The organism is Micromonospora sp. BS32, from assembly GCF_059089345.1.
Genome location: NZ_JBSSHR010000028.1, coordinates 1 through 56,182, shown reverse-complemented (window position 1 = coordinate 56,182; position 56,182 = coordinate 1). Strand labels below are relative to the sequence as shown.

54 protein-coding genes and 2 pseudogenes (1 of these 56 cut by a window edge) are annotated in these 56,182 nt (G+C 72.8%); 28 read left to right on the top strand and 28 right to left on the bottom strand.

Features of this window, described 5'->3' with window-relative positions; genetic code table 11:
* The 4 genes from AC5RWQ_RS28075 to fdxA all read right to left on the bottom strand — a co-directional run.
* A protein-coding gene (locus AC5RWQ_RS28075) for an SIMPL domain-containing protein (protein WP_494285642.1) crosses the window boundary here: on the bottom strand, positions 1 to 362 show its 5' portion. The gene continues 274 nt to the left of window position 1, outside the view; the window shows 362 of its 636 coding nt (coding positions 1-362); it begins with the start codon at positions 360 to 362; its stop codon lies beyond the left edge, outside the window.
* Positions 363 to 366: 4 nt separating this feature from the next.
* Positions 367 to 1,416, bottom strand: a complete 1,050-nt coding sequence (locus AC5RWQ_RS28070; protein WP_494285641.1) for a prephenate dehydrogenase — start codon at positions 1,414 to 1,416, stop codon at positions 367 to 369.
* A gap of 119 nt (positions 1,417 to 1,535) precedes the next feature.
* Positions 1,536 to 2,651, bottom strand: a complete 1,116-nt coding sequence (gene dapC, locus AC5RWQ_RS28065) for a succinyldiaminopimelate transaminase (protein ID WP_494285647.1) — start codon at positions 2,649 to 2,651, stop codon at positions 1,536 to 1,538.
* A complete protein-coding gene (gene fdxA, locus AC5RWQ_RS28060) occupies positions 2,648 to 2,974 on the bottom strand; it encodes a ferredoxin (RefSeq protein WP_007464872.1) in 327 nt (108 codons plus the stop codon). Before fdxA ends, dapC begins: the two co-directional genes overlap by 4 nt.
* Positions 2,975 to 3,053: 79 nt before the next feature.
* Here fdxA and AC5RWQ_RS28055 point away from each other — a divergent pair, with 79 nt between their 5' ends.
* A complete protein-coding gene (locus tag AC5RWQ_RS28055) occupies positions 3,054 to 4,013 on the top strand; it encodes a GNAT family N-acetyltransferase (RefSeq protein ID WP_494285640.1) in 960 nt (319 codons plus the stop codon).
* Between the two features lie 37 nt (positions 4,014 to 4,050).
* Here AC5RWQ_RS28055 and AC5RWQ_RS28050 read toward each other — a convergent pair whose 3' ends face one another.
* The 3 genes from AC5RWQ_RS28050 to mshB all read right to left on the bottom strand — a co-directional run bounded on the left by AC5RWQ_RS28050 (position 4,051) and on the right by mshB (position 5,975).
* Positions 4,051 to 4,515 (bottom strand): hypothetical protein, encoded by a 465-nt coding sequence (locus AC5RWQ_RS28050; protein ID WP_494285639.1) that lies wholly within the window; start codon positions 4,513 to 4,515, stop codon positions 4,051 to 4,053.
* Positions 4,516 to 4,596: 81 nt separating this feature from the next.
* The gene (locus tag AC5RWQ_RS28045) at positions 4,597 to 5,034 is read right to left on the bottom strand and encodes a hypothetical protein (RefSeq protein ID WP_494285638.1); all 438 of its coding nucleotides are present in this window, start codon (positions 5,032 to 5,034) and stop codon (positions 4,597 to 4,599) included.
* Positions 5,035 to 5,051: 17 nt separating this feature from the next.
* On the bottom strand, positions 5,052 to 5,975 hold the full coding sequence (mshB, locus tag AC5RWQ_RS28040) for an N-acetyl-1-D-myo-inositol-2-amino-2-deoxy-alpha-D-glucopyranoside deacetylase (RefSeq protein WP_494285637.1): 924 nt from the start codon (positions 5,973 to 5,975) through the stop codon (positions 5,052 to 5,054).
* A gap of 85 nt (positions 5,976 to 6,060) precedes the next feature.
* Between mshB and AC5RWQ_RS28035 the strand changes: the two genes are divergently transcribed.
* Positions 6,061 to 8,202 (top strand): S9 family peptidase, encoded by a 2,142-nt coding sequence (locus tag AC5RWQ_RS28035; RefSeq protein ID WP_494285636.1) that lies wholly within the window; start codon positions 6,061 to 6,063, stop codon positions 8,200 to 8,202.
* Positions 8,203 to 8,256: 54 nt separating this feature from the next.
* Here AC5RWQ_RS28035 and AC5RWQ_RS28030 read toward each other — a convergent pair whose 3' ends face one another.
* From AC5RWQ_RS28030 to AC5RWQ_RS28010, 5 genes are all read right to left on the bottom strand, one after another.
* Positions 8,257 to 9,993 (bottom strand): ABC transporter substrate-binding protein, encoded by a 1,737-nt coding sequence (locus AC5RWQ_RS28030; RefSeq protein WP_494285635.1) that lies wholly within the window; start codon positions 9,991 to 9,993, stop codon positions 8,257 to 8,259.
* A 108-nt stretch (positions 9,994 to 10,101) separates the two neighbouring features.
* Entirely contained in the window at positions 10,102 to 11,088 is a 987-nt protein-coding gene (locus AC5RWQ_RS28025; protein WP_494285634.1) for an ABC transporter permease, read from the bottom strand.
* 9 nt (positions 11,089 to 11,097) lie between these two features.
* Positions 11,098 to 12,105 (bottom strand): ABC transporter permease, encoded by a 1,008-nt coding sequence (locus tag AC5RWQ_RS28020; RefSeq protein ID WP_494285633.1) that lies wholly within the window; start codon positions 12,103 to 12,105, stop codon positions 11,098 to 11,100.
* Positions 12,102 to 13,133: an ABC transporter ATP-binding protein gene (locus tag AC5RWQ_RS28015; protein WP_494285632.1), complete on the bottom strand. Its 1,032-nt coding sequence runs from the start codon at positions 13,131 to 13,133 to the stop codon at positions 12,102 to 12,104. The genes AC5RWQ_RS28020 and AC5RWQ_RS28015 overlap by 4 nt, the downstream gene beginning before the upstream one ends.
* Entirely contained in the window at positions 13,130 to 14,185 is a 1,056-nt protein-coding gene (locus tag AC5RWQ_RS28010; protein WP_494285646.1) for an ABC transporter ATP-binding protein, read from the bottom strand. The genes AC5RWQ_RS28015 and AC5RWQ_RS28010 overlap by 4 nt, the downstream gene beginning before the upstream one ends.
* Positions 14,186 to 14,545: 360 nt before the next feature.
* On the opposite strand from AC5RWQ_RS28010, the gene AC5RWQ_RS28005 reads away from it, so the two are divergent.
* From AC5RWQ_RS28005 to AC5RWQ_RS27985, 5 genes are all read left to right on the top strand, one after another.
* Entirely contained in the window at positions 14,546 to 15,982 is a 1,437-nt protein-coding gene (locus AC5RWQ_RS28005; protein ID WP_494285631.1) for a TldD/PmbA family protein, read from the top strand.
* Between the two features lie 76 nt (positions 15,983 to 16,058).
* Positions 16,059 to 17,546 (top strand): TldD/PmbA family protein, encoded by a 1,488-nt coding sequence (locus AC5RWQ_RS28000; protein WP_494285630.1) that lies wholly within the window; start codon positions 16,059 to 16,061, stop codon positions 17,544 to 17,546.
* Between the two features lie 418 nt (positions 17,547 to 17,964).
* Entirely contained in the window at positions 17,965 to 18,771 is an 807-nt protein-coding gene (gene sdhC, locus AC5RWQ_RS27995) for a succinate dehydrogenase subunit SdhC (RefSeq protein WP_494285629.1), read from the top strand.
* Positions 18,772 to 18,784: 13 nt separating this feature from the next.
* On the top strand, positions 18,785 to 20,701 hold the full coding sequence (locus AC5RWQ_RS27990) for a fumarate reductase/succinate dehydrogenase flavoprotein subunit (RefSeq protein WP_494285628.1): 1,917 nt from the start codon (positions 18,785 to 18,787) through the stop codon (positions 20,699 to 20,701).
* Positions 20,701 to 21,768, top strand: a complete 1,068-nt coding sequence (locus AC5RWQ_RS27985) for a succinate dehydrogenase/fumarate reductase iron-sulfur subunit (RefSeq protein ID WP_494285627.1) — start codon at positions 20,701 to 20,703, stop codon at positions 21,766 to 21,768. Before AC5RWQ_RS27990 ends, AC5RWQ_RS27985 begins: the two co-directional genes overlap by 1 nt.
* Positions 21,769 to 21,893: 125 nt before the next feature.
* Here the strand turns inward: AC5RWQ_RS27985 and AC5RWQ_RS27980 are convergent, their stop codons facing one another.
* Complete coding sequence (locus tag AC5RWQ_RS27980; RefSeq protein ID WP_494285626.1) at positions 21,894 to 22,340, bottom strand: (deoxy)nucleoside triphosphate pyrophosphohydrolase; 447 nt, start codon at positions 22,338 to 22,340, stop codon at positions 21,894 to 21,896.
* A 183-nt stretch (positions 22,341 to 22,523) separates the two neighbouring features.
* Between AC5RWQ_RS27980 and AC5RWQ_RS27975 the strand changes: the two genes are divergently transcribed.
* Together AC5RWQ_RS27975 and AC5RWQ_RS27970 are read left to right on the top strand one after the other, a co-directional pair.
* Positions 22,524 to 22,832 carry a 4a-hydroxytetrahydrobiopterin dehydratase gene (locus AC5RWQ_RS27975; protein WP_494285625.1) on the top strand — a complete coding sequence of 103 codons (309 nt, stop codon included), beginning with the start codon at positions 22,524 to 22,526 and terminating at the stop codon, positions 22,830 to 22,832.
* A gap of 320 nt (positions 22,833 to 23,152) precedes the next feature.
* A complete protein-coding gene (locus AC5RWQ_RS27970; protein ID WP_494285624.1) occupies positions 23,153 to 23,497 on the top strand; it encodes a hypothetical protein in 345 nt (114 codons plus the stop codon).
* 54 nt (positions 23,498 to 23,551) lie between these two features.
* Here AC5RWQ_RS27970 and AC5RWQ_RS27965 read toward each other — a convergent pair whose 3' ends face one another.
* Entirely contained in the window at positions 23,552 to 24,652 is a 1,101-nt protein-coding gene (locus AC5RWQ_RS27965; protein WP_494285623.1) for a DUF4190 domain-containing protein, read from the bottom strand.
* 111 nt (positions 24,653 to 24,763) lie between these two features.
* Between AC5RWQ_RS27965 and AC5RWQ_RS27960 the strand changes: the two genes are divergently transcribed.
* Positions 24,764 to 25,126, top strand: a complete 363-nt coding sequence (locus AC5RWQ_RS27960) for a PH domain-containing protein (protein ID WP_494285622.1) — start codon at positions 24,764 to 24,766, stop codon at positions 25,124 to 25,126.
* Positions 25,127 to 25,173: 47 nt separating this feature from the next.
* Entirely contained in the window at positions 25,174 to 25,824 is a 651-nt protein-coding gene (locus tag AC5RWQ_RS27955; RefSeq protein ID WP_494285621.1) for a class I SAM-dependent methyltransferase, read from the top strand.
* Between the two features lie 13 nt (positions 25,825 to 25,837).
* Here AC5RWQ_RS27955 and AC5RWQ_RS27950 read toward each other — a convergent pair whose 3' ends face one another.
* Both AC5RWQ_RS27950 and AC5RWQ_RS27945 read right to left on the bottom strand, forming a co-directional pair.
* Positions 25,838 to 26,089, bottom strand: coding sequence for a hypothetical protein (locus AC5RWQ_RS27950; protein ID WP_494285620.1), 252 nt, complete (start codon positions 26,087 to 26,089; stop codon positions 25,838 to 25,840).
* The gene (locus AC5RWQ_RS27945) at positions 26,086 to 26,379 is read right to left on the bottom strand and encodes a DivIVA domain-containing protein (RefSeq protein ID WP_494285619.1); all 294 of its coding nucleotides are present in this window, start codon (positions 26,377 to 26,379) and stop codon (positions 26,086 to 26,088) included. Before AC5RWQ_RS27945 ends, AC5RWQ_RS27950 begins: the two co-directional genes overlap by 4 nt.
* 239 nt (positions 26,380 to 26,618) lie before the next feature.
* Between AC5RWQ_RS27945 and AC5RWQ_RS27940 the strand changes: the two genes are divergently transcribed.
* Positions 26,619 to 27,032 (top strand): GntR family transcriptional regulator, encoded by a 414-nt coding sequence (locus tag AC5RWQ_RS27940; protein ID WP_494285618.1) that lies wholly within the window; start codon positions 26,619 to 26,621, stop codon positions 27,030 to 27,032.
* A gap of 96 nt (positions 27,033 to 27,128) precedes the next feature.
* A complete protein-coding gene (locus AC5RWQ_RS27935; RefSeq protein WP_494285617.1) occupies positions 27,129 to 27,488 on the top strand; it encodes a hypothetical protein in 360 nt (119 codons plus the stop codon).
* Between the two features lie 79 nt (positions 27,489 to 27,567).
* Here AC5RWQ_RS27935 and AC5RWQ_RS27930 read toward each other — a convergent pair whose 3' ends face one another.
* The gene (locus AC5RWQ_RS27930; protein WP_494285616.1) at positions 27,568 to 28,038 is read right to left on the bottom strand and encodes a GNAT family N-acetyltransferase; all 471 of its coding nucleotides are present in this window, start codon (positions 28,036 to 28,038) and stop codon (positions 27,568 to 27,570) included.
* Between the two features lie 116 nt (positions 28,039 to 28,154).
* On the opposite strand from AC5RWQ_RS27930, the gene AC5RWQ_RS27925 reads away from it, so the two are divergent.
* Positions 28,155 to 28,892, top strand: coding sequence for a class I SAM-dependent DNA methyltransferase (locus AC5RWQ_RS27925; protein ID WP_494285615.1), 738 nt, complete (start codon positions 28,155 to 28,157; stop codon positions 28,890 to 28,892).
* A 6-nt stretch (positions 28,893 to 28,898) separates the two neighbouring features.
* Here the strand turns inward: AC5RWQ_RS27925 and AC5RWQ_RS27920 are convergent, their stop codons facing one another.
* On the bottom strand, positions 28,899 to 29,423 hold the full coding sequence (locus AC5RWQ_RS27920; protein ID WP_494285614.1) for a GNAT family N-acetyltransferase: 525 nt from the start codon (positions 29,421 to 29,423) through the stop codon (positions 28,899 to 28,901).
* 320 nt (positions 29,424 to 29,743) lie between these two features.
* Between AC5RWQ_RS27920 and AC5RWQ_RS27915 the strand changes: the two genes are divergently transcribed.
* Positions 29,744 to 30,214 (top strand): DUF1877 family protein, encoded by a 471-nt coding sequence (locus AC5RWQ_RS27915; protein ID WP_494285613.1) that lies wholly within the window; start codon positions 29,744 to 29,746, stop codon positions 30,212 to 30,214.
* Positions 30,215 to 30,376: 162 nt separating this feature from the next.
* Entirely contained in the window at positions 30,377 to 30,805 is a 429-nt protein-coding gene (locus AC5RWQ_RS27910) for an OsmC family protein (protein WP_494285612.1), read from the top strand.
* A 93-nt stretch (positions 30,806 to 30,898) separates the two neighbouring features.
* On the opposite strand, the gene AC5RWQ_RS27905 is transcribed toward AC5RWQ_RS27910, so the two are convergent.
* The 4 genes from AC5RWQ_RS27905 to AC5RWQ_RS27890 form a co-directional block, all read right to left on the bottom strand.
* Complete coding sequence (locus AC5RWQ_RS27905; RefSeq protein WP_494285611.1) at positions 30,899 to 31,276, bottom strand: hypothetical protein; 378 nt, start codon at positions 31,274 to 31,276, stop codon at positions 30,899 to 30,901.
* Positions 31,277 to 31,384: 108 nt separating this feature from the next.
* The gene (ychF, locus tag AC5RWQ_RS27900) at positions 31,385 to 32,470 is read right to left on the bottom strand and encodes a redox-regulated ATPase YchF (RefSeq protein ID WP_334492068.1); all 1,086 of its coding nucleotides are present in this window, start codon (positions 32,468 to 32,470) and stop codon (positions 31,385 to 31,387) included.
* 83 nt (positions 32,471 to 32,553) lie between these two features.
* A complete protein-coding gene (locus AC5RWQ_RS27895; RefSeq protein ID WP_494285610.1) occupies positions 32,554 to 33,300 on the bottom strand; it encodes a Type 1 glutamine amidotransferase-like domain-containing protein in 747 nt (248 codons plus the stop codon).
* A gap of 69 nt (positions 33,301 to 33,369) precedes the next feature.
* Positions 33,370 to 33,870 (bottom strand): MarR family winged helix-turn-helix transcriptional regulator, encoded by a 501-nt coding sequence (locus tag AC5RWQ_RS27890; protein WP_494285609.1) that lies wholly within the window; start codon positions 33,868 to 33,870, stop codon positions 33,370 to 33,372.
* 92 nt (positions 33,871 to 33,962) lie between these two features.
* Here AC5RWQ_RS27890 and AC5RWQ_RS27885 point away from each other — a divergent pair.
* Positions 33,963 to 34,733 (top strand): annotated as a pseudogene (locus AC5RWQ_RS27885) (EamA family transporter); the annotation flags it as partial.
* A 206-nt stretch (positions 34,734 to 34,939) separates the two neighbouring features.
* Here AC5RWQ_RS27885 and AC5RWQ_RS27880 read toward each other — a convergent pair.
* Entirely contained in the window at positions 34,940 to 35,416 is a 477-nt protein-coding gene (locus tag AC5RWQ_RS27880; protein ID WP_334492064.1) for a hypothetical protein, read from the bottom strand.
* A gap of 270 nt (positions 35,417 to 35,686) precedes the next feature.
* On the opposite strand from AC5RWQ_RS27880, the gene AC5RWQ_RS27875 reads away from it, so the two are divergent.
* The 6 genes from AC5RWQ_RS27875 to valS all read left to right on the top strand — a co-directional run bounded on the left by AC5RWQ_RS27875 (position 35,687) and on the right by valS (position 45,791).
* Entirely contained in the window at positions 35,687 to 37,177 is a 1,491-nt protein-coding gene (locus AC5RWQ_RS27875) for a DNA-3-methyladenine glycosylase 2 family protein (RefSeq protein ID WP_494285608.1), read from the top strand.
* Positions 37,174 to 37,683 (top strand): methylated-DNA--[protein]-cysteine S-methyltransferase, encoded by a 510-nt coding sequence (locus AC5RWQ_RS27870; RefSeq protein WP_494285607.1) that lies wholly within the window; start codon positions 37,174 to 37,176, stop codon positions 37,681 to 37,683. The genes AC5RWQ_RS27875 and AC5RWQ_RS27870 overlap by 4 nt, the downstream gene beginning before the upstream one ends.
* 37 nt (positions 37,684 to 37,720) lie before the next feature.
* The gene (locus AC5RWQ_RS27865; protein ID WP_494285606.1) at positions 37,721 to 39,520 is read left to right on the top strand and encodes an ABC transporter ATP-binding protein; all 1,800 of its coding nucleotides are present in this window, start codon (positions 37,721 to 37,723) and stop codon (positions 39,518 to 39,520) included.
* Entirely contained in the window at positions 39,517 to 41,415 is a 1,899-nt protein-coding gene (locus AC5RWQ_RS27860; RefSeq protein ID WP_494285605.1) for an ABC transporter ATP-binding protein, read from the top strand. The genes AC5RWQ_RS27865 and AC5RWQ_RS27860 overlap by 4 nt, the downstream gene beginning before the upstream one ends.
* 132 nt (positions 41,416 to 41,547) lie before the next feature.
* The gene (locus tag AC5RWQ_RS27855) at positions 41,548 to 43,125 is read left to right on the top strand and encodes a S1 family peptidase (RefSeq protein WP_494285604.1); all 1,578 of its coding nucleotides are present in this window, start codon (positions 41,548 to 41,550) and stop codon (positions 43,123 to 43,125) included.
* A 101-nt stretch (positions 43,126 to 43,226) separates the two neighbouring features.
* Positions 43,227 to 45,791 (top strand): valine--tRNA ligase, encoded by a 2,565-nt coding sequence (valS, locus tag AC5RWQ_RS27850; protein WP_494285603.1) that lies wholly within the window; start codon positions 43,227 to 43,229, stop codon positions 45,789 to 45,791.
* Between the two features lie 90 nt (positions 45,792 to 45,881).
* On the opposite strand, the gene AC5RWQ_RS27845 is transcribed toward valS, so the two are convergent.
* From AC5RWQ_RS27845 to AC5RWQ_RS27830, 4 genes are read right to left on the bottom strand one after another with little or no spacing between them, the layout of a single operon-like run.
* Positions 45,882 to 46,592: an ABC transporter permease gene (locus tag AC5RWQ_RS27845; RefSeq protein ID WP_494285602.1), complete on the bottom strand. Its 711-nt coding sequence runs from the start codon at positions 46,590 to 46,592 to the stop codon at positions 45,882 to 45,884.
* A gap of 1 nt (position 46,593) precedes the next feature.
* On the bottom strand, positions 46,594 to 47,547 hold the full coding sequence (locus AC5RWQ_RS27840; protein ID WP_494285601.1) for an ABC transporter ATP-binding protein: 954 nt from the start codon (positions 47,545 to 47,547) through the stop codon (positions 46,594 to 46,596).
* Entirely contained in the window at positions 47,544 to 48,428 is an 885-nt protein-coding gene (locus tag AC5RWQ_RS27835; protein ID WP_494285600.1) for an ABC transporter permease, read from the bottom strand. Before AC5RWQ_RS27835 ends, AC5RWQ_RS27840 begins: the two co-directional genes overlap by 4 nt.
* Positions 48,421 to 49,335: an ABC transporter ATP-binding protein gene (locus AC5RWQ_RS27830; protein ID WP_494285599.1), complete on the bottom strand. Its 915-nt coding sequence runs from the start codon at positions 49,333 to 49,335 to the stop codon at positions 48,421 to 48,423. Before AC5RWQ_RS27830 ends, AC5RWQ_RS27835 begins: the two co-directional genes overlap by 8 nt.
* Before the next feature lie 131 nt (positions 49,336 to 49,466).
* On the opposite strand from AC5RWQ_RS27830, the gene AC5RWQ_RS27825 reads away from it, so the two are divergent.
* From AC5RWQ_RS27825 to galT, 4 genes are all read left to right on the top strand, one after another.
* Entirely contained in the window at positions 49,467 to 50,036 is a 570-nt protein-coding gene (locus AC5RWQ_RS27825) for a DM13 domain-containing protein (RefSeq protein WP_494285598.1), read from the top strand.
* A 97-nt stretch (positions 50,037 to 50,133) separates the two neighbouring features.
* Positions 50,134 to 51,663, top strand: coding sequence for an adenylyl-sulfate kinase (cysC, locus tag AC5RWQ_RS27820; RefSeq protein WP_494285597.1), 1,530 nt, complete (start codon positions 50,134 to 50,136; stop codon positions 51,661 to 51,663).
* A gap of 107 nt (positions 51,664 to 51,770) precedes the next feature.
* A complete protein-coding gene (locus AC5RWQ_RS27815; RefSeq protein WP_494285596.1) occupies positions 51,771 to 52,571 on the top strand; it encodes a DeoR/GlpR family DNA-binding transcription regulator in 801 nt (266 codons plus the stop codon).
* Positions 52,568 to 53,644 (top strand): galactose-1-phosphate uridylyltransferase, encoded by a 1,077-nt coding sequence (galT, locus tag AC5RWQ_RS27810; protein WP_494285595.1) that lies wholly within the window; start codon positions 52,568 to 52,570, stop codon positions 53,642 to 53,644. Before AC5RWQ_RS27815 ends, galT begins: the two co-directional genes overlap by 4 nt.
* A gap of 301 nt (positions 53,645 to 53,945) precedes the next feature.
* On the opposite strand, the gene AC5RWQ_RS27805 is transcribed toward galT, so the two are convergent.
* Positions 53,946 to 55,163 (bottom strand): NADP-dependent isocitrate dehydrogenase, encoded by a 1,218-nt coding sequence (locus AC5RWQ_RS27805; protein WP_494285594.1) that lies wholly within the window; start codon positions 55,161 to 55,163, stop codon positions 53,946 to 53,948.
* Positions 55,164 to 55,299: 136 nt separating this feature from the next.
* On the opposite strand from AC5RWQ_RS27805, the pseudogene AC5RWQ_RS27800 reads away from it, so the two are divergent.
* Positions 55,300 to 56,014, top strand: a pseudogene (locus tag AC5RWQ_RS27800) (MBL fold metallo-hydrolase).
* The last annotated feature ends 168 nt before the right edge of the window (positions 56,015 to 56,182 follow it).

Sequence of the window (56,182 nt, the reverse complement as noted above, 5' to 3'; positions counted from 1 at the left end):
GACCACCACGGGCCGGCGACCTCGACCTGCTCCTGGTCGGCCAGGCGCAGCATCAGCTCGGCGAGGGTGGCGAAGTCGGTGACCGTCACGGTGGTGCTGACGCTGCCCCGGTAGCCGATCACCCGCTCGCCGGAGCGCCTGGTCTCGGGGCGCACCCACAGCTCGCCGGTCTCCCGGCGCTCCACCGGCGGCTGGTGCTGGTCGAGCAGCACCCGGACGGCCGCGGCCCGCTCGGCGAGCCGGGTCAGGGTGCCCTCCCGGTCCCGCTCGCGGGCCGTCACCGTCACCCGGAACCGGGCCAGCTCGGGCGCGACCTCGCGGTACGCCTCACCGCGCACCGCCACCACCGGTCCGTCCGCCACGCCCTCACCCTAACGGCGGGTCGGTCGGGCCGCCGCCCGGTTCCCCGGTCAACCGACGGGCCGAGTACTCCACCTCGTCACCGTCGGTCCGGCACCCGTCCAGGTGCCCGCCGGCCGCGCCGAGCCCGTGCAGGAACGCCAGCTCCGCAGCGCCGGGAGCGAGCGGGAAACGGGGGCGCAGCCGTACCGTCGGACGGCCGGCCAGCGCGACCCGGGCATCCCGGCCCTCGCCGTGCCGGGCGGTCAACGCCGCCCGGTCGCCGGCCCGCAGCGCGCCGGCCAGCTCGTCCAGGAAGGCGGTGACCGACCCGAGCGCGTCGAGGATCTCCGCACGGTTGCCGAGCAGCATGTTCGCCGTCCGCTCCGGCGGCGTGCCGGCGACCCGGGTGCCGTCGCGGAAGCTGCCGGCCGCGAGGGCGAGCACCGCGTCGCGCAGCGGTGACCGGTCGGTGGCGCCGGCCAGGGCGCCGGCCAGCAGGTGCGGCACGTGCGAGGCGAGCGCGACGACCGCGTCGTGCCGGTCGGCCGCCATCGGCACCACCCGGGCGGCGAACACGTCGACGACCAGCGCGGTCAGCCACCGGAACGCGGCCAGCCCCGGACCGGGCGCCGGGCAGAGCACCCAGGCGGCGCCGTCGAAGAGGTCCGGCACGGCGGCGGTCAGGCCGGCCCGGTCGGTGCCGGCCATCGGGTGGCCGGGGACGAACCGGTGGGCCAGCCCACGCCCGGTGGCGAACGCGGCCAGCTCGGCCTTGGTGCTGCCCACGTCGGTCAGCACGCAGCCGTCGCCGGTCGCCGCGGCCACCTCGACCAGGGTGTCCGGGAGGGTGGGCAGCGGGCCGCAGAGGAAGACCACGTCCCGGTCGGCCACCGCGTCGACCAGGCGGTCCGGCGCGGGTACGCCAATCCGCCGCGCCTGGTGCCGGGTGACCTCGTCCGGGTCCCAGCCGACCACGTCGAGGCCGGCGGCGTGCAGCCGGAGCAGCACCGACCCGCCGATCAGGCCGGTGCCGACCACCGCCGCCCGCACCGGTGCGCCGGGCCTGTCCACCATCGGCGCACCTCGCCGTTCCTCCGCACGGGCGGGGCCGGCGGGCCCCGACTCGGTCCGGAGAGAGGATATCGCCCGACTGCCGGCCCGGGCGGGGGCCGGCCGTCGGGCGGACGGCTGGGTCAGGCCTGCGCGAGCCGGGCCGCGACGGCGTCGACGTGCGCGTCGGACTCGGTGAGCGCCGCGCGGACGTGCCGCGATCCGCCGGGGCCGTAGAAGACGCCGGCGGCGACCAGGATGCCCCGCCGGGCCAGCCAGTCGACGGTGTCCCAGCAGTCCTCGTCGCGGGTCATCCAGAGGTAGAGGCCGGCCTCCGAGTGCTCGACCGTGAAGCCCGCCCCGGTGAACGCGGCGAGCAGCGTCTCCCGCCGGGCCCGGTAGCGTTCCCGCTGCTCGTCGGCGTGGGCCTGGTCGCCCAGGGCGGCCACCATCGCCGCCTGCACGGGCGCGGGCACGATCATGCCGGCGTGCTTGCGGACCTTGAGCAGCTCGGCCACCAGGGTCGGGTCGCCGGCCACGAAGCCCGCCCGGTAGCCGGCCAGGTTGGAGCGCTTGGAGAGCGAGTGCACCGCCAGCACCGAGTCGTACGACCCGCCGCAGACCTCGGGCGAGAGCACCGACACCGGTGCGGCGTCGCCGGACCAGCCCAGCGGCAGGTAGCACTCGTCGCTGGCCACCACGGCCCCGCGCTCCCGCGCCCAGTCGACCACCTTGCGCAGGTGGGCGGTGGGCAGCACCCGACCGGTCGGGTTGCCGGGCGAGTTCACCCAGACCAGGCGTACCCGGGGGTTCGGACCGACGGCGGTCAGCGAGTCGGCGCGGACGGTGGTGGCACCGGCCAGCCGGGCCCCGTCCTCGTACGTGGGGTAGGCGATCGACGGCACCACGACCACGTCACCGGGGCCGATCCCGAGCAGGGTGGGCAGCCAGGCGACCAGTTCCTTGGAGCCGATCGTCGGCAGCACGCCGAGCCCGTCGACGCCGGCCCCGCAGGCGCGGGCCACCCAGCCGGCGATGGCGTCACGCAGCGCCGGGGTGCCCGCGGTCAGCGGGTAGCCCGGCGAGTCGGACGCGTCCGCCAGCGCCTGCCGGATCACCGGGGGCACCGGGTCGACCGGCGTGCCCATCGAGAGGTTGATCAGACCGTCCGGGTGCGCCGCGGCCAGGGTGGCCGCGGCGTCCAGCGTGTCCCAGGTGAACTCGGGCAGCCGTGCCGAGACCGGCGCGGGCCGGTTCAGTGGCCCTCGCCGCGCGGCGGCTGGGCGGCGACGAACGTCGCGTCCTTCTCCACCTTGCCGATCTTCGACGCGCCGCCGGGCGAGCCCAGGTCCTCGAAGAACTCGTAGTTGGCCCCGGTGTAGTCCTTCCACTGCTCGGGGACGTCGTCCTCGTAGAAGATGGCCTCCACCGGGCAGACCGGCTCACAGGCACCACAGTCGACGCACTCGTCGGGGTGGATGTAGAGCATCCGGTTGCCCTCGTAAATGCAGTCGACCGGGCACTCCTCGATGCATGCCTTGTCGAGCACATCTACGCACGGCTCGGCGATGATGTAGGTCACCGGTCTTCTCCTCCGCAAGACTCGTCGCGATCACCCGCGACGGTAAGAGCCTAGTATCTCGCCGGGGAGGGGGTCGATCGTGCTCCGACAGCAGGATGTGGGACACCGGATCGTGGTCCGCCGGATTGTGGGGATTCGCGAGGGCCGGCCGCTCTTCTCGGACGCTCTGGGCGAGCTGGTGGAGTTGACCGAGACCCATCTCACTCTCGCCACCGCCCAGGGGCGGCTACGGGTCCCGGTGGCCGACGTGCACCGGGCGAAGCGGGTGCCGCCGACCCGGCGGCCGACCGCCGCCGCGGTGGTCGCCCTGGAGCTGGCCTCCGACGAGGCGTGGCCGGCCCCGGTCCGGGGGCGGCTGGGCGACTGGCTGCTGCGGTCGGCGGCGGGCTGGAGCGGGCGGGCCAACTCGGCGCTGCCGGTGGGCGACCCGGACCGGCCGCTGCCGGAAGCGGTGGACGCGATCGAACGCTGGTACGCCGAGCGGGGTCAGCCGGCGATGGTCAACACGCCGCTACCGCTCGCCGCGCCGGTCGGCGCCGAGCTGGACGGGCGCGGCTGGGGCGCCCGCCCGCCCGTGCTGGTGCAGACCGTCGCGCTCACCGCGCTGCCGCCGGCGCCACCGACGCCCGCCGGCGCGCCGCCGGTCGGGCTGGCCGCCGTGCCGTCCGAGGACTGGCTCGCGGTCGCCGCCGGCCGCAAGGGCGGCCTCCCGGAGGCCGCCCGCCACGTGCTCACCGCCGTGGACCGGGTCCGCTTCGCCCACGTGTACGTCGACGGCACGCTGGTCGCGATCGGCCGGGGCACCGTCACGGGCGGGGGACGGTGGCTCGGGCTCAGCCTGATCGAGGTGGTGCCGCAGGCGCGTCGCCGAGGGCTGGCCGGTCGGGTGATCCGGGCGCTGGTCGGCTGGGCGGTGGCGGAGGGGGCGTCGCACGCCTTCCTCCAGGTCGAGCAGCGCAACACCGCCGCGGTGGCGCTCTACCGGGGGCTGGGCTTCACCACCCACCACACGTACCTGACCCGGGTCGCCCCGCACTGAGGAACGGGTGTGGAGAGCGCGCCCCGGGTCGGGCGGGTCAGCGGCGGACGACGCGGCGCGGCTTGGCCGCCTTGATCTCGGCGTACCGCTTGAGCATCTGCGAGCGGTGGTCGCGGCCGAGCGCGGTGAGCACCAGGTAGCCGACGGCCACCCCGGCCAGAGCGGCGGCGAGGTAGAGCCAGATCTGGGCGAAGAAGAGGCCGGCACCGCCACCGAACGGGTTGTCGCCGACCAGCAGCGGACCGACCAGCACGGTCAGCGCCAGCGCCACCGCCACCGCGGCGGCCACGTCGGCGGCCCAGCGCCCGACCAGGCGGGTCCGCCCCTCCCGGAAGACGACCACCGCGAGGATCAGCCCGACCACCAGGAACATGCCGAACGACACCCGGTCGGTGGCGGTGTCGTCGCCGTCGAAGCCGAGCTTGGCGATCACCCGGGCCACCACGTTGACCGCGAACAGCGCTCCCGCGAGCACACCGACCGCGCGCCACCGATTCGTCATCGCACGTCTCCCGCCGTACAACCCGCCCCGGCGGCGGGCCTTCTCGCAGGAATATGTACCACCGTTACCTGTGTGTCGTCATCACCCGTCGTGACGACGCTGCGGCGGGCCGAGGATCTGCCGGAAGGCCATCACCGCGAAGGTCATCGCCCCCGTGGTGATCATGGCGAGCCCGACCCAGTTGTCGCCGGAGACGAGCAGGTCACCCTCGGCGGTCCGGACCGCCGCCACCGCCATCAGCGCGAACCAGGGCAGCGCGGGCAGCGCCACCGCCCACTTCCGGCCGACCGTCGCGTACGCGAACCAGCTCAGCGCGATCGCCGCGCCGATGGTGACCAGCACGGACACCCCGATCAGCTGCCCACCCACCCGGACGGTGGAGAGCAGCAGGCCGAGCAGCGCGGCGAGCACCCCGCCGAGAACGGAGACCAGCCCTCCGGCCACCCGCAGGGCGAGGTCGAGCAACCGCTCGCCCCGGCCCGGGGACGGCGTGACGGTCTCCTCATCGATCAGCGGCATCGGCGCGGTGGGCAGGGTCACCGCAGCCCGGCCGCAGCGACCGGTGAGCGCTCCGACCCCTCCGCGGCCAGCCCGGCGAACAGGTCGTCCTCCCAGCCGTACGGGCCGAAGCCCGGACCCTTCTCCCCCACCGCCAGGGTGAAGAACTCCACGCCCATGAACTCGGCGCCGAAGTTGCCGGCGATCGAGTAGAGCCAGGAGGTGGCGGGGATCTGGGTGGCGTGCGCGCGCATCGCCGCCTCCTTGGCGGTGTGCTGATCGGTGGCGTCGATCCGGGCGGCGATCCCGTCGTCCGGGGTGCCGAAGGGGAGCTCGTCGACGCTGTCGATGCCGTCGAAGGGGTTGTCCGACGACTCGGTGAAGTGGCTGATGCCGGCCTCGAGGACGCTGCGCGGCATGGCCGTCCAGTAGACCTTGGCCGGGGCGAACCCCTCGGCGTCGGCCAGCTCGACCGCCCGCATCGCCACCCGGTGGGCCTGGATGTGGTCCGGGTGGCCGTAGAAGCCGTGCGGGTCGTACGTGATCAGGACCTGCGGGCGCACCTCGCGCATGATCTCCACCAGGTGCCCGGCGGCCTCGTCGAGGTCGGCCCGCCAGAAGGCCCGGGGGTGCTCGTTGGTGGCCAGCCCCATCATGCCGGAGTCGCGGTAGCGGCCGGCGCCGCCGAGGAAGCGGTGGTCGGTGACGCCGAGCGCGGCGCAGGCGGCGGCCAGCTCCCCGATCCGGAAGCCGCCGAGCTGGTCGGCCTCCGCCGCGGCGAGCTGCGCCAGCTCCGGCACGTGGATCTCGCCCTCCTCGCCGAGGGTGCAGGTCACCAGCGTGACGTGCGCGCCGTCGGCGGCGTAGTGGGCCATCGTCGAACCGGTGCCGATGGACTCGTCGTCCGGATGCGCGTGGACCAGCAGGAGGCGTCGATCGGGCAGCGTCGTCACGACCGTCACTCTAACCGGCGGTCCCTTTCCCCGAGCCTGACGCGTCCGCCCAGGTCGGCCACATCACGCCCGACGCCGCTCTACGATCCGAGCTGTGGACTTTCCCGAGCTGGCCGCCCGTACCCGTCGGTTCAGCCACGGGGCGCCGCGCGCCATTTCCGTGGCCGACGACGGTTCCCGGGTGGTCTTCCTCCGCTCGGGCGGACCGGACGACCCGGCGGACGCGCTCTGGTCGCTGGAGGTCACCACCGGCGAGGAGCGGTTGATCGCCGACCCGGCGGTGCTGCTCGGCGCGGACGCCGATTCGGCGACGCTCGCCCCAGGCGAGCGGGCGCTGCGCGAACGACTGCGACTGAGCGCCGCCGGCATCGGCTCGTACGCGTTGGACGCGGCCGGCCGGGTGGCGGTCTTTCCGCTGGCCGGGCGGCTGTTCCGGGCCGACCTGGTGCACGGCGACGTGGTCGAGGTGGCCACCGTCGGGCCGGTGGTCGACCCGCGACCCGACCCGACCGGGGAGCGGCTGGCGTACGTCACCGACGCGGCCGAGGGGGTCCGCCGGGGCGAGCTGCGGGTGGTCGAGGCCGACGGCACCGACACCCTGCTGGCCGGCGAGGAAGCGGGGGTGACCTGGGGGCTGGCCGAGCACGTCGCGGCCGAGGAGTTCGACCGGTTCCGCGGCTACTGGTGGGCGCCGGACGGCCGGTCGGTGCTGGCGGCGCGGGTGGACGAGTCGCGGGTCCCGCGCTGGCACCTGCACGACCCGGCCGACCCGGCGAGCCCGCCGACCAGCGTCGCGTACCCCCGGGCCGGTGGCCCGAACGCGGAGGTCAGCCTGCACCTGCTCGACCTCGACGACGGCTGGGTCGACGTGCACTGGGACCGCGAGACCTACCCGTACCTGGCGTCGGTGGACTGGGCCGACGGCGGCCCGCTGATCACCGTGCTGCGCCGCTCGCAGCAGCACGGTCTGGTGCTGGCCATCGACCCGCGCACCGGCGAGACCCAGGTGCACGCCGAGCTGGCCGACCCCCGCTGGGTGGAACCGATCCCGGGTACGCCGGCACACCTGCCGGACGGCCGGGTGCTGGTCGGCGGGGAGCTGGCCCACGACGGGTACGACGCCCGCTGCCTCTTCGCGGACGGGACGCTGCTCACCCCGCCGTCGCTCTACGTGCGCCGGGTGGTGGGCCGGCTGCCCACCGGCGGCGGGCCGGCCGACCTGCTGGTCGAGGCGAGCGAGGGCGAGCCGAGCCAGCGCCACCTGTACCGGGTGCGGACGGCGATCGGCGGCGGCGTGGACGCCCGCCGGATGAGCAGCACCCCCGGCTGGCACACGGGCGCCGTGGGCGGGGACGTGCTGGTGGTCGGCACCGCGTCGCTGGACGACCCGGGCATCCGCTGGTCGGTGTGGCGGGGCGACCGCGAGGTGGGCCAGCTCCGAACGCTTGCCGCCGTGCCGCCGTACGCCCCGCGGCCGATGATGGTGCGGGTGACCGACCGGCGGCTGCCGACCGCGGTGCTCTACCCGACCGACCACGTCAAGGGCACCCGGTTGCCGGTGCTGCTCGACATCTACGGCGGCCCGGGGCACCAGGAGGTGGTGGCGGCCCGGTCGGCGTGGCTGGAGCGGCAGTGGTGGGCCGAGTCGGGCTTCGCGGTGGTGACGATCGACAACCGGGGCACCCCGGGGGTCGCCCCGTCGTTCGAGAAGGCGATCCACCGGCGGCTGGCGGACGTGATCCTGGCCGACCAGGTGGACGCGCTGACCGCCCTGGCCGGCAAGCACCCGGACCTGGACCTGGACCGGGTGGCGATCCGGGGCTGGTCGTTCGGCGGCTGGCTGGCCGGGCTGGCGGTGCTGCGCCACCCGGAGCTGTTCCGATGCGGGATCGCCGGCGCCCCGGTCACCGACTGGCACCTCTACGACACCGCCTACAGCGAGCGGTACCTGGGCATGCCGGACGACGGGATCGACGTCTACGGCCACCACTCGCTGGTGGAGCTGGCCGCCGAGCCGGTGGTCGGCCCGGAGCAGGCCCGGCCGCTGCTGCTGGTGCACGGGTTGGTGGACGACAACGTGGTGGCCGCGCACACCCTGCGTCTCTCGGCGGCGCTGCTGTCCACCGGGCGCCCGCACGCGGTGCTGCCGCTGACCGGGGCCAGCCACATGGCGGCGGGCGGACTGTCCGAGCGGCTGCTCCGGCTGGAGCTGGACTTCCTGCGTACCCACCTGTAGACGCGGGCCGCCCCGGCCGACACCGTTGTCGACCGGGGCGGAATCCGTGCGCTGCTACTGCTTGACGTAGGCGTTCGTCAGCGCCGGGTAGCCGAAGATGCTGGACAGGTAGATCCCGCCCACCTTCGACCCGTGCAGGTAGTAGCCCTGCTCCACGAAGAGCGGCACCGCCGGGGCCACCTCCTTCATGATCCGCTGGTCGAGCGCGGCCCACTCCTTGCCCTGCTCCGCAGTGGGCAGGGCGAGCACCCGGTCGAACTCCTTGTTGATCTCGTCGTTGTTCACGTACGAGGTGTTGCTGTTGTTCTCGGCCTTGATGGTGCGGCCGTCGAAGAGCACCGGCAGGATCGCCGCGCCACTGGGCCAGTCAGCGGCCCACTGGCTGAGGTAGAGGTCCCACGGGTTGTTCTTCTTGCCGACCTCGTCGAGCTTCGAGTCGGCCGGAATGCTCTTCAAAGTGATCTTGAAGCCGGCCTTCTCCAGGTTGCTCTTGAGCTGGGTGCCGTACTCCGGGTAGTCGTCGCCGATGCCGAGCACCAGCTCCGGGGTCTTGCCGCCGAGCAACTCCTTGGCCTTGTCGACGTTGCCGGTGGGGCCGGCCGGGTAGGCGTCGTACTTCTCGAAGCCGATGGTCGACGGCGGCATCAGGGTGGTGACCGCCTTGGCGGTCGCCTCGCCGCCGTAGACCTTGATGAAGCCGTCCCGGTCGATGGCGTAGTTCAGCGCCTGGCGCACCGACAGGTCGGTGACCCGGCTGGTGTTGATGTCGAGCCGCCACAGGCTCGGGGTCTGCCCCTGCACCGAGCGCTGCTTGAGCGCAGCGTCGCCGGAAACCCGGGCGACCAACGCCGAGGGCACGCCGTTCCAGGCCAGCGCCGTCTGGTCGTCGCCGTTGTCGGAGATCACCCGGTTGGCGCCCGCCTCGGCGTCCGGACCGAAGTTCCAGACGATCTTGTCGGGGTACGCGTGCCGCACCGGGTCCGTCTTCGGGTCCCAGTTCTCGTTCCGCTCCATCACCAGCTCGACACCGGCGGTGTTCTTGGTGATCTTGTAAGGGCCCGAGGAGAACGGCTGGTTGTCCAGGTTGACGCCGGTGTCCTTCTCCGCCTTCAGCGGCGCGGTGTACGGCAGCGACGCGGCGAACGGCAGGTCGCAGTGCGGCTTGGCGAACTCGAACTTGACCGTCTTGGCGTCCGGCGTGGTCAGACCCGGCGGAAGCGAGGTCTTGTTCGCCTTGAAGTTCCACTTGGTGTCGTACTGCGGGCTGTCGGCGAGCCACTCCTGCAGGTAGGTCGGGCCGCCGGTCAGGTCGGGGTCGAAGGAGCGGGCGATGCCGTACGCGATCTCCTTGGACGTGATCGGGCTGCCGTCCTCGAACTTCACCCCGTCCTTGATCTTGAATTCCCAGACCTTGCAGTCCTTGTTGACGTCCGTGCCCGGGGTCTCGGCGAGGTCGCCGACCAGCGTGACCTTGCCCGAGCCGTCGTCCTTGAACGTGGTCAGGAAGCGGCTGTAGAGCGGGGCGTTCATCAGACCGGCGAACGAGTAGATCCGTTGCGGGTCAAGGTGCGAGATCTTGGTCTCCCGGATCACCCGGAAGGCCCCACCCTTGCTGGCGCCGGGGACCTCGGCGGCCGGTCCCATCGAGTCCTTCGGGTCGGTGGCGATCGAACCGCTCTGCACCCGGTCGGCGTCGTTGCCGCCACCGGTGCCCTTGTTCTCGCTGCACGCCCCCATCACCACGAGCAGTGCGAGCGCTCCGCCTGCGGCGGCTGCCCTCTTCAGGCGCATCTGCGCCCTCCTCCCCTATCTGGAGCCTCCGTCAGACGACGTAGGAAAACTACGGTTTGTGTAACAGAGGGCGGCGGATATCTCCATGCCCTCCCCGTCGCCGTTGCGTTATCGCAACCGGACCCGGGGGTCGATGGCGGCGTAGAGCAGGTCGACCACGATGTTGGCGACCACGATGAAGACCGCCGAGATCAGCACGGTGGCCATGATGGTCGGCAGGTCGCCCGCCCGGACCGCGTCCACTGCGGTACGACCGAGCCCCTGGATGCCGAACGTGGTCTCGGTGATCACCGTGCCGCCGAGCGCGCTGCCGACGTCCAGGCCGGCGATGGTGACGATCGGGGTGATCGCCGCGCGCAGCGCGTGCCGCCCGTACACCTTGGGTTTGGCCAGGCCCTTGGCCCGCGCGGTCCGGACGAAGTCCTCCGACAGCGTCTCCAGCATCTGGGCCCGGGACAGCCGGGCGTAGATCGCGGAGAAGAGGAAGGCCAGCGCCACCCAGGCCAGGACGAGGCCGCTGGCCCACTTCACCGGGTTGTCGAAGATGGAGGTGTAGCCCGGCGTCGGGGTGATCCGCAGGTTGTAGGTGAAGACCAGCAGCAGCACCGCACCGACGAAATAGAGCTGCATCGAGGCTCCGGCCAGGGAGAAGCCGATCGCCAGCCGGTCCAGCACGGTGCCGCGTCTCAGCGCGGAGATCATGCCGAGCCCGACGCCGAGCACCAGCCAGAGCACCGCGGCCGGGATGACGATGCTGAGCGTCACCGGGAGCACCCGGGCGAGCGTGTCGGTGACCGCCTCGCTGTTGACGTACGAGTAGCCGAGGCAGGGGGCATCGCACCGGCCGCCCTGGGAACTGCCCAGGTCCCGCCCGGTGACGATGCCCTTCATGTAGTTGGCGTACTGCTCGGGCAGCGGGTCGCGCAGACCCAGCTCCTCGCGGACCCGCTCCAACCGTTCGGCGTTGCAGTTCTTCGGGCACATCCCGCTGACCGGGTCCTTCGGCAGGCCAAAGAACATCAGGAAGCTGAGCACGCTCACCGCGAAGAGGGTGAGCACGGCGGTGAGCAGCCGCCGGACCAGGAAACGCGTCATGACACACCCCTACCGGGACGACTTCGGGTCGAGCGCGTCACGCAGCGCGTCGCCGAGCAGGTTGAAGGCGAGCACGAGGATGAAGATCGTGACGCCGGGGAAGAAGACGTACGCCGGGTCGGTCTGCAGATACGGGATGCTCTGGAAGATCATCCGACCGAAGTCGGCGGTGGGTTCGAGGATGCCGATGCCCAGGAAGGAGAGCGCCGCCTCGCCGGTGATGTACTGCGGCACCGCCAGCGAGAAGGCGACCAGGATCGGCGCCCAGAGGTTCGGCAGGAGCTGCCGGAAGAGCATGTGCCCCAGCCCGGCGCCGCTGGCCCGGGCCGCCTCCACGAATTCCCGTTCGCGTAGCGAGATCACCTGTCCGCGGACCAGCCGGGCCGTGCTGGTCCAGCCGAACGCGGCGAAGACGACGATCAGGACGGCCACCTGGAACGACGGCGGCACCTCCTCGCGCGGGCCGTAGAAGCGCAGCGACGCGGTCGGCACCACGGCGAGGGCGAAGATGAGGAACGGCAGGGCCAGCGCCACGTCGGTGATCCAGCTGATCACCGCGTCCACCACGCCGCCGAGGAAGCCGGCGATGATCCCGGCCGCCACGCCGATCGCGGTGGTGACCAGGGCGGCGGCGAACGCGATGAAGAGCGACGTCCGCATGCCGTAGACCATCCGGATGAAGATGTCCCGGCCCAGCCGCGGTTCCAGCCCGAACCAGTGGTCGCCGGTGATGCCGCCGACGTAGCCCAGCGGCATGCCGTTGCCGTCCAGGAGCTGCTGGAACTGCTCGTTCGGGCCGACCCCGTACAGCTTGGAGACCAACGGCGCGGCGAGCGCCAGCACGATGAAGAGCAGCAGCACGACGCCGCTGACCATCGCCGTACGGTCCCGGCGCAGCCGGGACCAGGCGAGCTGGCCGGGCGACCGGCCGACGATCGCCCTCTCGCCGGGCTTGACGGTGTCGGCGGCGGGCTCGATCTCCGCCCGCACCGCGCCCTCGACCGGGGACAGGCTCACTGGGGGACCTCCACGACTTCGCTGGTTGCGGCGGCGATGGACCCCTGCTCCGGAAAGTGGCAGGCGGTCAACTGCCGGCCGCCGTCGCGGGTGGTCAGGGCGGGCTCCTCCGTCGCGCACCGCTCCTGGGCCTTCCAGCAGCGGGTGCGGAATCGGCAGCCCGAGGGCGGGTTGAGCGGAGTGGGGACGTCGCCGGTGAGGCGGATCCGCCCCGCCGGCCCGAGGGTGGTGACGTCGGGGATCGCCGAGAGCAACGCCCGGGTGTACGGATGCTGGGGGCGTTCGTAGATGTCGTCGCGGTCGCCAATCTCGACGATCTTGCCGAGGTACATGACGGCGACCCGGTGGCAGAAGTGCCGCACGACGGCGAGGTCGTGGGCGATGAAGACGAACGCCAGGCCCAGGTCGCGTTGCAGGTCGCGCAGCAGGTTGATGACCTGCGCCTGGATGGAGACGTCCAACGCCGACACCGGCTCGTCGGCGACGATGAGCTTGGGGCGCAGCGCGAGGGCGCGGGCGATGCCGATGCGTTGGCGCTGGCCGCCGGAGAACTCGTGCGGATACCGGTTGTAGTGCTCGGGGCTGAGTCCGACGAGTTCGAGGAGTTCCTTGACGCGTTTCTTGACCCCGCCGGGTGGGGTGATGCCGTTGACCTGCAGGGGCATGGCGACGATCCGGCCGACGGTGTGCCGCGGGTTCAGCGAGGCGTACGGGTCCTGGAAGATGATCTGAAGGTCCTGCCGCAGCGGGCGGAGTGCCCCGCGCCGGGCGTGGGTGATGTCCCTGCCGGCGAACTCGATGCTGCCGGCGGTCGGGTCCAGCAGCCGGACCAGCATCCGCCCGGTGGTGGTCTTGCCGCAGCCCGACTCCCCCACCAGACCGAGCGTCTCCCCCGGCCTGACCCCGAAGTCCAGGCCGTCGACCGCCCGGACCGCCCCGGTGGCCCGGAAGCCGTCGCGCACCGGGAAGTGCTTGGTCAGGCCGCTGACCTTGAGCAGCGGCTCGCTGGCTGCGTTCCTCGCGCTCACTTGGCAACCCCCACCTGTGCGATGTCCTCCTGGTAGAGCCGGGTGCGTTCCTCCGCCGGCAGGTGGCAGGCCACCAGGTGGCCGGCCTCGCCCGTCGGGCCCAGCTCGGGCACGTCGGTGCGGGAGCGGTCGCCGTTGCGACCGGCGTACCGGCAGCGCGGGTGAAAGGCGCAGCCCGACGGCAGGTTGATCAGCGAGGGCGGCGTGCCGGGGATCGGCAGCAGATCCGCGTCGGCGTCGCCGTGCAACGAGGGCACGCTCGACAGCAACCCCCAGGTGTACGGGTGCTGCGGGCGTCGCAGCACCTGCTCGACCGTGCCCCGCTCCACCGCCCGGCCGCCGTACATGACCAGCACGTCGTCGGCGACCTGGGAGACCACGCCCAGGTCGTGGGTGATCAGGATGATCGCCGAGTGGAACTCGGCCTGCAGGTCGGTGAGGAGGTCCAGGATCTGCGCCTGCACGGTCACGTCGAGGGCGGTGGTCGGCTCGTCGGCGATCAGCAGGTCCGGGTCGTTGACCAGGGCCATCGCGATCATCGCCCGCTGCCGCATGCCGCCGGAGAACTCGTGCGGGTACTGGTCGAAGCGGCGCGCCGGCTGCGGGATGCCGACCCGGCCGAGCATGTCGACCGCCCGGGTGCGGGCCTCCCGCCGGCCCGCCCGCGGGTGGTGCACCCGGTACGCCTCGGCGATCTGCCGGCCGACCGTGTAGTACGGGTGCAGCGCCGACAGCGGGTCCTGGAAGATCATCGCCATGTCCCGGCCACGCAGCCGGCGCACCTCCTCCTCGGGGAGGCCGACCAGCTGGCGACCGGCGAGGGAGATCTCCCCGGTGATGGTGGTCCGTTTCGCGTCGTGCAGGCCCAGGATGGCCAGCGAGGTGACGCTCTTGCCGGAGCCGGACTCGCCGACGATGCCGAGCGTGCGCCCGCGCGACACGTCGAAGCTGACCCCGTCCACGGCCCGGACCACACCGTCGGAGGTGGCGAAACTGACCCGCAGGTCGTCGACCCGCAGGTGGGGCGCCTCGCCGGCGCGCTGCGCCGGCACGCCGGGGCGGTCGTCCGACTGCCCGGCCGGCACTGGTTCCGGACTGTCCACGACCGCCTCCCTCGGATTGTAGAGAACCTACAACAAACTCACGAGGGCGAAAATAAGCTACATCGGCGGAGCTGTCAGCGGGCCACAGCGTAACGAGTCGGCAACGGCGAAGGACAGCCCTCACCAGGACATCCACCACCGCAACTTGACGGCCTCGACCCACGCTCGCACCTGGGTGCGACCATAGTCGAGTGCTCCGTCACCAGGGCGGGTGATGCGCTGGAGCTGACCGAACCGGTCAAGGCCACCATCCGGCCCGGGGAGCTGCTCGCCTGACGGATGTCGGTCGGCTCGCCTAGGGTCGGGCGCATGACGGAGTTCGACGCGGCGTCCGCCGCCGTACAGGCCGCGCTCGACGCGGGCGCCCGGTACGCGGACGCTCGGGTGATGCACCGCCGCTACGAGTCGATGTCGGCGCGCAACGGCGCGATCGAGGAGCTGGCCCAGAACGAGAGCATCGGGCTGGGTGTGCGGGCGCTGGTGGGGTCGAGCTGGGGCTTCCACGCCGTACCCGAGCTGTCGGACGCCGCGGCCCGCGACGCCGGCCGGCGCGCCGCGGCGATCGCCACCGCGAGCGCGCGGGTCCCCGGCCCGCCGATCGACCTGGTGCCGGTCGAGCCGGCCGTGGCGAGCTGGGCCTCCGGCTGCGAGATCGACCCGCTCGGCGTGGCCCTGTCCGACAAGGGCGACCTGCTGGTCCGGGCCACCGGCACGATGCGGGAGCACGGCGCGGACCTGGCCGAGGGGCTCTACCAGATCTGGGACACCGCCAAGTGGTTCGTCTCCAGCGAGGGGCACCGGATCGACCAGCGGATCCGCGAGTGCGGCGGCGGCATCTCGGCCACCTCGATCGGCGACGGCGAGACCCAGCGCCGGTCCTGGCCCAGCTACCGCGGCCAGTACGGCACCACCGGCTGGGAGCTGGTCGAGTCGCTGGACCTGGCCGAGCACGCGGCCCGGATCGCCGAGGAGTCGCGGGCGCTGCTGACGGCGCCCGAGTGCCCCGCCGGCGAGACCGACCTGATCCTCGGCGGCGAGCAGCTCGCCCTCCAGATCCACGAATCGGTCGGGCACGCCATCGAGCTGGACCGGATCCTCGGCTGGGAGGCCGCCTTCGCCGGCACGTCCTGGCTGGACCTGGCTCAGCTCGGGTCGCTGCGGTACGGCTCCGAGCTGATGAACGTCACCATCGACCCGACCATCCCCGGCGCGCTCGGCAGCTTTGGCTTCGACGACGAGGGCTCCCCCGCGGTGAAGCGGGACGCCGTCCGCGAGGGGCGCTGGGTGGGCGTGCTCGCCGGCCGCGACTCGGCCGCCGTCGCGGGCCTCGACTACGGCGGCAGCGTACGGGCCGACGGCTGGGCGCGGCTGCCGATGGTGCGGATGACCAACGTCGGCCTGGAGCCCGGGCCGCACACCCTGGACGAGATCGTCGCCGCGACGGACGACGGGGTGCTGATGGACGTCAACCGTTCCTGGTCGATCGACGACAAGCGGCTCAACTTCCAGTTCGGCTGCGAGATCGGCTGGGAGGTGAAGAACGGCAGGCGCGGCCGGATGCTGCGCAACCCCACCTACACCGGGATCGGCCCGCTCTTCTGGCGCTCGATGGACATGCTCTCGTCCGAGATCGTCTCCTGGGGCACGCCGAACTGCGGCAAGGGGCAGCCCGGCCAGGTCGGGCACACCGGCCACCCGTCCGCGCCGGCCCGCTTCCGCAACGTCCGGGTGGGGGTCCGGGCATGAGCGAGCGGAGCGAGCGAATCATCAGGCCCAGCGCGGTGGTGCCTCATGGCGGCACGGAGCGCAGCGGAGTGCCGGCATGAGCGATTCGAAGGGAAGGGCCGTGACCGAGCTGGAGATCGCTGGCCGGGTGATGGAGCTGGTCCACCGGCTCGCCGGGGCGGGGGCGCAGGCCGAGGTGGTGGTGACCCGGCACGACCTGGCGCTGACCCGGTTCGCCAACTCGGCCATCCACCAGAACGTCGCCGAGACCGGCGTCGGTGTCCGGCTGCGGCTGCACGTCGACGGGCGGACGGCCGCCGGCGGCGGCAGCCTGGTCGACCCGGACGGGCTGCGCGCGCTGGTCGAGCGGACGCTCACCGCGGCCCGGCTCTGCCCGCCCGACCCGGCCTGGCCCGGCCTCACCCCGCCGTCGCCGGTGGCGTCCAGCGGCGTCCTCGACGAGGCCACCGCGTACGCCGAGCCCGATGCCCGGGCCGACCGGGTACGCGCCTTCGTGGACGCGGCCGGCGGCCTGGAGACGGCCGGCTACTGCCGCACGTCGTACCGGTCGGGGGCGTTCGCCAACTCGGCCGGGCACTCGGCGCACGGGCGGGCGGTCGAGGCGGCGATGGACGGCATCGCGCGGGCCGGCGGCGCGGACGGGGTGGCCCGCTTCTGCGCCGATCGGCTCGCTGACCTCGACGGCGCTGCTCTCGGCACCCGGGCGGCGGCGAAGGCGCGAGCCGCGACCGACCCGGTCGAGCTGCCCCCGGGTCGCTACGAGGTGGTGCTCGAACCGGCCGCCGTGGCCGACCTGTTGCAGAATCTCGCCTGGTTCGGCTTCAACGGCAAGCGGTACGCCGAGCGGCAGAGCTTCGCCGCGCCGGGCGAGGCCCAGTTCGACCCGGCGGTGACCCTGGTCGACGATCCGCGGCACGGCTCGACCCTGCCGTACGACCTGGAGGGCACCGCCCGGGCGCCGCTGACCCTGGTGGCGGCGGGCACGACCCGGGCGGTGGCCCACGACCGGCGCAGCGGCGCCGAGGCGGGGGCCGCGTCCACCGGGCACGGGATGCTCGGCGCGTCCACGTTCGGCCCGATCCCGCACAACCTGCGGCTGCTCGCCGCCGACGGTCGGCCCGACACCGGGACCGACCGCGAGACCGGCGCCGGGACCGACCACGAGACCGGCGCCGGTAGGGACGGCGGGGCCGGGGCGGTAGTCGGCAGCGGCACCGGGGTGGCCGGCGCGGTGGCCGACCCGGACACCGCTGCGCTGGTCGCCGGGATGGAGCGGGGCCTGCTGGTCAGCGACTTCTGGTACACCCGGGTGCTGGATCCGAAGAGCCTGGTGATCACCGGCCTGACCCGCAACGGGGTGTGGCTGGTGGAGGACGGCGTGCCGACCCGGGCGGTCCGGGACTTCCGCTTCACCGAGTCGTACCCCCGGGCGCTGGCGCCGGGCGCGGTGCGCGGCCTGGGCCGACGGGCGGTCCGCCAGCCGGACCGGATGGACGGCGTGTGGTGGGAGACCCCGGCGCTGCGGCTGGCGGCGTGGAACTTCACCGGCGGTGCGTCCGGCTGAGCCGGCCCCGCCTCTTTCCGGCCGGCCCCGCCTCGCAGGCCCGGCACAACCGTCAGCTGCCCCTACGAACGTGATGGCGTCGACGAATCAGCGGCCCCGTTCCACGCTCACCGGAAGCGTGATTCGTTCTTGCCATCAAGTTCGTAGCGCCGCCGACCACATGCTGCGCCGTCCGACCCATCGCTCCCAAATATTGATCATGGTTCGGGTCTTTCCAACCTGCGGGACACACGGGACACTGCGTTGCGCGGCCTGGCCGTGAAGATCGGCGTAACGTGTGTCACTTAGCTGCGCCGTCTCGCCGGCGCGGTCGTTGGTGTGCGCAAAGACGTGGCAGTGGACCTCAGTCCCACCGGTCCGCTGACCGACCGGAACGTGATCCGCCGCCCGCGAGGGCCCCGTCAGGGAGACGACTGGAATGACATCAACGGCAACGAAGCCGCGGGGGGCGCGGGCGCGCGCCGCGATCGCGGCGAAGACGTTGCGTACGGACCGGTGGTGGTTCGCCCCGCTGATCACCGTCATCGGACTCAGCGCCTGGGTGGCGTACGCGACGGTCCGGGTCTTCATGCACAAGTGGTACTGGGTCGACGCGTACCACTACCTGACCCCGTTCTACTCCCCCTGCGTGACCGAGCGGTGCACCGAGGGCTCCTCGCACTTCGGCAGTTTCCTGCCCGGCTGGTGGATCATCCCGGACGCGGCGCTGACCCTGCCGTTCCTGCTGCTGTTCCGGCTGACCTGCTACTACTACCGCAAGGCGTACTACCGGTCGTTCTGGCTCTCGCCGCCGGCCTGCGCCGTTCCGGACGGGCACAAGTCCTACGGCGGCGAGACCCGGTTCCCGCTGCTCGGGCAGAACCTGCACCGCTACTTCTTCTACGCCGCCGCCATCATCTCGCTGATCAACACGTACGACGCGATCTACGCGTTCCACTCGCCCAAGGGCTTCGGGTTCGGGCTGGGCAACATCGTCCTGCTCGTCAACGTGGTGATGCTCTGGGCGTACACCATCTCCTGCCACTCCTGCCGGCACATCATCGGCGGCCGCCTGAAGCACTTCTCGAAGCACCCGGTGCGCTACAAGGCGTGGACGGGGGTGTCCTGGTTGAACGTCCGGCACATGCAGCTCGCCTGGATCACCCTCGGCACCCTGGCCCTCACGGACTTCTACGTGATGGCCGTCGCCGCCGGCTGGTTCAACGACCTGCGGTTCATCAACTAGAGGGCGCCCGGACATGACGACTACCACTCGCATCGAACGACACCACTACGACGTCGTCGTGATCGGGGCCGGCGGCGCCGGCCTGCGCGCGGCGATCGAGGCCCGGCTCGCCGGCAAGAAGACCGCGATCATCTCCAAGTCGCTCTTCGGCAAGGCACACACCGTGATGGCCGAGGGCGGCGCGGCGGCCGCCATGGGGAACGCGAACAGCCGGGACAGCTGGCAGGTGCACTTCCGGGACACCATGCGCGGCGGCAAGTTCCTCAACAACTTCCGGATGGCCGAGCTGCACGCGAAGGAGTCGCCGCACCGGATCTGGGAGCTGGAGACGTACGGGGCGCTCTTCGACCGCACCAAGGACGGCAAGATCTCCCAGCGCAACTTCGGCGGCCACGAGTACCCGCGGCTGGCGCACGTGGGCGACCGGACCGGCCTGGAGCTGATCCGCACCCTCCAGCAGAAGATCGTCTCCCTCCAGCAGGAGGACAAGCGCGACCACGGCGACTACGAGGCCCGGATCAAGGTCTTCGCCGAGACCACCGTGACCGAGCTGCTGCTCGACGGGGACCGGGTCGCCGGCGCGTTCGGCTACTACCGGGAGTCCGGGGAGTTCGTCCTCTTCGAGGCGCCGGCGGTGGTGCTGGCCACCGGTGGGGTCGGCCGGTCCTACAAGGTCACCTCGAACTCCTGGGAGTACACGGGTGACGGGCACGCCCTCGCGCTGCGCGCCGGGGCGACGCTGATCAATATGGAGTTCCTCCAGTTCCACCCGACCGGCATGGTCTGGCCGCCCTCGGTGAAGGGCATCCTGGTCACCGAGTCGGTCCGCGGTGACGGCGGCGTGCTGAAGAACTCCGAGGGCAAGCGGTTCATGTTCGACTACGTCCCCGACGTCTTCCGCAAGCAGTACGCGGAGACCGAGGAGGAGGCGGACCGCTGGTACACCGACCCGGACAACAACCGGCGCCCGCCGGAGCTGCTCCCCCGCGACGAGGTCGCCCGCGCGATCAACAGCGAGGTCAAGGCCGGCCGGGGTACGCCCGCGGGCGGCGTCTACCTGGACATCGCCTCCCGGCGTTCGGCCGAGGAGATCCGCCGCCGGCTGCCGTCGATGTACCACCAGTTCAAGGAGCTGGCCGACGTCGACATCACCGCCGAGCCGATGGAGGTCGGGCCGACCTGCCACTACGTGATGGGTGGCGTGGAGGTGGACCCGGACTCGGGCGCCGCGTACGGCACCGTGCGTGGGCTCTTCGCCGCCGGTGAGGTCTCCGGCGGCATGCACGGCTCCAACCGGCTCGGCGGCAACTCCCTGTCGGACCTGCTGGTCTTCGGCAAGCGGGCCGGCGGACACGCGGCGACGTACGCCGATCAGTTGACCTCGCGCCCGAAGGTGCCGGTCGGCGCGGTGGAGACCGCGGTGGAGACGGCCCTGGCGCCGTTGCAGCGGGACACCGGCGAGAGCCCGTACACCCTCCAGCAGGACCTCCAGGCGGTGATGGGAGATCTGGTCGGCATCATCCGGCGGGAGGGTGAGCTGGCGGACGCACTGGCGCGGCTGGCGGAGCTGCGCGAGCGGGTGGCGAAGGTGAGCGCGGCCGGCGGCCGGCGCTACAACCCGGGCTGGCACCTGGCCCTGGACCTGCGCAACATGCTGGTGGTCTCGGAGTGCACCGCTAAGGCGGCGCTGGAGCGGCAGGAGTCGCGCGGCGGGCACACCCGGGAGGACTTCCCGGCGATGGACCCGAAGTGGCGCCGGGTGAACCTGGTCTGCGCGCTGGACGGCGACACCGTACGCCTGGAGCACAAGCCGCTGCCGCGGATGCGGGCCGAGCTGATCGGGCTCTTCGACCGCACCGAGCTGGCCAAGTACCTGACCGACGAGGAGCTCGCGGAGTTCGACGCCCTCGCTGAGGAGGCGGGCAAGTAATGGGAACCAAGCGTGAGTTCCGCATCTGGCGGGGCGACGAGACCGGCGGCGACCTGCAGGACTACACCGTCGAGGTGAACGAGGGCGAGGTGGTCCTCGACGTCATCCACCGGCTCCAGGCCACCGACGCGCCGGATCTGGCCTGCCGGTGGAACTGCAAGGCCGGCAAGTGCGGCTCCTGCTCGATGGAGATCAACGGCAAGCCGCGGCTGAGCTGCATGACTCGGATGTCGACCTTCGAGGAGGCCGAGACCGTCACGGTCACCCCGCTGCGCACCTTCCCGGTGATCCGGGACCTGGTCACCGACGTCTCGTTCAACTACGAGAAGGCCCGGGAGACGCCGGCGTTCGCGCCCCCGCCGGGGGTGGCGCCGGGCGAGTACCGGATGCAGCAGGTCGACGTGGAGCGCTCGCAGGAGTTCCGCAAGTGCATCGAGTGCTTCCTGTGTCAGAACGTCTGCCACGTGATCCGCGACCACGAGGAGAACAAGCAGGCCTTCTCCGGGCCGCGCTTCTTCATCCGGGCCGCCGAGCTGGACATGCACCCGCTGGACGCGAAGACCGACCGCAAGGAGTACGCGCAGCAGGAGCAGGGGCTCGGCTTCTGCAACATCACCAAGTGCTGCACGGAGGTCTGCCCCGAGCACATCAAGATCACTGACAATGGGATCATCCCCATGAAGGAGCGGGTCGTCGACCGCAGGTACGATCCCCTCGTGTGGCTTGGTAGCAAGATCTTCCGTCGGGGTGACACGCCCCAGAGCACCGCGGGCAGCGCGGGGAAGGAGTCCGTGGTGCACAGCGGCGCTCATCAGGCTGGCGTCCACTCGCACGCCGGCGGTTCGCACGACCCCCGCGCGGAGACCCAGGCGCAGCAGGGCGTGAACTGGCACCGCGAGGTGCCGCACCCGACCGCCCCGGCGGTCGACGACCGCGGCAAGCTCCCGCTCACGGAGCTCACCTTCGACCGGGCGGCGGCCCCGTCCCCGTTCGGCGACGACGTCACCTTCCCGCTGCCGCCGGAGCACCTCAACTTCGCTCACCCGAGCCAGGACGAGAAGCACTGAGCGGTACGACGATGTTGACGGGGGCCGCGGCGCAAGCCGCCGGCCCCCGTCACCTTTCCACCCCCGCATCCGCTTCCCCGGCCGGGTCCCACTCGTTGCTCATGAGGCGGCCGCGGCGGCGAAGGTCAGCGGGCGGGCGTCTGGAGCAGGGGGCGGAGGGCGGCCACGATGGGAGCGTCGGCGGGGAGCCAGGTCACCGTGTCGAGTTCGGCGGCGGAGAGCCAGCGCATCGCGGAGTGTTCCAGCGCCCGCGGCTGGTCGCCGTGCAGCAGCCGGGCCGCGTACACCCTGAGCACCGAGCGGCCGTGCGCCATCCGGACGTCCCGGCCGACCCGGTCGCCGATCTCGACGCGTACGGCGAGTTCCTCGACGCACTCGCGGGCCAACGCGGCGGTCTCGCTCTCCCCCGGCTCGACCTTGCCGCCGGGGAACTCGAACATCCCGGCCACCTCGGGCGGGGCGGTGCGCGCGCAGGCCAGCACGCGCCCGTCGCTGATGATCGCCGCGCCGACAACGACCTTCGGCTCCCGCCGTTCGGCCTGCCCGTTACCGCTTACCCGTTCGGTCTGCACGGGCGTCCAGCGTGCCAGATCAATCGTCGGTTTGGGTACCTGACCCGGCCGCTAGGTCAGGAAGACCAGGAAGTGTGGGCGTGGACACATCGCCCCTCGGCCGACAGACTGGGTAACACCACGAGGACACGGGACGGCGACGATTTGGCCACAAGCCGGCAACGGCGCCTGGGAGGTGCGGTGATGCGCGCGCTGTTCAACAGTCGGGCGAAGCACGACTACCTCAGCGATGCGCTCACTCTTCTCACGGGCTGGACCCGGGAGGGTGAGCAGATCCGTCGCACCATGATCATTGACGACACCCAGCACGCGGCACTGACCGAGCGGGTGGCGGTGGTCGCCGACGCGCTGCGGCTCCGCCCGGAGATCAGCCGCCGGGACTCGGAGACCCAGATCCGGCTCGGCCACGACGACGGTGAGCCACTCACCGAGGGCGAGGTCCTGCTGGCCGCCCGCATCGAGGACGCGTACCGCGCGGTCACCGGGGTCTGAGCCAGGCCACAGCCGATCCGGGCTCTTTCCGCCGGGGTCGCGTCGAGCGTGTGCGGGCCCATCGTCACCCCCGTTCCCCGTCGGCGGATCGTCTCCGTCGCCTCAGCCTAGGACCGCGCGGCGCGCGGCGCGCTCCCCGGATCATCCTTCGCGAGACCGACCGAGTGGTCAGTACGTCACGCAGGGTAGCGCTCTCCTGCGAGTTTGCTGAGAATCTTGGTTTCGCCCAATCGGCGCCAGGGTAGGAATTGCGACGCGGAAGGGAACAACAACCCCGCCTATGGATTAACCATACGAAGTCTGACCTTTTGGAGCTGAAGATGACCGCGTCGACGAGCAACGCCACCACCCACGTGACCGACCACGTCGACCACGTGGGCCATGACCACGTGGGCCACGACGTCCGGCCGGTGCACCACCACGGCGACGAGACCAAGCCCTCGTGGAAGACCACCGAGCTGGCCGTCTACCTGCTCTCCGTCATCGGTGTGCTGATCGCCTCGAACGCCGTCGGTGACGGCGCGGCGAACAACGGCGGCGACTACTTCGCGGCCGACAAGGCCTGGTGGTTCATCACCCTGCTGACCATCGGTTACCTGATCAGCCGCGGCCTGGCCAAGGCCGGCAGCCGCACCCGGGACAACGACCCGCGCACCAGCCGCTGACCCGCAGCACCATCGAGCCCCGCCGCCCGATCCGGGTGGCGGGGCTCCGCCGTGTCACCGGACCGGTTCGCCCTGCGCGGTGGGCAGGCCGAGGGCCTGGCGTACGGCCAGCTCGGTCCGCGCGTCCGGGTGCCGTTCGATCTGTGCCACCAACTTCAGCAGGGCGGCCCGGTCGGTCGCCCGGTCGGCGTCCCGCCAGGACGGCTCGGCCTGCTCCATCTCCGCGAGCAGCCCGTCGATCGCCGGCCGCGCCGACGCCGGCCAGGTCTCGCCGCGCAACCGGAACCACATCCGGGTGTGCGCCTCCTCCGTTCGCTTCAACGCGTCCCGCAGCGCCTCCGGCGTGGCCGTCTGAGCCTGGCCGACGAGGTCCGCCCGCGCCTCGGTGTAGTCCCGCACGGCGGCCAGGTAGGCGAGCTGCTCGGGGCGGAGGACCGTGGCGTCCGCCCGCAGCGGCCGGGTCAGCGGGGTGGCCCCACCGGTCAGGTAGCAGGTGATCCGGGGATCCGTCCGCCATCCGATCCGGCTCGGGACGTACCAGCGCAGCCGGACGTCGGTGGGGAGCGCGAGCGGGTCGAGGACGTACCCGCGCTGCCGCTGGGCGCACCGCGTCTCCGCCCGCCGGGAGAGCGCGGCGCTGCCCGGGTACCGCTCGTCCGGGTAGCGCTCGTAGGCCGGGAAGTCGTCCACCAGCTCCCCGTCGTGCGGCCCGGCGCAGGGCACCTCGGTGACCCGCTCCGGCGCGGTCTGCGTACCCGGAGGGGCCGAGGGGGTGCGGAAGCATTCACCCACCCGCAGCCCCCGGAGACCCCCCTCCGGGTCGGGCCGGGGCGCCACGACGGTCAGGACCAGCACCGCGGCGAGCACCCACACTCCGAACAGGACCAGGCCGGCTACGACGAGGCCCCGGCCGCGCTGCCCGGTCCGCCGGATCCGGACCAGCGCGACGACACCGACGAGGGGTGCCAGCACGCCACCGAGCAGGCCGAGCAGGAAGGTGGCGACCGCGAGCCGGCTCATCCGGCCGCGCGGCGGCCCGGACCCCGCCCACGGCTCCCACCCGTCCGAGGCGACCTCCATCACACCCGGCGGAGGCGGCGGTACGTCCCGCCGCGCCCGCTCGGTCGGCTGCGAATCGGCCCGGTCCCTGGTCACGCCGCGTTCCTCCCCCGTTGCCCACTTTTCGACGGGCAACGGGAGACTAGTCCACCCGAGCGACCGCCGGGGCGCCGTCCGGACTGGCGGGCGCTTCCTACCGTGAGGCGCATGGCCAATGCGACGTACGACCGCAAGGAGCAGTTCCAGCAGATCCAGAGTGGACTGCTCGACGGCGAGCAGATCATCGCCGTCTACGACGCCGTGGGCACCGGCACCGGCTTCATCGGCCTCACCAACCGGCGGGTGATCATTCAGGACCGGTCCTTCGTCGGCAAGCGGCACGCCATCACCAGCATCCCGTACGCGAGAATCACCAGCGTGAGTGTGGTCAGCAACAAGTCGTGGGGCGGGTCGTTCTTCTCCACCGGCGCGATCGCCATCCACGTCGGGACACACACCTACGAGGTGGAGTTCCGGGGCGCGCAGAAGAGCCACCACGTGCACAACGTGATCCTCCATCACATCTCCTGAGCCGGCCCGGCACCCGCGACCGGCCCGGCGGTGGCAGGCTGGGCGCCATGTCCGTGGTGGGAGAACGCGACCGGGTCCGACGCAGCTACGACACGGTCGCCGGCGAGTACCAGGACCGGATCGGCGACGAACTGGACCACAAGCCACTGGACCGAGCGCTGCTCGCCGCGCTGTTCGAACAGGCCGCCCCGGGTGCGCCCGTCGTCGACCTGGGGTGCGGGCCGGGACACGTCGCCGCCTGGTTGTCCGACCGAGGGGCACAGGTGGTCGGGATCGACCTCTCCCCCGCGATGGTGGCGGCGGGGCGGCGGGCGTACCCCGGGCTGGAGTTCCGGGAGGGCGACCTGCTGGCGCTGCCGGCGGCGGACGGCGAGTTCGGGGCGGCGGTAGCGCTCTACTCGATCATCCACCTGCGGGGCGACGAGCTGCCGGCGGCGTTCGCCGAGATGCGCCGGGTGCTGCTGCCGGGTGGTCCGCTGCTGGTCGCGTTCCACCTGGGCGCGGAGGTGCGCACCCTGACCGAGTGGTGGGGGCACCCTGTCGACGTGGACTTCCACTTCCACTCCATCGACGTCGTCGAGGCGGCGTTGCGGGCGGCGGGCCTGCCGGTGGAGGCGAAGCTCGAACGGGCCCCCTACCCGGCGGAGGCGGAGACCCGACGCGGGTACCTGCTCGCCCGCCGGCCCGCCGCCGGCTGAGCGACTCCCCCGGTCACCGCCGGGCGCACGGGCCGTCGTGGTCAGCCCGGAGCAGGCAGCGCCGGCCGCCGGGCATCCGGAGGTCACAGAAGACCCGATGGCGTACGCCCTGCTCGTCCTCGGCCGACACGGTGGTCTCCCCCGCGTCGGTGGCGGCCAGGAGGCTAGCCCAGCGGGCCACCACCCGGGCGAGCCGGGTCGCGCCGGCGAGGTCGGTGGCGAGGACCGGCAGGTGGACGACGTACCGCTCCCGGTCCGCCCTCACCGCCGGGCCGCCTGCTCGGACTGCCAACGCCGCAACGCGTCCTTGATCCGCGCCGTCTCCGTCCGGCTCTCGCGCAGCGCCCGGTAGGCGACGTCGAGGTCGCCCGCCACCCGGTCGAGGAACGCCTGCACCTCCGCCGGGTCCAGGCCACGCCGGGCCTGCCGGAACCGTCGCTCCCGCACCTGCCAGGGCAACAACGGGAGGTACGCCGAGGAGCGGTAGTTGGCTCCGGCCAGGCCGGTCCGGGCTGGTCGCTGGTTGCCGCCCGACCGACGGAAGAAGGCACGCACGCCGCGCTCCACCTCTCTGCGTACGGATTGGAAGGGGTGGCCGCGCCCGCCCGCCGCGTGCGGGCCGACCACCCCGCCCTGCCACCGCAGCTCCGATCAGCGGTACGGCAGCAGGGCTGCTCAGGGCGGCCGGCGCAGATCTGCGTTTCCGCCCGCGCACCGACCGTGACTGCGACTATACGGGCAGGGGCTTGGGGGCACAACCAGTCAGGGGTCACGGGGAAACAAGGCTGCACGCCATGACCATCGATCCGCGCTCGCACACCCCGGTCTATGTGCAGCTCGCCGACATCCTGCGCCAGCAGATCGAGTCGGGTGAGTTCCCACCGGGCTCGGCCCTCCCCAGCGAGGCGCGAATGACCCAGGAGCACGGCGTCGGACGGGAAGCGGTCCGAATGTCGATCTCGCTGCTGCGCTCCGAGGGGCTCGTGAACACGGTGCGCGGGCACGGCAGCCATGTCCGGCAGACGCCGCAGCGGCGGCAGGTGGAACTGGGGCCGGGCGCGTCGGTCGTCGCCCGGATGCCGAGCGGCAGGGAGCGCCGGGAGATGCAGCTCGATGAGGGCGTACCGGTGCTGGAGGTCCGCGACGCGAAGGGTGACGTCGAGGTCCTGCCCGGCGACGAGGTGGAGCTGACCCGCCCGCAGCGGTGAGCATGTGGATCGTGGAGAGTTGTTGCTGTCCCGGCGACGACAACTCTCCACAAACGCCGAATCAAAGATCTCCCGGGGCCGGCGCTAGCCTGAGGCGTGCTCGAAGCCGGCAGCCGGAAGCGGAATCAGCCCGCGCCACCGCACGTGCTCTTCGAGGCGCTCATCCAGCCGCACCGCGATCCGGCCCGCCCATGGCTGCTGCTCCTGGACGACGAGCAACACCCGCAGGCGGTCCGCGCGGAGCAGCCGCACCTCGTCGTCTGGTCGTCCCTCTGGCCGAAGCGGCCGGACGCGCTCGTCCGGTTCGACCTGCCCTCCGACGGCACCTACGGCACCGACCTGCGCTGGACTCTCTTCGTCGCGGAGCCTATGCCCGACGCTTCGCTCCTCGGCCACCTGCGCAAGCGCCTCAACCAACTGATCAACAGCAACCTGCGCCGCACGTTCGGCCAGTAGCGGCCTCACCGGCCACCGCGCGCGGGCTTGCGGGTGCATCTGTTGCCGCCCCAGCGACAAGAACTGCACCCGCACCCGGCTACAGCCGCTTGGTCATCTGGATGGTGGTGACCTCGAAGCCCAGCTCTTCGTAGAGGGCGCGGGCCCCGTGGTTGAAGCCGAAGACGCTCAGCCCGATGGAGCGCACGCCCCGCGCCCGGCACAGCTCCACGGCGGCCTGCGCGATCTCCCGGCCGTAGCCCTTGCGGCGCAGTTCCTCGCGCACCTCGAAGTCGTAGCCGAAGGCGTGCGGGCCGTCGGACTTCTGCTCGATCTGGAGCCAGAGCATGCCGACCTCGTCGTCGCCGTCGTACGCCGTCCACAGTTCCTGACCCGGCGTGGCCAGGCCATCGGGGAGCAGTCGCTCGTAGTCCTTGCGCGCCTTGGCCTCGGCCTCCGGCAACGGCATCGCTCCCGAGTCGGCGATGTTCCGCGCGTACTCCGACTCGGCCCGCTTTCGGTACCGGAGGTACTGCTGGTCGGTCATCGGCTCGAGCCTCAGGGTCACCACGCCGGTACGGTATTCCACACCACCGCGCCGCGTCGTCCGGAATACTGCCGGGCGAGGTCGGGCACCGACCGGTAAATCGGGGGTGCCGGCGGGGAATGCCACGGTACGGTCCGGCGATGCGGGACACGGACGGATACTTCGGCGCGGACGTGGCAGCCACCTACGACGATTCGACGTCGGAGATGTTCGACCCCGACGTCGTGGCGGTGGCGGTCGACGTGCTGGCGGAACTGGCCGGCGAGGGTCCCGCCCTCGAACTGGGCATCGGCACCGGGCGCATCGCGCTGCCGCTCACCGCCCGAGGCGTACCGGTGCACGGCATCGAACTGTCCCGGGCGATGGTCGGCCGACTCCGGGCCAAGCCGGGCGGCGACACGGTCGGCGTGACGATCGGCGACTTCGCCACCACGAGGGTCGACGGGACGTACTCGCTGGCATACCTGGTCTACAACACGATCATGAACCTGACCAGCCAGGAAGCCCAGGTGGCCTGCTTCCGCAACGTCGCCGAACACCTGGCGCCCGGTGGCCGGTTCGTGATCGAGGTGCTGGTCCCCGAGCTGCGCCGGCTCCCGTACGGCCAGACCGTGCTGCCCTACCAGGTCAGCCCGACCGGCTGGGCGTACGACGTCTACGACGTGGCCACCCAGAACACCACCTCGAACTACGTCCGGGTCGCCGACGGCCGCGGGTCGTACCGGTCGATCCCCTTCCGGTACGTGTGGCCGTCGGAGCTCGACCTGATGGCTCAGCTGGCCGGGCTGCGCCTGCGCGACCGGTGGGACGGGTGGTCCCGGCAGCCGTTCCACCACGACAGCCGGCAGCACGTCTCGGTCTGGGAGAAGCCCGCCTGACGCCCGTCAGGCAATCTGGATCCAGTAACGCCGGACGGGGCCGAATCTGGTGTCCCGGATGCCCTCGAAGACGCCGCCGCACCGCTCGATCGTCTTCACCGAGGCGGCATTGTCGACCGCGCAGACGATCAGCACCCGATCCAGGCCGAGCCTCCGCGCCTCGTCGAGCATCAGACCCAACGCCCAGGTGGCCAGCCCGCGCCGGCGCGCGGACGGCCGGATGCCGTAACCGATGTGGCCGGCCCACCGCATGTAGTCACTGCTACCGTGCCGCAGCGCGATCCCACCGAGCACGCGATCGTTCTCGACGATCCATCGGTACGTGCAACGGTGCTCGCCCGCGTCGATCGGCTTGGCCGGGTCCGACTGGTCTGCCAGCCGCGCCACCCAGGCCGCGAACCCGGCCGGTGAGTCCACCTCGTCGGACGGGCCCAGCCCGAAGCCATCCTCGTGAGACCCGAGACCCCACTCCGCGTGCGCCTCGAGCCAGGCGGCATGCAGGCGGACGGTGGGGGCGATCAGCTCGGGCATCCGAGGACGATAACGCGTACCGACACCGGAGCCGACCCACGGCATCCCCGTCGAGGCGAGCCGCAACCGCACCGACGTTCTCCGATTCATTCGCTGGAGCGGAACTCCGGAGGGCTGACGTACCTACCAGCGGCAACAGCGTCCGACGCCTGCTCGCACAGCGTCTCGTCTGCCATGGCTGGTCGCCGCGCAATCCGCCACCAGGACCATCACTAGATTCAGAGCCCGTGAACCAGATCCCCCGCTACGGGCAGCGGGCAGCGGGCAGCGCAGTCGCTCCGCTCACCCGTCCCGGTAGCCAAGGCAAGGAGTAGCAACGGGTGAGCTTCCACATGCACCTGCGCGCCACGGCCTCCCACGCGGTCCCAGAGGATTTCTCGTCGCTGCGTGACTTCATGTGGGATGCCTGGGAGGCGCACCCGGAGGAGTACGCGGCCGGCATCGCCGATTCCATCTGCAAGGACTTCGGCCGCTTCGACAAGCTTTACACCATGGGCACGGACCAGGGCGACGCTACAAGTGCCGCCAGCAGCCTGCCGATCTTCGGGGGCCGTCACGTACACAGCCCGACAAAGGACCAACCGCCGTTCGTCATCCTCAACCCGGCCGAGGTGCGGGGTGCGGCCAACTTCCTCCGGACCGTTTCGTTCGACGAACGCTGGCAGATCGCGGGGAACGGGTGGGAAGACGAGGACCGGGACACCTTCCTCGGCTACCACACCGACCTGCGCACTTTTTATGGGCGGGCAGCGTTAGCGGGACATGCTGTGATCAAAGCTTTTTGGTATTAGGCGCGCCCGGCGACGGCTCAAGGTCTGCGAGCCCGAACCGACTCAGGGGTGCTGCTTGACCTCGTGGCCTCAGATGATGCTCGACATGATCGCGACCACCGAGCGATTCTCGGCAGGAGCGAATGTCCCGGAATCTGGTGGTGATGCTGGTGACGGATCACAATGAGCCGGTCTGGTGAGGCAAGCGGACAGGGGCAACCGGTGGAGCAATGTGCAGTCGTGGTCGGCGCCGGCTCGTTCAGATCGGATGCTGGTGGTGCGATCCGGTTCCCACACCGGTGGACCCCTGAGGGCGTCACGGTCGAGGCGGACTTCACCGGCGCCCACCTGTTGCACCTCGCTGCGGCTGGATGCGTCGTGAACGACATCTACCGGGAGGCAGGCGAACTCGGCATTCGCATCGACGGGGTACGTGTATCAGCTGAGGGAGGTTTCGACACGCAGACGTGGGTATCGAGCGGCATCACCTACCAGGTCGAGCTGAGCTCACCCGCGTCCGTCGAGGAACTTGCCGTGCTGCTGGATCGTGTCGACGATGTCGCCGAGATCCCGCGGGCGCTTCGAGCCGGGACCACGGTACGGAGAAGCTGACTCGCCCCCTTGTCCGCGAAGCTCACACCGATCGCGCCCTGGAAGGTCCTGACGACGGCGCCCACGAAGGATTGGCCTGCCGCCGGGGGGGCACTACCAGGGCGGCTCACCCAGCAGCTCCCGGCAAGCCGTCATCAGCTTCTGCTGAGCGTCGGCGATCCGGGCTTCGGCCTGGGTCATGTCCGCCTTGCCATGGCTGCTCATGTCCAGGTCGGCGGACTCCTTCGCGACCTTTGCCAACTCCAGGCCAGCGGCGCTGACACCAGGATCGGTCGACTGGCTGGCCCGGGTGCCCGAGGTGTGGCTCAGTGCCCAGAAGTGGTTGTTCCGCTCCACCTCGTACGCCACCCCTCTACAGCCGTTGCGGCTGTAAAGGTCCGGGCTGGGCCGGCTTGCCGCCGGCTCTTCCTCGGTACAGGCGGCGAGAAGCAGGGTGGCACCCAGGATGCTCGCGGCGAGGAATCGATTCACGCGGAGATCCTAGGCCGACGATCATAAGAAGTGGGGCCGACCAGGTGCGCGCGCTGGCCGACGCGATGCCCGCCCGCAACCGCGCCAGGATTGTCAACCAGGCCGGTTTCAGACGTTGAAGCGGAACTCCACCACGTCGCCGTCCTGCATGACGTACTCCTTGCCCTCGATCCGGACCTTGCCGGCGGCCTTCGCCGCCGCCATCGATCCGGCCGCGACCAGGTCGTTGTAGGAGACCACCTCGGCCTTGATGAAGCCGCGCTGGAAGTCGCTGTGGATGACGCCCGCGGCCTCCGGCGCGGTCGCGCCGACCGGCACGGTCCAGGCGCGCGCCTCCTTGGGGCCTGCCGTCAGGTACGTCTGGAGCCCGAGGGTGCGGAAGCCGACCCGGACGAGCTGGTTGAGGCCGGGCTCGTTCTGCCCGATCGACTCCAGCAGCTCACGGGCCTCCTCCTCGGGAAGGTCCACCAGCTCCGACTCGATCTTGGCGTCCATGAAGACCGCCTCGGCGGGGGCGACCAGCGCCCGCAGCTCGTCGAGGAACTCGGCGTTGGCCAGCTCGGCCTCGTCGACGTTGAAGACGTAGAGGAAGGGCTTGGTGGTGAGCAGGTGCAGCTCGCGCAGGTGCTCCAGCTCGACCTTCGCGGCGGCGGCCCCGGCGTACAGCGTGGTGCCGCCGTCGAGCACGTCGACCGCCCGCTTCGCCGCCTCGACCGCGGCGGCCCGGTCCTTGCGGAGCTTGGCCTCCTTCTCCAGCCGCGGCAGCGCCTTCTCCAGGGTCTGGAGGTCGGCGAGGATCAGTTCGGTGTTGATCGTCTCGATGTCGTCGGCCGGGGAGACCTTGCCGTCGACGTGCACCACGTTCGGGTCGGAGAAGGCGCGCACGACCTGGCAGATCGCCGAGGCGTCGCGGATGTTCGCCAGGAACGCGTTGCCCCGGCCCTGCCCCTTGGAGGCGCCCCGGACCAGGCCGGCGATGTCGACGAACGACACCGGCGCGGGCAGCACCTTCTGCGAGGAGAAGATCTCGGCGAGCTTGCCCAGCCGCTCGTCCGGCAGCCCGACGACCCCGACGTTGGGCTCGATGGTGGCGAACGGGTAGTTCGCCGCGAGCACGTCGTTCTTGGTCAGCGCGTTGAACAGGGTGCTCTTGCCGACGTTGGGCAGGCCGACGATGCCGATGGTAAGACTCACGACCGGCCAGCTTACGCGCCCGGCCGCCGGCACCCGGCAGGCAGGCCCGCCGGGTACCGCGAAATAGGAAGCCGGGGGTCCGGTCAGGCCTTGACCGGGGGCAGCAGCCGGGGCTGGATGCGGGTCTCCGTGACGCCCCCGGCGCCGTCCGGCCGGACCTCGTACGCGTAGACGCCGTCGGTGTCGGCGACCGCCTCGGCCAGCCGGTTGCCCCGGTAGACCAGCCCCACCCCGTCGTCGGTGCAGTGGCTCACCGGCAGGGTCCCGTCCCCCACCAGGCGGTGCAGCAGCGGGCGGCGCTCCGCCTCGCTGTCGTAGTGCACCCCGTTGCCGTACGGCAGCCAGCCCAGGCCGTCGGTGAAGACGCGCAGCTTCGGGCCGAAGCTGTCGGTGGTGCCGCCGACGTGCCAGCAGATCGAGCCGGCGGAGACCCCGCCGAGCACCACGCCGGCCTCCCAGCACTCGCGCAGGATCTCCGGCAGGCCGTGCACCCGCCACACCGCGCAGAGATTGGCCACGCTGCCCCCGCCGACCCAGATGATGTCCTGGGCGAGCAGGTGCGCGCGGACGTCCTCGACGTTCGGCATCGGGAAGAGCGTCAGGTGCGACGGGCGGAACCGGGTGCCCGCGAAAGCGCCGTAGAACACGGTGAACGAGGTGGGCTGGTCCCCGACCGCCTGGTTGAGGTAGCAGATCCGCGGCGCGTCACCGGCCTGCGCCAGCTCGGCCGCCAGCTCGAACACCGGGCCGACGTCCGCGTCCCAGGGGCCGCGGCCGCGGCGGGAGAAACCCATGCTGGTGGCGACGATGGTGGGTTCGCTGGCGGGCACGGGGCGTCCTTCCCTCGGTGGCGGTGGCGTCCCCATCCTGCGTCATCGCTGCGCCGGGCGCCGCACCGGTCAGGCTTCCGAGCCGGCGGCGGCGAGCAGCTCGCGCAGGAGGTCACCCAGGCGCGCCTGGTCCGCCGGGGGCAGGGCGTCGAGGGTACGGCGTTGCACCTCCAGACCCGCCTCGGCGGCCTCCTCGACCACTCGGCGGCCCGCGTCGGTCAGGGTGACCCGCAACCCCCGCCGGTCGGCGGGATCGGGGGTGCGCCGGACCAGCCCCTGCCGCTCCAGCCGGTCCAGTCGCCCGGTCATCCCGCCGGAGGTGAGCATCAGGGCGGCGGTCAGCGCCTTCGGCGCGAGGGCGTACGGCTCGCCGCTGCGCCGCAGCGCGGCCAGCACGTCGAACTCGCCGCGGCCGAGGCCCCAGTTCGCGTACACCTTCTCCTGGGCGTCGCCGATGATCCGGGCCAGCCGGTAGATGCGGCCGAAGACGGCCATCGGCTCGGGGCGCATCCCGGCCCGCTCCCGCCGCCACTGCTCGACGATCACGTCCACGTCGTCCCGCTCGGTCACTCCCGGATTGTGCCCCACCTCGCCCTTCCCCTTTCCCTCACCGGCAACTAGCTTAGCGCTAAGCTACTTAGCGTCGAACGAAAGGGCATCCGATGAGCAGCCGCGGCACCGACATCGTCACGACCGCCCTCGCCCCCGCCACCTGGGGCACCACGTACCTGGTCACCTCCGAGCTGCTGCCGCCCGACCGGCCGCTCTGGTCCGGGGTCCTCCGAGCCCTCCCCGCCGGCCTGCTCCTGCTCGCCCTCACCCGGCGCCGACCGCACGGTGCCTGGTGGTGGCGCGCCACGCTGCTCGGCGCCCTGAACATCGGCGCGTTCTTCCCGCTGCTCTTCCTCGCGGCGTACCGCCTGCCCGGCGGCACCGCCGCCGTGCTGGGCGCCGCCCAGCCGCTGCTGGTGGCCGGCCTCTCCGTGCTGGCACTCGGCCAGCGCCCGCACCGCGCCGCACTGCTGGCCGCGCTCGCCGCACCGCTCGGCGTGGGCCTGGTCGTGCTCCGCCCCGACGCCGGGGTCGACCCGCTCGGCGTGGCCGCCGGCCTCACCGCGACCGCCGCGATGGCCACCGGCCTGGTGCTCACCCGCCGCTGGGGTCGCCCGCCCGGAGTCGGCACCCTCGCCGCCACCGGCTGGCAGCTCACCGCCGGCGGCCTGCTGGTCACGCCGGTCGCGCTGGTCGCGGAGGGTGCGCCGCCGGCACCGGACGCCCCGGCCCTGCTCGGGTACGCCTGGCTCGGGCTGGTCGGCACCGCGCTGGCGTACGCGCTCTGGTTCCGGGGCGCGGGGCGGCTCCCGCTGACCCAGGTCTCCGTACTGGGCGCGCTGAGCCCGTTGACCGCCGCCGCGCTCGGCTGGCTCGTGCTGGACCAGGCGTTGACCCCGGTGCAGCTCGCCGGTTTCGCGCTCGCGGTGACGGCGATGGTGGTCGGCCAGCTCCCGCCGCGCCCCGTTCCGGCGAGCCGGGTCGGCGCGGCTCAGCCGGCCATGGTCGCGCCCGGCGTGACTCAACCGGCCAGCGTGGTCGCGCCCGGCACGGCTCGGCCGACCAGCCTCGTCGCGCCCGGCGCGGCTCAGCCGGCGAGGCGCCAGCCCGCGCCGGGCTGCCCGAGCTCGGGCAGCGTGCCGGAGGGCAGCTCGGCGGCGGCGGCGAGCGGCAGGGTGAACCGCTGCGCGGCGCCCGACCCGGCCAGCTCCGACTCGGCGAGCATCCAGCGCACCTCGTCGACCGTCCAGCCGAGCCCGGCCCGCCCGGCGACCTCGCGTACCAGCCGCAGGCCGACCCGGGTGTCGTCGTCGTAGTGGCGCATGCACCAGTGGTGCGCCCACATGCCGAGTGCCCGCAGGCCGGCCGCGTCCAGGGACGCGACCAGCCGCCCGCAGGCGGTCTCGGCGAACGGCCGGGCCGGGTCGTCGGCGCGGTCCCGCTCGATCGCGCCGAAAGCCGACGAGGCCACCACCCGCATCCGGTCGTAGAGGCCCTGCTCCACCGCCCGGTCGAGTCGCGCCCGCCCCGACCGGGGGGATCCACGCCCGGCCACGCTCGCCATAGCCGCACCCTTCTGGAGTTGGTGGCGGGACGCTACCGACCACTACCGACACTTTCCCCGGCCGAATCCGTTGCGGCGCAACGGACAACCGTGCTGACCTGCGACGTCGGCGCCGGTGACGACCGGAACGGGAAGGCCGGGCGGGCGCGGACCGGCCCGAGGTCGACCGGCGGTCACCGGCCGCCGGGTACGGACCGGCGGAGAAGCCCCGCACGGCCAGGTCCGATTCCCGCGAGCCACCGGCCCTGAGCTGCGGGCATCATCGGTGGCGTGGAGTTGGACTTCGAGCGGTGCTACCGCGCAGTGGACAGCCGGGACCAGCGGTTCGACGGCTGGTTCTACACCGGCGTCACGTCGACCGGGATCTACTGCCGGCCGTCCTGCCCGGCGATGACGCCGAAGCGGCAGAACGTCCGGTTCTTCCCGTCCGCCGCCGCCGCGCAGGGCGCCGGGCTGCGGGCCTGCCGGCGCTGCCGGCCGGACGCCGCGCCGGGCTCGCCGCACTGGGACGTCCGTGCCGACGTGGTGGGCCGGGCGGTCCGGCTGATCGCCGACGGGGTGGTCGACCGGGACGGCGTCCCGGGGCTGGCCACCCGGCTGGGCTACACCGAGCGGCACCTGCACCGGATGCTCCGGGCCGAACTGGGCGCCGGCCCGCTGGCGCTGGCCCGGGCGCAACGGGCGCAGACCGCCCGGACGCTGATCGAGACGACCGGGCTGGGGATGGCCGAGATCGCGTTCGCGGCCGGCTTCGGCAGCGTCCGGCAGTTCAACGACACGGTCCGCGAGGTGTACGGGATCGCCCCGACCGGGCTGCGCGCCACCCGTCGGCCCCCGGCGACCGGCGGGGCGGGGACGATCACGCTGCGGCTGGCGTACCGGCCGCCGCTGCACGCCGCCGCGCTGCTGGACTTCCTCGCCCACCGGGCGCTGCCCGGCGTGGAGGAGGTGCACGACGGGACGTACCGCCGGGGGTTGCGGCTGCCGCACGGTGCCGGTGAGGCGGCGCTGACCCCGACGGACGGCCACGTCTCGGCGACGCTGCGGCTGGCCGACATGCGGGACCTGGCGCCGGCGGTGGCCCGCTGCCGCCGCCTGCTCGACCTGGACGCCGACCCCCAGGCCGTCGACCAGACCCTGGCGGCCGACCCCGCCCTGGCCGGAGCGGTCGCCGCGGAGCCCGGCGTCCGCCTCCCCCGCGCCGTCGACGGCTTCGAGATGGCCCTCCGCGCGATCATCGGCCAACAGGTCTCGGTCCTGTCGGCCCGCACCACCCTCACCCGCCTCCTCCAGTCCGCCACCCCCGTTGATCATGAGGTGGACGGCGATGTGGATCTCCAAGAGTGCCGCCAACCTCATGATCAACGAGGAGAGGGGGAGGGGTTGCGGGGGTTTCTGAGTGCGGGGGAGGTGGTGGGGTTGCCGGATTCGGCGTTTCCGATGCCGGCGGCGCGGCGGGAGACGATTCGCGCGGTGGCGCGGGCGGTCGCCGCCGGGGAGCTGGACCTGGAGCCCGGTGGGGATCGGGAGGAGACCGTGCGGCGGCTGGGCGCGCTGCCCGGGATCGGGCCGTGGACCGCCGGCTACCTGGCCATGCGCGCCCTCGGCGACCCCGACGTCCTGCTCCCCACCGACCTCGCCGTACGCCGGGGTGCCGCCGCCCTCGGCCTGCCCGACGACCCCAAGACCCTCGACGCGTACGCCGACCGCTGGCGCCCCTGGCGGTCGTACGCGGTGATCCGACTCTGGAGAGCGGCATGACCATCGACAGCACCGTCATCGACACCCCCGCCGGCCCGCTGAGCGTCCTGGCCGGCCCGGACGGCGCGGTCCGCGCCGCCGGTTTCACCCCGGACCCGGCCACCCTGCTCCCGCTGGTGCACCCGAGCCTGCGCGGGGAGATCCGGCACCGCGCCGACCTCGGCCCGGTCACCGCCGCGGTCACCGCCTACCTCGACGGCGACCTCACCGCGATCGACGCGGTGCCGGTCACCCAGCACACCGGCGGCGCGTTCATGGGCCACGCCTGGCGGGTGCTGCGCGACGTCAAGCCCGGCGAGCCGGTGACGTACACCGGGTTCGCCGCGCTGGCCGGGCGGCCCGCCGCGGTCCGGGCGGCGGCGGCCGCCTGCGCCCGCAACGGCGCGGCCCTCTTCGTCCCCTGCCACCGGGTGCTGCGCACCGACGGCACCCTCGGCGGCTACCGGTGGGGGCTGGACGTGAAGAGGTGGCTACTGGGCCATGAGCGGCCGTTGACGGCAAGCTGACAGCGGCACGACTCCTATTTGACGCTACCGTCGGGTAGTGCCTGCGCAGCGCGACGACCCCGACACACGGGGCCACGCCGGCGCGCGCCCGCTGGAGAACCTCTGGCGGCTGCGCCGCTACCTGCGCCCGTACGCGGCGGAGTTCTGCTGGCTGCTGCTCCTCGGGCTGGCGGCCACCGCGGCGAGCCTGGCGGTGCCACTGGTGGTGCAGCGGGTCGTCGACGGGCCGGTCGCCCGGCACGACGTCGGCGGCCTGCTCCGGCTCGGCGGGCTCGCCCTGCTGCTCGGGCTCGCCGAGGGTGTGCTGATCTTCATCCGGCGGTGGACCCAGTCCTCCTCCTCCGTCGGCATGGAGGCGGCCATCCGCGCCGACATCTACGCTCACCTGCAACGCCTGCCGGCCAGCTTCCACGACCGGTGGCAGTCCGGCCAGCTCCTCTCCCGGGCCGTCACCGACCTCTCGGTGATTCGCCGGTTCCTCTCCTTCGGGCTGTTCTTCCTGGTACTCAACCTGGTCACCTACGGCGCCGTGGTGGTGCTGCTGATCCGGCTGCACCCACCGCTGGGGCTGCTGGTGGCGGCGAGCGCGGTGCCGCTGTTCCTGATCAGCCGCCGGTTCGCCCGGCACTACCACGCGGCGTCGCGACGGATGCAGGACCAGCAGGGCGACGTGGCCACGCTGGTCGAGGAGACCGCGCAGGGGCTGCGCACCATGAAGGCGTACGGGCGGGGCCCGGAGCTGGCCGAGCGGTTTGCCGGGCGGGCCCGCGCGGTGCACGACACCGGGATCGGCAAGGCCCGGCTGCTGGCCCGCACCTCGGCCCTGTTCGACCTGGTGCCCAACCTGACCCTCGGCGCGGTGCTGGTCTGCGGGGCGGCGCTGGTCGCCCGGGGCACCCTCACCATCGGCGAGCTGGTCGCCTTCGTCAGCCTCCAGCTCATGTTGACCTGGCCGGTGCAGTCGCTCGGCTGGATCATCGCCAACGGGCAGGAGGCGGCGACCGCCGCCGACCGGATCCAGGAGGTCCTGGACACTCCACCGTCGATCGTGGACGCTCCGCACGCCGTCCCGCTGACCCGGCAGGCGGTCCGCGGGCGGCTGCGCTTCGAGGGCGTCTCGTTCCGCTACCCGACCAGCCCGGAACCGGTGCTGCGGGAGATCACGCTGACCGTCGAGCCGGGCGAGACGCTGGCCCTGGTCGGCGCCACCGGCGCCGGCAAGAGCACCCTGCTCTCCCTGGTGCCCCGGCTGCACGACGTCACCGGCGGGCGGATCACCCTGGACGGGCACGACATCCGGGACCTGCGGCTGGCCTCACTGCGCCGGCTGGTCGGGGTGGCCTTCGAGGAACCGACGCTCTTCTCCATGTCGGTCTGGGAGAACCTCACCCTGGGCCGGCCGGACGCCGACGAGGACGAGGTACGGGCCGCGCTGGCGCTGGCCCAGGCCGACTTCGCGTACGACCTGCCGTGGGGGTTGGCCACCCGGGTCGGCGAGCAGGGGCTCTCCCTCTCCGGCGGGCAGCGGCAGCGCCTCGCGCTGGCCCGGGCGGTGCTGGGCCGGCCCGCGCTGCTGGTGCTCGACGATCCGCTCTCCGCCCTCGACGTGCACACCGAGGCGCTGGTCGAGTCGGCGCTGAAGCGGGTGCTGCGGGACAGCACCGCGCTGCTGGTGGTGCACCGGCCGTCGACGGTCGCGCTGGCCGACCGGGTGGCGCTGCTCGACGGGGGCCGGATCACCGCCGTCGGCCGGCACTCCGAACTGCTCGCCACCGTGCCCGCGTACCGGGAGGTGCTCTCCGCCGAGCCGTGCGACCACGGCCTGGTGCGCTCGTGAGCCCGCGCGTGCCGCGCCCCCGCGTACCCGACGGGGGTGGGGCGGGCGACGGCCCGGAGGACCTGTCCCGGTGGCGCGGGATGGCCACCGACCCGGACGCCGACCGCAGCCGCGCCGAGGACACCTCGCCGGAGGCGGTGGCCCGGCTGCGTGGCCGGAGCCGGGACCTGCTGCGCCAACTGCTCCGCCCACACCGGCGCGGGCTCGCGCTGGCGGTCGCCCTGCTGATCGCCCAGAACGCCGCCGCGATGTCCGGGCCGTACCTGGTCATGCTCGGCATCGACCGGGGGATCGCGCCGCTGCGGGGCGGCGACCCGGCGCCGCTGGCCGCCGTGGCCGCCGCCTTCGCCGTCGCCGCCGGCACCGAGTACGCGGCCCGCCGCGGCTTCCTCACCCGCTCCGCGCGGATCGGCCAGGCCGTGCTGCTGGAGCTGCGCCAGCGGGTGTACCGCCACTTCCTGACCCTGTCGGTCGGCTTCCACGAGCGCTACACCTCCGGCCGGGTGGTCTCCCGGCTCACCAGCGACCTCGACTCGATCGCCGAGCTGGTCGACGGCGGCATCGACAGCCTGGTGCTCGCCGCGCTGTCGGTGCTCTCGGTCGCCGGCATCCTGCTCTGGCTGGACCTGCCCCTGGCCGCGGTGACGCTGCTGGCGTTCCCGTTCCTGTACGGGCTGTCCCGCTGGTTCACCCACGCCTCGGCCGACGCGTACCGGCGCAGCCGGGAGGCGGTGGCGCTGGTCATCGTCCACTTCATCGAGTCGCTGCGCGGGATCCGCGCCGTTCAGGCGTACCGGCGGGAGCCGCGCAACCAGCAGATCTTCGCGGCCGTCAACGACGAGCACCGGCGGGCCAACGTTCGGGCGTTCCGGCTGATCGCGACGTTCTCCCCCGGCATCAAGGTGATCGGCAACGTCACCGTCGCGGTGGTGCTCGGGTACGGCGGCTGGCGGGTGGTCGGCGGCGGCATGGAGGTGGGTGTGCTCGCCGCCTTCCTGCTCTACCTGCGCCGGTTCTTCGAGCCGATGCAGGAGCTGAGCCAGTTCTACAACTCGCTCCAGTCGGCGACCGCGGCGCTGGAGAAGCTGGCCGGGGTGCTCGACGAGCGGCCGGGGGTGCCCGAGCCGGCCCGACCGGCGCCGCTGCCGACCGGCCCGGGGCGGGGGGCGGTGACGTTCCGGGCGGTCACCTTCTCCTACCGGCCGCAGACGCCGATCCTCGCCGCGCTGGACCTGGTCGTACCGGCCGGGCAGACGGTGGCGCTGATCGGTCCGACCGGCGCGGGCAAGTCGACCGTGGCGAAGCTGCTGGCCCGCTTCCACGACCCCGACGCCGGCGTGGTCGAGCTGGACGGGGTGGACCTGCGCGACCTCGCCGACGCCGAACTGCGCCGGGCGGTGGTGCTGGTGACCCAGGAGAACCACCTGTTCAGCGGCACCGTGGCGGAGAACGTCCGGTTCGGTCGGCCGGACGCCGACGACGCGGCGGTGGAGGCGGCCGCCCGGGCGATCGGCGCGCACGACTTCATCACCACCCTCCCCGACGGGTACGCCACCGAGGTGCACCGGCGTGGCGGCCGGCTCTCCGCCGGGCAGCGACAGCTGGTGGCGTTCGCCCGGGCGTTCCTGGCCGACCCCCGGGTGCTGATCCTGGACGAGGCGACCTCGTCGCTGGACGTGCCGACCGAGCGGCTGGTCCAGCGGGCGCTGGCCACCGTGCTGCGGGACCGCACCGCGCTGGTGATCGCGCACCGGCTCTCCACCGTCGAGACGGCCGACCGGGTGCTCGTCCTCGACGATGGCCGGATCGTGGAGGACGGCCCGCCGGCCCGGCTCGCCGGGTCCGGCGGCCGGTACGCCGCCCTGCACCGGCAGTGGCGCGACTCCCTGGTCTAGGGGACCGACGCGCGGCGCAGATCCCGCTAGACTGCCGCTCGTCGATCGGCCCCGGCCGTCGTCCGGTGTCGACCGGCCGGCGGGGGCGGTGCGCCGGTCGGGCACAGCCGGACAACAGGGGGAGGTTGCGGCGTGCGGATCCGACGGCGGGTCGTCATCGCGGCGGCACTGGCGGTCACCACGGCGGGCGCGGCCACAGTCGCACTGACCAGGCAGGACGCCGCCGAGTCGGCGCCCGCCGCGGCACCGGCCGCGGTCGGCTGGTCGGCCGGCGAGGCGCCCGCCCCGGCGGACGCGCCGCCGAGCGCGCAGGCCGGCATCGGCCAGCGCGCCGGCACCCCCCGGTCCACCGCCCCGGCCCGCCCGGTCACGGCGGCCAGCCGGCCGCCGAAGGAGGTGGCGAAGGCCGCGCCGGCGTCGGTGAGCTACCTGAGCGACCGGTACCGGGTGCCGCAGGACGAGGCGGCCCGGCGGCTCGCCCTCCAGGAGCTCTCCGCGCCGCTCGCCGACACGCTCGCCGCGAGGTTCCCCACCCAGTACGCCGGCATGTGGCTCGACCAGGCCGGCGGCGGCGTGCTCACCATCGCGGCGACCAGCCCGGACCCGGTCACGCAGGCGGTCGCCGGGGTGCCGGACGCCGCCCACGTCAAGGTCGTTCCGGTACGCCACTCGCTGCGCGAACTCACCGCGGCGGCGACCCGGCTGGCCGGGGCGCTGAACGTCACCGCCGGTACCGACGTGGTGGTCGACGAGAAGGCCAACGAGGTCGTGGTGCTCACCGGCGACGTGCTCGCCGCGGGTGACGCCCGGCTGGCCGACGCGCTCGCCGCCGCCGGTGTGCCGGCCCGGGCGCAGGCCCGGCTGGCCGCGTCCTCGATCCCGAAGGCGTGCGACCCGCGCTACTGCCCGCAGGCGCCGATGCGCGGCGGCATCCGGCTGGACGTGCCCCGCGACGACGGCACGGTCGGCGGCTGCACCACCGGCTTCAACGTGCGGGCGAAGTCCGGCCGGTACTACGTGCTGACCGCCGGGCACTGCGTGGTGGGCGGCCGGCACCAGCACGTCGACCAGACCTGGCACCAGTACCTCGGCCCGAAGGTGCCGGTCGGGGTCGAGTCGACCAGCCCGGTGCTGGCCGAGAACGCCTTCCCCAACGACTACGCGGTGCTGCCCTACTCCGACGGCGCGCTGGACCGCTGGGCGTGGTCGCGCCAGGCCGGCGGCGACGCGCAGAGCCTGGTCACCTACTGGTGCGTGACCGACAACCCGGCCTGCGCCACCACGCGCAGCCACGACGTGGCGATCACCGGGTACACGGCCTACAGCGCGGTGCAGTCCGGCTGGATCGTCTGCGCGACCGGCTCGGCGTACACCCCGAAGGCCGGCGAGACGTACGTCGACTCGGGGGCGGGGCTCGGGTACGTGCCGGGCACCCGCTGCGGCGAGGTCACCGGCAAGGCCAGCGGCGGCATCGACGTGCGGATCTGCGCCCGCCCGGGCGACAGCGGCGGCCCGCTCTTCACCGAGTCCGACGGCCGGGCGCTGGGCATCCTGCACGGCGGCGACCCAGGCGAGGGTGCGTGCACCAACGCCGCGGAGGAGAACATCTACACCCCGGTCTCCACCATCCTCAGCCGGGTGAACTCGCTCACCGGGCTCGGTTTCCAGATCGCCCTGCACGGCCCGCTGATCGGCCCGACCGCACCCTGACCGTCCCGTCGGGCGCAGGCGACCCCAGGGCGCCGGCGACCCGAGGGCGGACACGGCGATAAGCCGTGGGCCGGAGGCCGCCGGCTGCCTACGATCGACGGATGACTGATACGGCGAGGACGGCCCGCCCCGGCGTCCCCGAACGTCCCACGTTGGACGGCCTCGAGGAGACCTGGGCGCGCCGCTGGCAGGAGGAGGGCACGTACGCGTTCGACCGCTCGAAGGAGCGCCCGGACGTGTACGCGATCGACACCCCCCCGCCGACCGTATCGGGCGAGCTGCACCTCGGGCACGTCTTCTCGTACACGCACACCGACCTGGTGGCCCGGTTCCAGCGGATGCGCGGCCGGGCGGTCTTCTACCCGATGGGCTGGGACGACAACGGTCTGCCCACCGAACGCCGGGTGCAGAACGTGTACGGGGTGCGCTGCGACCCGTCCCTGCCGTACGACCCGACCTGGGTCCCGCCGACCACGCCGGTCGACGACGCGGCCCGGAAGAACCCGACGTCGATCGCCCGGCGCAACTTCGTGGCGCTCTGCGAGCAGCTGACCGCCGAGGACGAGCAGGTCTTCGAGGGGCTCTGGCGGCGACTCGGGCTGTCGGTGGACTGGTCGCTGACGTACACCACGATCGGACGGGTGGCCCGGGCGACGAGCCAGCGGGCGTTCCTGCGCAACCTGGCCCGGGGTGAGGCGTACCAGGCGGAGGCGCCGACCCTCTGGGACGTCGGCTTCGCCACCGCGGTCGCCCAGGCCGAGCTGGAGGATCGGGAGCGGCCGGGGGCGTACCACCGGCTGCGCTTCACCGGGCCGGGCGGGCGGGAGGTGCTGATCGACACCACCCGACCGGAGCTGCTGCCGGCGTGCGTGGCGCTGGTCTGCCACCCGGACGACGAGCGGTACGCGGAGCTGGTGGGCGGATCGGTGCGTACCCCGGTCTTCGGGGTCGAGGTGCCGGTGCGCGCGCACCCGCTGGCGGACCCGGCCAAGGGGACGGGCATCGCGATGGTCTGTACCTTCGGCGACCTGACCGACGTGACCTGGTGGCGGGACCTGCGGCTGGACACCCGGGTGGTGATCGGCCGGGACGGGCGGCTGCTGCCGGAGCCGCCGGCCGGGGTGCCGGCGGAGCCGTACGCGGCGCTGGCCGGGCAGACCGTCAACGGCGCCCGGCGGACCCTGGTGGAGCTGCTGCGCGACGCGGGCGACCTGGTCGGCGAGCCGCGCGAGATCAGCCACCCGGTGAAGTTCTACGAGAAGGGCGACCGGCCACTGGAGATCGTCTCCACCCGGCAGTGGTACCTGCGCAACGGCGGCCGGGACGCCGACCTGCGGGAGGCGCTGCTGGCCCGGGGCGCCGAGCTGCGCTGGGTGCCGGAGCACATGAAGCACCGGTACGACCACTGGGTGGGCGGGCTGACCGGCGACTGGCTGGTCAGCCGGCAGCGCTTCTTCGGGGTGCCGGTGCCGGTGTGGTACCGGCTCGACGACGCTGGCGAGCCGGACTGGACCCACCCTCTCACACCGGATGAGGCGACGTTGCCGGTCGATCCGTCCAGCGACCCGCCACCCGGGTTCGAGGAGTCCCAGCGCGGCCTGCCCGGCGGTTTCGTCGGTGACCCGGACGTGCTGGACACCTGGGCCACCTCCTCGTTGACCCCGCAGATCGTCGGCGGCTGGGAGACCGACCCGGACCTGTTCCGCCGGGTCTTCCCGATGGACCTGCGCCCGCAGGGGCACGAGATCATCCGGACCTGGCTCTTCGCCACGGTGGTCCGCGCCCACCTGGAGCACGGCGTGCTGCCCTGGCGGGACGCGGTGCTCTCCGGCTGGATCCTCGACCCGGACCGGAAGAAGATGTCCAAGTCCAAGGGGAACGTGGTCACCCCGCGGGCGCTGCTGGAGCAGCACGGCTCCGACGCGGTGCGGTACTGGGCGGCCACCGGCAAGCCCGGCATGGACCTGGCCGTCGACCCGGCCCAGATCAAGGTGGGGCGGCGGCTCGCCACCAAGCTGCTCAACGCGTCCCGGTTCGCCCTGGGGCTGGGCGCCGCGGACGCGCTGCGCGCCCCGGCGACCGCGCCGCTGGACACCGCCATGCTCGCCGAACTGCGCGGCGTGGTCGGGGTGGCCACGGCCGCCCTCGACGAGTACGACCACACGGCGGCGCTGATGGCCACCGAGGCGTTCTTCTGGCGGTTCTGCGACGACTACATCGAACTGGTGAAGGAACGCGCCTACGGCACCGGGCCGGCGGCCGACTCGGCCCGGGCGGCGCTGGCCACCGCGCTCTCGGTGCAGCTGCGGCTCTTCGCCCCGATCCTGCCCTTCGTCACCGAGGAGGTCTGGTCCTGGTGGCGGTACGGTTCGGTGCACCGCGCCACCTGGCCCACCACGTACGAGGTGGGGCGGGCGATTCGGTCCCCCGGTGACCCGGCGCTGCTGCGGCTGGCCGGGGACGCGCTCGGCCAGATCCGCCGGGCCAAGTCCGAGCGGAAGCTGTCGATGCGGGCGGAGGTCCCGCTGGCCGAGGCGCTCGGCCCGGCCGCCCTGCTCGACCAGCTCACGCTGATCGCCGACGACGTCCGCGCCGCCGGCCACATCACCAAACTCGACCTCCTCCCCGACCGCACCCCCGAACTGGTGATCGCCTGCGCCTTCTGACCCCCCAGATCCGCGCACTTGCACGGAAAGAGTGGCCTCCCGAGCGTGGGAGGCCACTCTTTCCGTGACAGCGCTGCCCCGGGGTGGGGCTCAGCTGGTTTCGCCGGCTACCGAGTAGGAGCGGAGGCGGTCGATCGCGAGGATGGTGAAGCCGATGCTGACCAGCGTGGCCAGGACCGCGGCGAGCGTCACCCCGACGGTGGTGGAGAGCAGCGCGGTGGGGGCCATCCGGTCGGCGAGGGCGATCACCCACTGCTGGATGGAGAGCACCTTGGTGCCCTTCACGAAGTTGCCCAGCAGCCCCTCCCAGATCAGCACGTAGACCAGGCCGAGCAGGACCGGCCGCCGGGTGACCAGGCTCAACGCCAGGAACAACGCCGAGTACGCCAGCGCGCCCACCGCCGAGGCCGCGGCCAGGGCCAGGCCGAGGCGTACCGAGTCGGCGAGCACGCCCGCGACGTAGAGCGGCACGGCGACGGTGACGGCGCTGACCCCGGTCGCCACCGCGAGCTTCGGCAGCACGATCTGCCAGCGCGGCAGCGGCTTGGTGAGGATGTGCACCACCGTGCCGTCGTCGATCTCCGCGCCGAGCACGCCGGTGCCGATGATCAGCGCCACCACCGGCAGCACCACGGCCAGGCCGAGGCCGACCAGCACGGACGGCCCCCACTGGCGGGGGTCGACGCCCAGCGCCCGGCAGAGCACGGCCAGCCCCACCAGCACGACCGGCAGCGGCAGCAGCATCAGGAACCGGCGCCGGCCGAAGAGCCCGCGCGCGGTGATCCAGGAAACGGTCGACATCTCAGGCCTCCACCAGGTACGAGAAGACGCTCTCCAACGACTCGTCCTCGGGGAGCAGCTGGCGGACCCGGATGCCCCGGGCCAGCGCGATCTTCGGCAGCGCCCGGGTGAAGGCGCCGTAGTCGCCGGCCCGGACGGTCAGGCCGGTACGGCCCAGCTCCACGCCGGTGACCGAGGGCTCGGCCATCAGCGCCACGGCCAGCGCCCGGTCGTCGGTGGAGCGGACGGTGAACACGTGCGGCCGGTTGGTCATCAGCCGGCGGATGGTCCGGAAGTCGCCGGACGCGGCCAGCCGGCCGGCCACCATCACCTGCACGGTGCCGGAGACCTGCTCGACCTCCTCCAGGATGTGCGAGCTGAACAGGATGGTCCGGCCGGCGTCGCCGAGGGAGTGCAGCAGCCCCATCATGTGCAGTCGCTGGCGCGGGTCCATCCCGTTGAACGGCTCGTCGAGCAGCAGCACCTGCGGGTCGTGCACCAGCGCCGCGGCGACCCGGGTGCGCTGCCGCATGCCCTTGGAGTACGTGCCGATCCGGCGGTCCTGCGCGTCGGCCATCTCCACCTGGGCGATCGCCCGCCGGGCCGCCGCCTCCGGGTCGGGCAGCCGGTGCAGCTTCGCGCTGGCCAGCACGAACTCGTACGCGGTGAGGAAGGTGTGCACCGCCTCCCGCTCGCTGACCAGGCCCAGCCGCCGGTAGACACCGGGGTTGCGCCAGGTCGGCTCGCCGTCCAGGGCGACCGTGCCCCTCGACGGCGCGAGGAAGCCGGCCATCATGTGCAGCAGGGTGGTCTTGCCGGCACCGTTCGGGCCGAGCAGCCCGGTCACCCCGGGCCCGAGGCGCATGGTGACGTCGTTGACCGCCACCACGTTGCCGTACCAGCGGGAGACGCCGGCCAGGTCGAGGGTGCTGGTGGTGGCGGTGGCCGGCGGGGCGCCGGCGTCGATCGTGGTCACTGGGCGGCCACCTTCCGGTATCGCAGCAGCAGCAGGGTGACGCAGGCGGAGACCAGCAGCACGGCGACCGCCGCGTAGACCGGGCCGAAGCCGCCGATCGGCATGCCGCCGCCCTGCCCCTCGGGCACCAGCAGGTCGCCGAGCGCCCAGTTGCCCACGCCGCTGACGAGCGTCGAGGGCGAGGCGAGGAAGGCCAGCTCGTTGACGGTCCGGGACGGCATGATCGACAGGACGCCGACGATCGGCGTGGTCATCAGGAAGACCGCCACGATCCCGCCCGCGGCGAACGCCCGCTTGCCGGTGAGCGAGGCGATCAGCAGCCCGATCGAGGCGAACACCACCGCCCACAGCGCCGCGTAGAGCAGGCCCGGCAGCAGGTCGAGCAGCTCGTCCCAGACCCCGGCCATCCCCCGGTCGGTGGTGAACGCGGCGCCGAGGAACATCACCAGCTGCGGGCCCCCGAGCAGCAGCCAGAGCGCGCTGATCAGGGCCAGCAGCTTGGCCACGGCGTAGTCGCCGCGCGGCAGCGGCCGGGAGAAGTACAGCGGCAGCACGCCGCTGCGCAGATCCCGGGAGACCAGCTCGGGGGCGGCCGCCGCGACGAAGAAGATGACCAGCCAGCTCATCGCGTTGGCGAACTGGGCGTACGTCATCACCACCTGGCCGATCTGGCTGCGCACCGCGGTCACCCCGGCGGCCACCACGGTGACGATGGCGACCACCAGCCAGGGGAAGATCTTGGCCTTGGCGCTGCGGCCCAGCCCGAAGACGGTGCGCAGCCCGTGCAGGTAGAGCGCGCCGAAGACGTGCCGGCGCCCCAGCCGAGGGCCGGTGTAGCGCTGGTAGCCGATGTCGTGGATGACCCCGGTCGGCTCAGACATGACTGGGCTCCCTCGCGGCGAAGAGTTCGGCCACCCGGTGCCGGCGCTGGTCCAGCCGGTGCAGCGGCAGGTCCAGCTCGGCGACCGCGCCGAGGATCTGGTCGTACGTGCCCTCGTCGACGAGCGGGACGAGCAGCATCCGGCCGTCCCGGGTCACCGGCAGGGCGAGCGCGGCGAGCCGGGTGGCCAGCTCGTCGGTACCCTCGCTGACCTCGACGGCGAGCACGTCGGTGGCCGACGTCATCGCGGCGATCCGGTCGGCGCGCAGCAGCCGGCCGCCGTCGATGGCGACCAGGGTGTCGCAGATCCGCTCCACCTCGCCGAGCAGGTGCGAGCAGACCAGGACGGAGATGCCGAACTCGGTGCCGATCCGGTGGACCAGGGCGAGCATGGCGTCCCGGCCGGCCGGGTCGAGGCCATTGGTCGGCTCGTCGAGCAGCAGCAGGTCCGGGTCGTGCACCAGGGCCTGGGCCAGCTTCACCCGCTGCTTCATGCCCGTGGAGTAGCCACCCACCGGGCGGTAGCGCTCCTCGTACAGGCCGACGTGGCGCAGCGCCTCGGAGGCGCGTTCCCGGGCCACCGTGCGGGGCAGCCCGCTCATCCGGCCGAGGTGGGTGACCAGCTCGGCGGCGGAGAGGTCGGGCGGGAGCGCGTCGTGCTCCGGCATGTAGCCGACCCGGGCGCGCACCGCCGCCGGGTCGGAGGTGGGGTCGAGGCCGAGCACGGAGACCCGCCCGCTGGTCGGGGCGAGCAGCCCCAGCAGGATCTTGATCAGGGTGGACTTGCCGGCGCCGTTGGCGCCGACCAGGCCGATGATCCCCGGCTCGACCGCGACGGTCAGGTCGGCCAGCGCGGTGACCCGACCCCCGTACGTCTTGGTCAGCGACTCGGTCGCGATCAGTGTCACGCTCGTCAGCCTAGGGAGCCCACGCTCGTCGGGACATCAGGCACGCCCCTGATACCACCAGTAGGGGTGGTAAGGAAGTCGTAAGGCCGGCGCCGGGTGACCCGACCGGGCCGGCCGGCGAGACTGGGTGGGTGATCTCCCGCCTGCTGCGCACCCCGCTGACCTGGCTCGTCGTCGCCGTTCTCGGCGTCGGCGCCGCCCTCGGGCTGTACTGGTTCCAGCCCTGGAAGCTGGCCACCGACACCCGGGTGGACGAGGAACTGTCCGCCGTGGAGGCCACGCCGTCGAACCCGGCCACCCCGGCGGGCACCGCCGGGGCGACGGCCGCCCCGGCACCGGCCGGGCCGACCCTGGTCCGCCGGGGCGAGTTCGTCACCCACGAGCACGACACCGCCGGCACCGTCCGGATCGTCCGGGGCGCCGACGGCGGGTACCGGCTGGAGCTGGTCGGACTGGCCACCTCCAACGGGCCGGACCTGCGGGTCTGGCTGACCGACCAACCGGTCCGCGCCGGCCGGGCGGGCTGGGACGTCTTCGACGACGGCCGCTGGGTCGAGCTGGGCCGGCTCAAGGGCAACCGGGGCGACCAGGCGTACCCGATCCCCGCCGGCACCGACCTGACCGGGCTGACCAGCGTGTCCATCTGGTGCAAGCGGTTCGCGGTCTCCTTCGGGGCGGCCCCGCTGACCCCCGCCGGCTGACTCGTCGGGGGCCGTATGGCCGGGAGTGGAGTGGCGCTCTCGACCGATCGCCGGTCGGCTGAGAAACTGTGTGCCGGTCGGCGAGTGAGGGGTGCGGATGAGCAACGGGTGGGTGCTGCCCGACGAGGTACTTCGGGACGCGCCGGCGTACACGCCGCGTCCCGGGGAGCTGGCCGATCTGGAGTTGCTGCTGAGCGGGGCGTACGCCCCGCTGGCCGGCTTCATGACCCGGGCCGATCTGGCCTCGTTGCAGCGCCGGGGGCGGCTCGCCGACGGGACCTCCTGGCCGGTGCCGGTGACGCTCCAGGTGCCGGCGGCGCTGGCCGACGGGCTGGACCCGGCCGATCCGCTGCGCCGGGCCATGGTGCTCACCGACGGCGAGGGCGCGCCGGTGGCCGCGGTCGAGGTGACCGACATCTGGCCGGTCCGCGAGGGCGTGGCCGGCGTGGGCGGCCCGGTGCGCCGGCTCGGCGACGGCGGGCACGGACCGTTCCAGCGGCTGCGCCGCACCCCGGAGGAGATCCGCGGGCTGCTGCCGCCGGGGCGGGTGCTCGGGGTGATCGCCGACCGGCCGCTGCACCGGCCGCAGCTGGCGCAGATCGCGCACGCCGCCCGTACTCTCGCCGCCCACCTGCTGGTGATGATCCCGGTCGGTCCGGACGGCACCGGCGGGCTGCCCCCGGAGGCCCTGGTCCGCAGCGTCTTCGCGGCCCGTGACCGGATGCCTCCGGCCACCCTGATCGTGGTGCCGATGCCGCGCGGCCGGGACGAGATCGGCAATGCCCTGCTGCGGGCCCGGATCTCCGCCGCGTACGGGGTGACCCACCTGCTCTCCACCGGCGAGATGCTCTCCGGGGCCGGCCTGCGGGTGTTGGTCCCCCGCGAGCTGGCCTACGACAACCGGGACGGGCAGTGGCGCTCCCGGGAGGACATCCCGCCGCGCAACCGGCGGCTGGCGCTGAGCCAGGAGGAGATCGACGACCTGCTCGACCGGGGCTTCCCGCTGCCCGAGTGGCACACCCCGCCGGCGGTGGCCAAGGAGCTGAGCCGGGCCCGCCCGCCACGCCGCCACCGGGGCCTGGTGGTCTTCCTGACCGGGCTCTCCGGCTCCGGCAAGTCGACGATCGCGCGCGGGCTGGCGGACGCGCTCCGCGAGCAGGGCGACCGGACGGTGACCCTGCTCGACGGGGACGTGGTGCGCCGGGAACTCTCCGCGGGGCTGGGCTTCAGTAAGGCCGACCGGGACGCCAACGTGCGTCGGATCGCCTGGGTGGCCGCCGAGATCGCCCGGCACCGGGGGGTGGGCATCTGCTGCCCGATCGCCCCGTACGCGCAGGCCCGGGCGGCGGCGCGGGAGATGGCCGCGACCGCCGGGGCGGGCTTCCTGCTGGTGCACGTGGCGACCCCGCTGGAGATCTGCGAGCGCCGCGACCGCAAGGGCCTGTACGCGCGGGCCCGGGCCGGCCTGCTCACCGGGATGACCGGCATCGACGACCCGTACGAGGAGCCGACCGACGCCGAGCTGGTGATCGACACCACCGACGTCTCGGTCGAGGAGGCGGTGCAGTCGGTGATGCACCACCTGACCGAGACCGGTTGGGTGGAGCCGCGCCTGCAGTCCGCCTGATTCGCCGGGCGTTCCTTCCCTCGCTGCTCCCTGCGCGCTAGTGTTCGTTCTTGTTGGAACACGTTTGAGCGCGTGAGACTGTGCGCGGGAGCCCGGAGGTGCAAGGAATGCTGGCGCGGCAGCGGCAGGCGGCGATCCTCGACCGGGTCCGCGCCGCCGGCGGGGTCCGGGTGACCGAGCTGGCCGCCGAGTTCGGCGTCTCCGACATGACCATCCGGCGCGACCTGGAGACGCTGCACGAGCAGGGCCTGCTGGCCAAGGTGCACGGCGGCGCGACGCTCGCCGGCCCGAGCGCCACCGACGAGCCGGGCTTCCACGCCAAGTCCGTCCGGCAGTCCGCCGAGAAGGCCGCCATCGCCGCCCGGGCCGCCGAGCTGGTCCGCCCGGGCGCCGCGGTCGCCCTCTCCGCCGGCACCACCACCGCCGAGCTGGCCCGGCGACTGGTCGACGTGGCCGGGCTGACCGTGGTGACCAACTCGCTGCCGGTGGCCGAGATCCTGCACACCCAGGGCCGCCCCGACCAGACCGTGGTGCTGACCGGCGGGGTGCGCACCCCGTCCGACGCGCTGGTCGGGCCGCTGGCCGTGGCGGCGATCCGCGCCCTGCACCTGGACCTGCTCTTCCTGGGCGTGCACGGGATCACCGAACGGGCCGGCTTCACCACGCCCAATTTGATGGAGGCGGAGACCGACCGCGCCCTGGTGGCCGCCGCCGACCGGCTGGTCGTGCTGGCCGACCACACCAAGTGGGGCACGGTCGGGATCTCCTCGATCGTCGCGCTGGAGGACGCCGACGTGCTGGTCACCGACGACCGGCTCGCACCGCAGGCGCGACAGGTACTCGACGAGAAGGTGGGCGAACTGGTGATCGTGGCGGGCGCGGGCCGGACGACGGAGGAGGCGCGGTGAAGCGTACGGCGATCGAGCTGGCCGACGGTCGGGAGCTCATCTACTTCGACGAGCGGGACGACGCGGTTCGCGACCAGCCGGACCGGCGCGAGCTGCCGCCGCCCCCGCCCGCCTCCCAACTGCGATACGACCCGCTGACCGAGGAGTGGGTGGCGGTCGCCGTGCACCGGCAGACCCGCACCTTCCTGCCGCCCGCCGACCAGTGCCCGCTCTGTCCGTCCCGGGGTGAGCGGCTCAGCGAGATCCCGGCCCCCGACTACGACGTGGCCGTCTTCGAGAACCGCTTCCCCTCGCTGAGCCAGCGGATCGCCGACGAGCCGGCCGAGATCACCCCCTTCACCCCGGTCCGGCCCGGGCAGGGGCGCTGCGAGGTGGTCTGCTTCACCGACGACCACAACGCCTCGTTCGCCAGCCTGTCGGCGGAGCGGGTCCGCCTGGTGGTGGAGGCGCTCGCCGACCGGACCGCCGCGCTGGCCGCGCTGCCCGGCGTGGAGCAGGTCTTCCCGTTCGAGAACCGGGGGGTGGAGATCGGGGTGACCCTGCACCACCCGCACGGGCAGCTCTACGCGTACCCCTTCGTCACGCCGCGGACCCGGTCGCTGCTGGCCGCGGCCCGCCGGCACGCCGAGCGGACCGGCGGCGGCAACCTCTACGCGGACGTGCTGGCGGCCGAGCGGGCCGCCGGCGAACGGGTGGTCGCCAGCAACGAGCACTGGACGGCGTACGTCCCGGCGGCGGCGCGCTGGCCGTTCGAGGTGCACGTGGCGCCGCACCGGCCGGTGCCGGACATCCCCGCGCTCACCGACGCCGAGCGGGACGCCTTCGGGCCGCTCTACCTGGACGTGCTGCGCCGCTTCGACGGCCTGTTCGGCCTGCCGATGCCGTACATCGCGGCGTGGCACCAGGCGCCGGTGCGGATCGACCGGGAGCTGGGCCACCTGCACCTTCAGCTGTTCAGCATCCGGCGGGCGAAGGACAAGCTGAAGTACCTGGCCGGCTCGGAGTCCGGCATGGGCGTCTTCATCAACGACATCGCCCCGGAGCGGGCGGCGGAGCTGCTCCGCGCCGCCTGACCTCGCCGCGGCCCGGCCGGGCCGCTCGACCCTCCCGCCGCACAACAGGGCGCGGGGGGCCCGGGACAGGGCCCCCCGCAGGGAAGGGACGGCTGGCTGTGCGCGACAGCCGGGAAGGCTGGCTGGTCGGCACTCGTGCCGCGAGGCGACCGCGGTCAACCTTCCTGGACGAGACTGGCATCGCGTCCACCTGGTTCAACGACCTGCGCTCCCGCCGGTGACGCACCCCGCCGGGTGACGGCTCCCGGGTACGACGGAGCCCGCCGGCGGGTGCCGGCGGGCTCGTCGATGCGCGGGAGGATCAGGCGGCGAGCTTGCGCGCCAGGTTCTCGTCGAGCGCGTTCATGAACTCGTCGGTGGTCAGCCACGGGGCGTCCCGCGAGATGAGCAGCGCGAGGTCCTTGGTCATCTGGCCGCCCTCGACGGTGTCGACGATGACCTGCTCCAGGGTGTTGGCGAACTCGGTGACCGCCGGGGTGTTGTCCAGCTTGCCCCGGTGGGCCAGGCCCCGGGTCCAGGCGTAGATCGAGGCGATCGGGTTGGTCGAGGTCTTCTCGCCCTTCTGGTACTGCCGGTAGTGCCGGGTGACCGTGCCGTGCGCGGCCTCGGCCTCGACGGTGCGGCCGTCCGGGGAGAGCAGCACGGAGGTCATCAGGCCGAGCGAGCCGAAGCCCTGCGCGACGGTGTCGGACTGCACGTCACCGTCGTAGTTCTTGCAGGCCCAGACGTAGCCGCCCTCCCACTTGAGCGCGGCGGCGACCATGTCGTCGATCAGCCGGTGCTCGTAGGTGATGCCGGCGGCGGCGAACTCGGACTTGAACTCGTTCTCGAAGACCTCGGCGAAGATGTCCTTGAACCGGCCGTCGTACGCCTTGAGGATGGTGTTCTTGGTGGACAGGTAGACCGGGTAGTTGCGGTCCAGGCCGTACCGGAACGAGGCCCGGGCGAAGTCCCGGATCGACTCGTCGAAGTTGTACATGCCCATGGCGATGCCGCCGCCGGGGAAGTTGGCGACCTCCATCTCCATCGGGGCGCCGCCGTCGGCCGGGGTGTAGGTGATGGTCACCGTGCCCGGGCCGGGGACGACGAAGTCGGTGGCCTTGTACTGGTCACCGTGGGCGTGCCGGCCGATGATGATCGGCTTGGTCCAGCCGGGGACGAGCCGCGGCACGTTGGACATGATGATCGGCTCGCGGAAGACGACGCCGCCGAGGATGTTGCGGATGGTGCCGTTCGGCGACCGCCACATCTTCTTCAGGCCGAACTCCTCCACCCGGGCCTCGTCCGGGGTGATGGTCGCGCACTTGACGCCGACGCCGTGCTCCTTGATGGCGTTGGCGGCGTCGACGGTGACCTGGTCGTCGGTCTCGTCCCGGTGCTGGATCGAGAGGTCGTAGTAGTGCAGGTCGACGTCGAGGTAGGGCAGGATCAGCTGCTCACGGATCTGCTTCCAGATGATCCGGGTCATCTCGTCGCCGTCGAGCTCCACGACCGGGTTGTTTACCTTGATCTTCGCCATCGACCGGCGCTCCTCTCGGGGGACACGTGCTCAAGCAGTACGAGCGTACTGGAAACTGGCAGGCAGTCCCCAGCCGGCCTCGGTCGGCCGGGAAATCGGGGTGCACGGCGCAGGAGATCGTTGGCAGCATCACCGGATGCCACTGAGCCGCACCCTCGGGTCTATCACGGTCACCGCGCTCACCGACGGGGAGGGGCCGTTCTTCCAGCCCCGTACCGAGGCCTTTCCGGCGGCCACCGCCGCGCAGTGGCGGGAGGCCGACCGGCGGGACCCGGCGGCGGTGACCGCCGACGGACGCTGGTGGCTGCCGTTCCGCAGCTTCGCGCTGCGGGCCGGCGAGGGACCGGTGACGCTGGTCGACGCCGGCATCGGCCCGGCCGGCTCCCCCGCCGCGAGCTGGGCCCCGGTGCCCGGCCGGCTCCCGGCCGAGCTGGCCGCGGCCGGGATCGACGTACTTCCCGAATGCCGACTACCTGGTGCAGCTGGCCGCGATGGAGTCGATCAACCCCGGACTGCCGGCCGGCCTGGTCGCGCCGTTGCGCGCCGCCGGCCGGCTCCGGGTCGTCGACGGCGACACCCCACTCACCCCGGGGGTACGCGTGCTGAGCACCCCGGGGCACACCCCCGGCCACCAGTCGGTGCTGCTGGAGGCGGACGACGAGCGCCTCCTGCTCACCGGCGACCTGCTGGTGCACGCCGTCCAACTGGTCGACCCCGAGCTTGCGTACGCCCATGAGGAGGACCCGCCCACGGCCCGCGCCTCCCGCACGACCCTCCTGCGCACCCCGGCCGCCCGCGGCGCAACCACCCTCGCCACCCCCCACCTGGGCACCCCCTTCACCCCCCTCTGATCCCCACCCCACCCGCCCACGCACCCACCCGAGTTGACCAAGGAGTTTGCGCACGGAATCGGGGTCCTACCGGACGCAAACTCCTTGATCAACGGTGCTGGGTGGGTGGGGTGCGACGAGGGGCGCGCCCGCGAATCCGGCGCGCCCCACCGGGGTGGGGTGGTCCAC

Bases quoted from the DNA above. Each gene is read 5' to 3' on its own strand.
- AC5RWQ_RS28070 (WP_494285641.1), bottom strand. From the start codon at position 1,416: ATGGTGGACAGGCCCGGCGCACCGGTGCGGGCGGCGGTGGTCGGCACC.
- AC5RWQ_RS28050 (WP_494285639.1), bottom strand. From the start codon at position 4,515: ATGACGAATCGGTGGCGCGCGGTCGGTGTGCTCGCGGGAGCGCTGTTC.
- AC5RWQ_RS28045 (WP_494285638.1), bottom strand. From the start codon at position 5,034: ATGCCGCTGATCGATGAGGAGACCGTCACGCCGTCCCCGGGCCGGGGC.
- AC5RWQ_RS28030 (WP_494285635.1), bottom strand. From the start codon at position 9,993: ATGCGCCTGAAGAGGGCAGCCGCCGCAGGCGGAGCGCTCGCACTGCTC.
- AC5RWQ_RS28025 (WP_494285634.1), bottom strand. From the start codon at position 11,088: ATGACGCGTTTCCTGGTCCGGCGGCTGCTCACCGCCGTGCTCACCCTC.
- AC5RWQ_RS28005 (WP_494285631.1), top strand. From the start codon at position 14,546: ATGACGGAGTTCGACGCGGCGTCCGCCGCCGTACAGGCCGCGCTCGAC.
- AC5RWQ_RS28000 (WP_494285630.1), top strand. From the start codon at position 16,059: ATGAGCGATTCGAAGGGAAGGGCCGTGACCGAGCTGGAGATCGCTGGC.
- sdhC (WP_494285629.1), top strand. From the start codon at position 17,965: ATGACATCAACGGCAACGAAGCCGCGGGGGGCGCGGGCGCGCGCCGCG.
- AC5RWQ_RS27990 (WP_494285628.1), top strand. From the start codon at position 18,785: ATGACGACTACCACTCGCATCGAACGACACCACTACGACGTCGTCGTG.
- AC5RWQ_RS27985 (WP_494285627.1), top strand. From the start codon at position 20,701: ATGGGAACCAAGCGTGAGTTCCGCATCTGGCGGGGCGACGAGACCGGC.
- AC5RWQ_RS27975 (WP_494285625.1), top strand. From the start codon at position 22,524: ATGCGCGCGCTGTTCAACAGTCGGGCGAAGCACGACTACCTCAGCGAT.
- AC5RWQ_RS27970 (WP_494285624.1), top strand. From the start codon at position 23,153: ATGACCGCGTCGACGAGCAACGCCACCACCCACGTGACCGACCACGTC.
- AC5RWQ_RS27960 (WP_494285622.1), top strand. From the start codon at position 24,764: ATGGCCAATGCGACGTACGACCGCAAGGAGCAGTTCCAGCAGATCCAG.
- AC5RWQ_RS27955 (WP_494285621.1), top strand. From the start codon at position 25,174: ATGTCCGTGGTGGGAGAACGCGACCGGGTCCGACGCAGCTACGACACG.
- AC5RWQ_RS27940 (WP_494285618.1), top strand. From the start codon at position 26,619: ATGACCATCGATCCGCGCTCGCACACCCCGGTCTATGTGCAGCTCGCC.
- AC5RWQ_RS27925 (WP_494285615.1), top strand. From the start codon at position 28,155: ATGCGGGACACGGACGGATACTTCGGCGCGGACGTGGCAGCCACCTAC.
- AC5RWQ_RS27920 (WP_494285614.1), bottom strand. From the start codon at position 29,423: ATGCCCGAGCTGATCGCCCCCACCGTCCGCCTGCATGCCGCCTGGCTC.
- AC5RWQ_RS27910 (WP_494285612.1), top strand. From the start codon at position 30,377: ATGAGCCGGTCTGGTGAGGCAAGCGGACAGGGGCAACCGGTGGAGCAA.
- AC5RWQ_RS27880 (WP_334492064.1), bottom strand. From the start codon at position 35,416: ATGGCGAGCGTGGCCGGGCGTGGATCCCCCCGGTCGGGGCGGGCGCGA.
- AC5RWQ_RS27870 (WP_494285607.1), top strand. From the start codon at position 37,174: ATGACCATCGACAGCACCGTCATCGACACCCCCGCCGGCCCGCTGAGC.
- valS (WP_494285603.1), top strand. From the start codon at position 43,227: ATGACTGATACGGCGAGGACGGCCCGCCCCGGCGTCCCCGAACGTCCC.
- AC5RWQ_RS27845 (WP_494285602.1), bottom strand. From the start codon at position 46,592: ATGTCGACCGTTTCCTGGATCACCGCGCGCGGGCTCTTCGGCCGGCGC.
- AC5RWQ_RS27835 (WP_494285600.1), bottom strand. From the start codon at position 48,428: ATGTCTGAGCCGACCGGGGTCATCCACGACATCGGCTACCAGCGCTAC.
- cysC (WP_494285597.1), top strand. From the start codon at position 50,134: ATGAGCAACGGGTGGGTGCTGCCCGACGAGGTACTTCGGGACGCGCCG.
- AC5RWQ_RS27815 (WP_494285596.1), top strand. From the start codon at position 51,771: ATGCTGGCGCGGCAGCGGCAGGCGGCGATCCTCGACCGGGTCCGCGCC.
- AC5RWQ_RS27805 (WP_494285594.1), bottom strand. From the start codon at position 55,163: ATGGCGAAGATCAAGGTAAACAACCCGGTCGTGGAGCTCGACGGCGAC.